This is a genomic window from Ruegeria sp. J8 (assembly GCF_056531925.1).
Map to the genome: position 1 here is coordinate 1 of NZ_JBQFMR010000002.1, position 56515 is coordinate 56515.

General features: G+C 58.9%; 52 protein-coding genes and 5 tRNA genes (1 of these 57 cut by a window edge). 30 read left to right on the forward strand and 27 right to left on the reverse strand.

The window, feature by feature from the left end:
- Nucleotides 1-515 precede the first annotated feature (515 nt).
- Nucleotides 516-1970 carry a BCCT family transporter gene (locus ACR0L1_RS03495; RefSeq protein WP_237217533.1) on the forward strand — a complete coding sequence of 485 codons (1455 nt, stop codon included), beginning with the start codon at nt 516-518 and terminating at the stop codon, nt 1968-1970.
- A 127-nt stretch (nt 1971-2097) separates the two neighbouring features.
- On the opposite strand, the gene ACR0L1_RS03500 is transcribed toward ACR0L1_RS03495, so the two are convergent.
- Nucleotides 2098-2183 (reverse strand) — tRNA-Leu (locus tag ACR0L1_RS03500).
- 143 nt (nt 2184-2326) lie between these two features.
- On the opposite strand from ACR0L1_RS03500, the gene ACR0L1_RS03505 reads away from it, so the two are divergent.
- Both ACR0L1_RS03505 and ACR0L1_RS03510 read left to right on the forward strand, forming a co-directional pair.
- Nucleotides 2327-2905, forward strand: a complete 579-nt coding sequence (locus ACR0L1_RS03505; protein ID WP_170788626.1) for a YqaA family protein — start codon at nt 2327-2329, stop codon at nt 2903-2905.
- Nucleotides 2902-3387, forward strand: coding sequence for a disulfide bond formation protein B (locus tag ACR0L1_RS03510; RefSeq protein ID WP_170774176.1), 486 nt, complete (start codon nt 2902-2904; stop codon nt 3385-3387). Before ACR0L1_RS03505 ends, ACR0L1_RS03510 begins: the two co-directional genes overlap by 4 nt.
- Here ACR0L1_RS03510 and ACR0L1_RS03515 read toward each other — a convergent pair.
- Nucleotides 3357-3944 carry an HNH endonuclease gene (locus ACR0L1_RS03515; RefSeq protein ID WP_170774178.1) on the reverse strand — a complete coding sequence of 196 codons (588 nt, stop codon included), beginning with the start codon at nt 3942-3944 and terminating at the stop codon, nt 3357-3359. The two genes, ACR0L1_RS03510 and ACR0L1_RS03515, sit on opposite strands and share 31 nt — an antisense overlap.
- Before the next feature lie 209 nt (nt 3945-4153).
- On the opposite strand from ACR0L1_RS03515, the gene ACR0L1_RS03520 reads away from it, so the two are divergent.
- Both ACR0L1_RS03520 and ACR0L1_RS03525 read left to right on the forward strand, forming a co-directional pair.
- Nucleotides 4154-4759, forward strand: coding sequence for a pseudouridine synthase (locus ACR0L1_RS03520; RefSeq protein ID WP_480502404.1), 606 nt, complete (start codon nt 4154-4156; stop codon nt 4757-4759).
- Between the two features lie 31 nt (nt 4760-4790).
- On the forward strand, nt 4791-5216 hold the full coding sequence (locus ACR0L1_RS03525) for a VOC family protein (protein WP_170774181.1): 426 nt from the start codon (nt 4791-4793) through the stop codon (nt 5214-5216).
- Nucleotides 5217-5218: 2 nt separating this feature from the next.
- On the opposite strand, the gene ACR0L1_RS03530 is transcribed toward ACR0L1_RS03525, so the two are convergent.
- Genes ACR0L1_RS03530 through ACR0L1_RS03540 form a run of 3 tightly spaced genes read right to left on the reverse strand, consistent with a single transcriptional unit; the run spans nt 5219 to nt 6861 of the window.
- On the reverse strand, nt 5219-5521 hold the full coding sequence (locus tag ACR0L1_RS03530) for a putative quinol monooxygenase (protein WP_170774183.1): 303 nt from the start codon (nt 5519-5521) through the stop codon (nt 5219-5221).
- A gap of 45 nt (nt 5522-5566) precedes the next feature.
- Complete coding sequence (locus ACR0L1_RS03535; RefSeq protein ID WP_480857168.1) at nt 5567-6232, reverse strand: alpha/beta hydrolase; 666 nt, start codon at nt 6230-6232, stop codon at nt 5567-5569.
- The gene (locus tag ACR0L1_RS03540) at nt 6229-6861 is read right to left on the reverse strand and encodes a DNA-3-methyladenine glycosylase family protein (protein WP_480857171.1); all 633 of its coding nucleotides are present in this window, start codon (nt 6859-6861) and stop codon (nt 6229-6231) included. Before ACR0L1_RS03540 ends, ACR0L1_RS03535 begins: the two co-directional genes overlap by 4 nt.
- A gap of 97 nt (nt 6862-6958) precedes the next feature.
- On the opposite strand from ACR0L1_RS03540, the gene ACR0L1_RS03545 reads away from it, so the two are divergent.
- Nucleotides 6959-8185: an MFS transporter gene (locus tag ACR0L1_RS03545; protein ID WP_480857172.1), complete on the forward strand. Its 1227-nt coding sequence runs from the start codon at nt 6959-6961 to the stop codon at nt 8183-8185.
- Nucleotides 8186-8188: 3 nt separating this feature from the next.
- Here ACR0L1_RS03545 and ACR0L1_RS03550 read toward each other — a convergent pair whose 3' ends face one another.
- From ACR0L1_RS03550 to cysS, 3 genes are read right to left on the reverse strand one after another with little or no spacing between them, the layout of a single operon-like run.
- Nucleotides 8189-8971: a squalene/phytoene synthase family protein gene (locus ACR0L1_RS03550; RefSeq protein ID WP_480502408.1), complete on the reverse strand. Its 783-nt coding sequence runs from the start codon at nt 8969-8971 to the stop codon at nt 8189-8191.
- Nucleotides 8968-10602: a citramalate synthase gene (cimA, locus tag ACR0L1_RS03555; RefSeq protein ID WP_480502409.1), complete on the reverse strand. Its 1635-nt coding sequence runs from the start codon at nt 10600-10602 to the stop codon at nt 8968-8970. The genes ACR0L1_RS03550 and cimA overlap by 4 nt, the downstream gene beginning before the upstream one ends.
- On the reverse strand, nt 10602-11999 hold the full coding sequence (gene cysS, locus ACR0L1_RS03560) for a cysteine--tRNA ligase (protein ID WP_480857175.1): 1398 nt from the start codon (nt 11997-11999) through the stop codon (nt 10602-10604). Before cysS ends, cimA begins: the two co-directional genes overlap by 1 nt.
- A 260-nt stretch (nt 12000-12259) precedes the next feature.
- Here cysS and ACR0L1_RS03565 point away from each other — a divergent pair, with 260 nt between their 5' ends.
- Nucleotides 12260-13438, forward strand: a complete 1179-nt coding sequence (locus ACR0L1_RS03565; RefSeq protein ID WP_480857177.1) for a pyridoxal phosphate-dependent aminotransferase — start codon at nt 12260-12262, stop codon at nt 13436-13438.
- Nucleotides 13439-13443: 5 nt separating this feature from the next.
- Here ACR0L1_RS03565 and ACR0L1_RS03570 read toward each other — a convergent pair whose 3' ends face one another.
- Nucleotides 13444-13983, reverse strand: coding sequence for an outer membrane protein (locus ACR0L1_RS03570; RefSeq protein WP_480857179.1), 540 nt, complete (start codon nt 13981-13983; stop codon nt 13444-13446).
- Between the two features lie 392 nt (nt 13984-14375).
- On the opposite strand from ACR0L1_RS03570, the gene ACR0L1_RS03575 reads away from it, so the two are divergent.
- Nucleotides 14376-15920 carry a trimethylamine methyltransferase family protein gene (locus ACR0L1_RS03575; protein ID WP_480857181.1) on the forward strand — a complete coding sequence of 515 codons (1545 nt, stop codon included), beginning with the start codon at nt 14376-14378 and terminating at the stop codon, nt 15918-15920.
- Between the two features lie 300 nt (nt 15921-16220).
- Here ACR0L1_RS03575 and ACR0L1_RS03580 read toward each other — a convergent pair whose 3' ends face one another.
- Complete coding sequence (locus tag ACR0L1_RS03580) at nt 16221-19835, reverse strand: vitamin B12-dependent ribonucleotide reductase (protein ID WP_480857183.1); 3615 nt, start codon at nt 19833-19835, stop codon at nt 16221-16223.
- Nucleotides 19836-20366: 531 nt separating this feature from the next.
- Between ACR0L1_RS03580 and ACR0L1_RS03585 the strand changes: the two genes are divergently transcribed.
- A complete protein-coding gene (locus ACR0L1_RS03585; protein WP_170774202.1) occupies nt 20367-20801 on the forward strand; it encodes a hypothetical protein in 435 nt (144 codons plus the stop codon).
- Nucleotides 20802-20808: 7 nt separating this feature from the next.
- Here the strand turns inward: ACR0L1_RS03585 and ACR0L1_RS03590 are convergent.
- The 4 genes from ACR0L1_RS03590 to pdxH form a co-directional block, all read right to left on the reverse strand.
- Nucleotides 20809-20885: transfer RNA gene (locus ACR0L1_RS03590), tRNA-Pro, on the reverse strand.
- A gap of 43 nt (nt 20886-20928) precedes the next feature.
- Nucleotides 20929-21396 carry a DUF192 domain-containing protein gene (locus ACR0L1_RS03595; RefSeq protein WP_170774612.1) on the reverse strand — a complete coding sequence of 156 codons (468 nt, stop codon included), beginning with the start codon at nt 21394-21396 and terminating at the stop codon, nt 20929-20931.
- Nucleotides 21397-21402: 6 nt separating this feature from the next.
- Complete coding sequence (locus ACR0L1_RS03600; RefSeq protein WP_174819482.1) at nt 21403-21909, reverse strand: cold-shock protein; 507 nt, start codon at nt 21907-21909, stop codon at nt 21403-21405.
- 142 nt (nt 21910-22051) lie between these two features.
- Nucleotides 22052-22657 (reverse strand): pyridoxamine 5'-phosphate oxidase, encoded by a 606-nt coding sequence (pdxH, locus tag ACR0L1_RS03605; RefSeq protein ID WP_480857186.1) that lies wholly within the window; start codon nt 22655-22657, stop codon nt 22052-22054.
- Nucleotides 22658-22793: 136 nt separating this feature from the next.
- Between pdxH and fabI the strand changes: the two genes are divergently transcribed.
- The 5 genes from fabI (at nt 22794) to trpE (ending at nt 28800) form a co-directional block, all read left to right on the forward strand.
- Nucleotides 22794-23600, forward strand: a complete 807-nt coding sequence (gene fabI, locus ACR0L1_RS03610; protein WP_170788638.1) for an enoyl-ACP reductase FabI — start codon at nt 22794-22796, stop codon at nt 23598-23600.
- A 5-nt stretch (nt 23601-23605) separates the two neighbouring features.
- Nucleotides 23606-24115 (forward strand): xanthine phosphoribosyltransferase, encoded by a 510-nt coding sequence (gene gpt / locus ACR0L1_RS03615; protein ID WP_170774211.1) that lies wholly within the window; start codon nt 23606-23608, stop codon nt 24113-24115.
- Between the two features lie 62 nt (nt 24116-24177).
- A complete protein-coding gene (locus ACR0L1_RS03620) occupies nt 24178-25353 on the forward strand; it encodes an aminotransferase (protein ID WP_480857188.1) in 1176 nt (391 codons plus the stop codon).
- 84 nt (nt 25354-25437) lie between these two features.
- Entirely contained in the window at nt 25438-27279 is a 1842-nt protein-coding gene (locus ACR0L1_RS03625) for a peptidyl-prolyl cis-trans isomerase (protein ID WP_480857190.1), read from the forward strand.
- Between the two features lie 9 nt (nt 27280-27288).
- The gene (gene trpE, locus ACR0L1_RS03630) at nt 27289-28800 is read left to right on the forward strand and encodes an anthranilate synthase component I (protein ID WP_480857192.1); all 1512 of its coding nucleotides are present in this window, start codon (nt 27289-27291) and stop codon (nt 28798-28800) included.
- A gap of 21 nt (nt 28801-28821) precedes the next feature.
- Here the strand turns inward: trpE and ACR0L1_RS03635 are convergent, their stop codons facing one another.
- Entirely contained in the window at nt 28822-30258 is a 1437-nt protein-coding gene (locus ACR0L1_RS03635) for a divergent polysaccharide deacetylase family protein (protein WP_480857194.1), read from the reverse strand.
- 194 nt (nt 30259-30452) lie between these two features.
- Here ACR0L1_RS03635 and ACR0L1_RS03640 point away from each other — a divergent pair, with 194 nt between their 5' ends.
- From ACR0L1_RS03640 to lexA, 6 genes are all read left to right on the forward strand, one after another.
- A complete protein-coding gene (locus ACR0L1_RS03640) occupies nt 30453-31034 on the forward strand; it encodes an anthranilate synthase component II (protein ID WP_480548074.1) in 582 nt (193 codons plus the stop codon).
- Nucleotides 31031-32050, forward strand: coding sequence for an anthranilate phosphoribosyltransferase (gene trpD, locus ACR0L1_RS03645; RefSeq protein ID WP_480857196.1), 1020 nt, complete (start codon nt 31031-31033; stop codon nt 32048-32050). Before ACR0L1_RS03640 ends, trpD begins: the two co-directional genes overlap by 4 nt.
- On the forward strand, nt 32047-32859 hold the full coding sequence (trpC, locus tag ACR0L1_RS03650; protein ID WP_480857198.1) for an indole-3-glycerol phosphate synthase TrpC: 813 nt from the start codon (nt 32047-32049) through the stop codon (nt 32857-32859). The genes trpD and trpC overlap by 4 nt, the downstream gene beginning before the upstream one ends.
- Nucleotides 32859-33332, forward strand: a complete 474-nt coding sequence (gene moaC, locus ACR0L1_RS03655) for a cyclic pyranopterin monophosphate synthase MoaC (RefSeq protein ID WP_480857200.1) — start codon at nt 32859-32861, stop codon at nt 33330-33332. Before trpC ends, moaC begins: the two co-directional genes overlap by 1 nt.
- The gene (locus ACR0L1_RS03660) at nt 33329-34501 is read left to right on the forward strand and encodes a molybdopterin molybdotransferase MoeA (RefSeq protein ID WP_480857202.1); all 1173 of its coding nucleotides are present in this window, start codon (nt 33329-33331) and stop codon (nt 34499-34501) included. The genes moaC and ACR0L1_RS03660 overlap by 4 nt, the downstream gene beginning before the upstream one ends.
- 75 nt (nt 34502-34576) lie before the next feature.
- Nucleotides 34577-35275 carry a transcriptional repressor LexA gene (lexA, locus tag ACR0L1_RS03665; RefSeq protein ID WP_170782463.1) on the forward strand — a complete coding sequence of 233 codons (699 nt, stop codon included), beginning with the start codon at nt 34577-34579 and terminating at the stop codon, nt 35273-35275.
- On the opposite strand, the gene ACR0L1_RS03670 is transcribed toward lexA, so the two are convergent.
- Nucleotides 35269-37302, reverse strand: a complete 2034-nt coding sequence (locus ACR0L1_RS03670; RefSeq protein WP_480857203.1) for a ComEC/Rec2 family competence protein — start codon at nt 37300-37302, stop codon at nt 35269-35271. The genes lexA and ACR0L1_RS03670 overlap by 7 nt on opposite strands.
- 78 nt (nt 37303-37380) lie before the next feature.
- Here ACR0L1_RS03670 and gltX point away from each other — a divergent pair, with 78 nt between their 5' ends.
- Nucleotides 37381-38781 carry a glutamate--tRNA ligase gene (gltX, locus tag ACR0L1_RS03675; RefSeq protein WP_480857809.1) on the forward strand — a complete coding sequence of 467 codons (1401 nt, stop codon included), beginning with the start codon at nt 37381-37383 and terminating at the stop codon, nt 38779-38781.
- A gap of 121 nt (nt 38782-38902) precedes the next feature.
- Nucleotides 38903-40198, forward strand: coding sequence for a citrate synthase (gene gltA / locus ACR0L1_RS03680; RefSeq protein ID WP_170774233.1), 1296 nt, complete (start codon nt 38903-38905; stop codon nt 40196-40198).
- Between the two features lie 92 nt (nt 40199-40290).
- Here gltA and ACR0L1_RS03685 read toward each other — a convergent pair whose 3' ends face one another.
- Nucleotides 40291-40566: a hypothetical protein gene (locus tag ACR0L1_RS03685; protein ID WP_170782465.1), complete on the reverse strand. Its 276-nt coding sequence runs from the start codon at nt 40564-40566 to the stop codon at nt 40291-40293.
- Nucleotides 40567-40723: 157 nt separating this feature from the next.
- Complete coding sequence (locus ACR0L1_RS03690; protein WP_480857205.1) at nt 40724-41788, reverse strand: PA0069 family radical SAM protein; 1065 nt, start codon at nt 41786-41788, stop codon at nt 40724-40726.
- A 302-nt stretch (nt 41789-42090) separates the two neighbouring features.
- Here ACR0L1_RS03690 and ACR0L1_RS03695 point away from each other — a divergent pair, with 302 nt between their 5' ends.
- Nucleotides 42091-42789, forward strand: a complete 699-nt coding sequence (locus ACR0L1_RS03695; RefSeq protein WP_170774239.1) for a corrinoid protein — start codon at nt 42091-42093, stop codon at nt 42787-42789.
- A gap of 81 nt (nt 42790-42870) precedes the next feature.
- Nucleotides 42871-43530, forward strand: coding sequence for a DUF1638 domain-containing protein (locus tag ACR0L1_RS03700; RefSeq protein WP_480857208.1), 660 nt, complete (start codon nt 42871-42873; stop codon nt 43528-43530).
- 6 nt (nt 43531-43536) lie between these two features.
- Here ACR0L1_RS03700 and ACR0L1_RS03705 read toward each other — a convergent pair whose 3' ends face one another.
- Nucleotides 43537-43947 (reverse strand): SufE family protein, encoded by a 411-nt coding sequence (locus ACR0L1_RS03705; protein ID WP_170788651.1) that lies wholly within the window; start codon nt 43945-43947, stop codon nt 43537-43539.
- A 138-nt stretch (nt 43948-44085) separates the two neighbouring features.
- Between ACR0L1_RS03705 and ACR0L1_RS03710 the strand changes: the two genes are divergently transcribed.
- A complete protein-coding gene (locus tag ACR0L1_RS03710; RefSeq protein ID WP_480857210.1) occupies nt 44086-44616 on the forward strand; it encodes a hypothetical protein in 531 nt (176 codons plus the stop codon).
- Nucleotides 44617-44621: 5 nt separating this feature from the next.
- On the opposite strand, the gene rnd is transcribed toward ACR0L1_RS03710, so the two are convergent.
- The 3 genes from rnd to purM all read right to left on the reverse strand — a co-directional run bounded on the left by rnd (nt 44622) and on the right by purM (nt 47538).
- Nucleotides 44622-45779, reverse strand: a complete 1158-nt coding sequence (rnd, locus tag ACR0L1_RS03715; protein ID WP_480857212.1) for a ribonuclease D — start codon at nt 45777-45779, stop codon at nt 44622-44624.
- 119 nt (nt 45780-45898) lie between these two features.
- A complete protein-coding gene (gene purN / locus ACR0L1_RS03720) occupies nt 45899-46495 on the reverse strand; it encodes a phosphoribosylglycinamide formyltransferase (RefSeq protein WP_170788653.1) in 597 nt (198 codons plus the stop codon).
- Nucleotides 46492-47538 (reverse strand): phosphoribosylformylglycinamidine cyclo-ligase, encoded by a 1047-nt coding sequence (purM, locus tag ACR0L1_RS03725; protein ID WP_170788654.1) that lies wholly within the window; start codon nt 47536-47538, stop codon nt 46492-46494. Before purM ends, purN begins: the two co-directional genes overlap by 4 nt.
- Nucleotides 47539-47645: 107 nt before the next feature.
- Here purM and ACR0L1_RS03730 point away from each other — a divergent pair.
- Nucleotides 47646-47722 (forward strand) — tRNA-Ile (locus ACR0L1_RS03730).
- Nucleotides 47723-48176: 454 nt separating this feature from the next.
- Here the strand turns inward: ACR0L1_RS03730 and ACR0L1_RS03735 are convergent.
- A complete protein-coding gene (locus ACR0L1_RS03735) occupies nt 48177-49496 on the reverse strand; it encodes an ATP-binding protein (protein WP_480857215.1) in 1320 nt (439 codons plus the stop codon).
- Between the two features lie 44 nt (nt 49497-49540).
- Between ACR0L1_RS03735 and ACR0L1_RS03740 the strand changes: the two genes are divergently transcribed.
- From ACR0L1_RS03740 to ACR0L1_RS03750, 3 genes are all read left to right on the forward strand, one after another.
- Nucleotides 49541-50455 carry an MBL fold metallo-hydrolase gene (locus ACR0L1_RS03740; protein WP_480857217.1) on the forward strand — a complete coding sequence of 305 codons (915 nt, stop codon included), beginning with the start codon at nt 49541-49543 and terminating at the stop codon, nt 50453-50455.
- A gap of 75 nt (nt 50456-50530) precedes the next feature.
- Nucleotides 50531-50605: transfer RNA gene (locus ACR0L1_RS03745), tRNA-Asn, on the forward strand.
- A 130-nt stretch (nt 50606-50735) separates the two neighbouring features.
- Nucleotides 50736-50810 (forward strand) — tRNA-Asn (locus tag ACR0L1_RS03750).
- Between the two features lie 19 nt (nt 50811-50829).
- Here the strand turns inward: ACR0L1_RS03750 and ACR0L1_RS03755 are convergent.
- The 4 genes from ACR0L1_RS03755 to zwf all read right to left on the reverse strand — a co-directional run bounded on the left by ACR0L1_RS03755 (nt 50830) and on the right by zwf (nt 56326).
- Nucleotides 50830-52449 (reverse strand): long-chain-fatty-acid--CoA ligase, encoded by a 1620-nt coding sequence (locus ACR0L1_RS03755; RefSeq protein ID WP_480857219.1) that lies wholly within the window; start codon nt 52447-52449, stop codon nt 50830-50832.
- Between the two features lie 148 nt (nt 52450-52597).
- A complete protein-coding gene (gene pgi / locus ACR0L1_RS03760) occupies nt 52598-54205 on the reverse strand; it encodes a glucose-6-phosphate isomerase (protein WP_480857221.1) in 1608 nt (535 codons plus the stop codon).
- 4 nt (nt 54206-54209) lie between these two features.
- Nucleotides 54210-54881 carry a 6-phosphogluconolactonase gene (gene pgl / locus ACR0L1_RS03765; RefSeq protein WP_480502449.1) on the reverse strand — a complete coding sequence of 224 codons (672 nt, stop codon included), beginning with the start codon at nt 54879-54881 and terminating at the stop codon, nt 54210-54212.
- Nucleotides 54878-56326, reverse strand: coding sequence for a glucose-6-phosphate dehydrogenase (gene zwf / locus ACR0L1_RS03770; protein ID WP_480857223.1), 1449 nt, complete (start codon nt 56324-56326; stop codon nt 54878-54880). The genes pgl and zwf overlap by 4 nt, the downstream gene beginning before the upstream one ends.
- Nucleotides 56327-56489: 163 nt before the next feature.
- Between zwf and ACR0L1_RS03775 the strand changes: the two genes are divergently transcribed.
- Nucleotides 56490-56515: the 5' end (the start) of a radical SAM protein gene (locus ACR0L1_RS03775; RefSeq protein ID WP_480857225.1), read on the forward strand. The gene runs 928 nt beyond the window's last position; only the first 26 of its 954 coding nucleotides appear in the window; it begins with the start codon at nt 56490-56492; the stop codon falls past the right edge of the window.

The following is a 56515-nucleotide window of genomic DNA, read 5'->3' on the forward strand; positions in this document are numbered from 1 at the left end:
CGCCACCCGTCGGATAATAAACGCCCGTTACACCACCCGTGCCAATCGTGATGAACTCCTCAGCATAAGCCGCAGGCGACAAAAATGCGGCAACGACAGAGCCAAGGGCCAGTTTTCTGCTGTGTTTCATTTGAATAACTCCCATGTTTTTATTGTGTTTGAGAGAATTTTCAGAGCGCCCTGGCCGGGCACATGCACAAGCTTTGCACCGTTCAACCCGGCAACAGGGTCAAACATCTGAATTTTCTACGTCTCCCAACTGCTTCGACGTTTCATTCAGAGACCCGGCTTGTCAACCCCCGCCCGCAGCGCAACGTCCCGGCACCGCATATCTGAGGGCCGATGACGAAAATTCCCCTCAGTAGAACGGTCGACCCCCTTTCGGCCGCTACGCAGCGCGACACAGTATGTCCCATGCTTTATTTCAAGCCGGGGATGGGATTAACTAAGCCTAACAGACCAGAAGGTGAAAAAACTTGGAAAACAACGGCCCAAGCCCGCTTTTGATTACTGCGTTGCTCCTCAGTGCCGCGATTGCCGGTTGGGGTCTCGCTGACCCTCAAGGGTTGGGCAGATTGGCTGAAACTGCGGTGGCCACTCAGTTCAACAGCCGCGGCTGGTTCATCATGCTTGAGGTCAGCGGCCTTCTTTTCGTGGCTATTTTCCTTGCCCTGTCCCGCTTTGGCGATATCCGTCTGGGAAGCGACGCGACCGAGCCCGAGTTCTCGACACCCGCCTGGATCGCGATGCTGTTTGCGGCCGGAATGGGTGTTGGGCTGTTGTTTTATGGCGCAGCCGAACCTCTGACTCATTTCGAGGTTCTCAAACAGTACAATAACGATGCCGAAGCCGCCAGCTATGCGATGTTCGTGACCTACCTGAACTGGGGCTTTCACGCATGGGCGATCTACGGAATTGTAGCGCTTGTCATTGCCTATTTCGCCTATCGTCGGGGTGGGTCAATGTTGCTAAGCGCACCCGTCGTCGAGGCGTTGGGCGATGTACGCTGGACTCGTGCGATGGGATGGATCTTTGACCTCCTGTCCATCGTCGCCATCGCGGTCGGCCTGGCCGGGTCAATGGCAATGGGTGTATTCCAGATACAAACCGGCGTGGCTGGCCTGATCGGAATAGATACGCCCGAGGTCCTGACCTACCCGGTGTTCATTGCGCTTTGTATCGCGTTCATCATCCCGCTACGAAAAGAGCTTGGAGATGGAATGGCGAAACTGTCGAACGCGGCGATGCTGATTGCCGTGGCCATGATGATTTATCTTTTGATTCTGGGCCCGACCTCATTTTTGATGAATGACATTGTCGCCGGATTTGGCCGCTACCTGTTCGAAGTTTTACCCGCTGGATTCTCGACGGCCGAATTTTTTGACGAAACCATCGTAAACTGGTTCCAAAGCTGGACACTGAACTACATGATCTGGTGGCTGGCGTGGTCGCCTTTTGTCGGCATATTCATCGCCCGGATCTCGCGCGGGAGAACGATCCGAGAATTTCTTGTCGGCGTGATCATAGCACCCACCCTGTTTTCGATACTTTGGTTCGGTATTTTTGGCGGCCTTGGCTTCTATGACGCCCTGCGTCAGGACGGGGCACTATCGGTTATCAACGCCCAAAATTTGGACGCAACCACGTTTGCCCTGCTGGAACGGTTCCCCTTGGATTCCATCACGCGGGCCGCGACCGTGTTGGCGGCGTTCCTGTTTGTCGTAACCAGTGTCGTCAGCGCCGGCTTCACTCTTGCCATGATCGGAACCGGCGGCGATCAGAATCCCTCGCCGCGTATTCGAACTGTCTGGGGTGCCATTCTCGGAGCGTTGGGGCTTGCGATGATTCTGGTCGGGGATATCGGACTTGTCCGCTCTATCATCGCACTGTCGGCCATCGCATTTGTCTTCATCGTTCCAGTTCTGGTGATCTGCCTGTTCAAATCCCTATCGCAAGAGGCCCGTTCATGAGCCAAGCCCTGATCGATACCGTTCTCAACGTGAACGTCTTTGCCTATATGGGATTTCTGATCTGGCTCGTGCTTCGACCCAAGAAATGACCCCTGTTCGGGTAAGGTATCAGAACAATTTGCGGAGGTGGTGCCCAAGGAGAGACTCGAACTCTCACGATGTTACCATCGGGGGATTTTGAATCCCCTGCGTCTACCATTCCGCCACTTGGGCAACGAACACTGGATTAGCGCCCATGGCCCAGAAGGTCCAGAGGCAAAAAACACCCCGCGAAAGGTTTGTTTCGCCTGCAAGGTTGACGCCCCATAAAGCGCATGATTTGGCTGGCGGGGAATGAAACAGGATTTGAGCGTCTGATGCTGCGATCTCTTTACGACTGGACCCTTCGTCTAGCCGAACATCCGCACGCGCTGTGGGCGCTTGCCTTTGTGGCGTTCATCGAAAGCTCGTTCTTTCCGATCCCCCCGGACGTGTTGATGATTCCCATGATCATCGCCCGCCCGTCTCGCGCGTGGCTGATTGCTAGTGTCGCATTGGTCGCCTCGGTTCTGGGGGGAATGTTGGGCTATGCCATCGGGGCGTTCTTTTACGAAAGTATCGGTGCACCCATCCTTGAATCCATGGGCAAAGGCCACGCGATGGAGGAGTTCAACACCCGCTTCAACGATTTCGGCTTCTGGGCCGTGCTGGCTGCAGGTGTGACCCCCTTCCCATACAAGGTGATCACCATCATGTCGGGTTGGACAGGGATGCCGCTGGGCACGTTCATTGCAACCTCGATCTTGGCCCGCGCGCTACGGTTTTTTCTGGTGGCGGGTCTGCTGTGGGGCTTTGGCGAGCCCATCCGAGGTTTCATCGAAAAGCGCCTTGGTCTTATGTTCACCCTGTTCATCCTTTTGCTCTTTGGCGGCTTTCTGGTGGTGAAATACCTATGACACGACGTACTCTGTTGATTTTCTGTGCGGCCGGCGGGTCGGCTGCGCTGTTGCTGGGGGCGTGGGGCTTTCAGTATCTTGGCGGTCTGGCACCGTGCAAAATGTGCATCTGGCAGCGCTACCCACATGGGGCCGCAGCCGTGATCGGCGCTTTGGCCTTGGCGCTGCCGCGCTTTGGACTGCTGCCGCTGCTGGGCGCGCTCGCCGCACTGGCCACTTCGGCCATTGGCGTCTTTCATGCGGGGGTCGAGCAAGGCTGGTGGGAAGGTCCGACAAGCTGCACGTCGGGCGATATCGGTGGGATGTCGACCAATGACTTGTTCGATCAGATCATGACCGCACCGCTAGTGCGCTGCGACGATATCCCGTGGCAAATGCTGGGTCTGTCGATGGCCGGATGGAACGCCGTGATCTCGGCCGGGTTGGTGCTGATCTGGCTGGCGGCGTGGCGTCAGAATTCGTCCAGTTCCGCATCCCAGTAAAGGAAGTCGATCCAACTGTCATGCAGGTGATTGGGCGGGAATTTCCGCCCGATATTGCGCAACGCTTCGGCATCGGGCTGACGCGGAGGTTTACGCAAGCTCATCCCCGCCTGCCGCAAAGATTTCGACCCCTTTCGCAGGTTGCAAGGGCTGCACGCCGCCACAACATTCTGCCAACTGGTCACGCCACCTGCGGCACGCGGCACCACATGGTCAAAGGTCAGATCACCCCGGCTGCCACAATACTGACAGCGGAATTCATCCCTCAGAAATAAATTAAAGCGCGTGAAGGCCACGCGCTTTCTGGGTTTTACGTAATCTTTCAGCACAACAACCGACGGTATTCGGATTTGGGTGCTGGGGCTTCGAACGACCTCGTCATATTCGGCCACGATATCCACCCGATCCAGCCAGGCCGCCTTGATCGCTTCTTGCCAGGGCCACAACGACAGAGGGTAGTAGGACAAGGGGCGATAATCGGCGTTCAAAACCAATGCCGGATGATGCCTCAGCGCACCGGGTTCCCTGACAAATTCGGTCCTGAAGTCTGCGTCCATATCAGAATCGCTCCTCGCTCTGCTCTGCCCGTTTGACATCAGAGCGGGGAACACCCGCCCCGGCCTTAACTTAACTATATATCGTGTTAAAACTCTGACAAGCCCCGAGTTTCCACAATATCTCGGGATTGGTTATTCCGAATCCGTAACAGAGACGTGACGGTTATCCACAGCTTGCGCCGCTGTGTCCTGCACGCTAAGGCGGGCCCATGGCCTGGTTCATCCGATTCAACAAACCTTTTGACGTGCTGCCGCAGTTCACCGACCGCGCCAATGAAGGCTCGCCGCGCAGTACCCTGTCGGATTTCATCGACCTACCCGGTGTCTACCCGGCCGGTAGGTTGGATCGGGACAGCGAAGGCTTGATGCTTTTGACAGACAATGGCCGTCTGCAGGCCCATATCTCAGATCCCAAACACAAAATGTCCAAAACCTATTGGGTTCAGGTTGAGGGGCAGCCCGACACCGCCGCATTGAAGGCACTTCGCGACGGGGTAGAGTTGAAAGACGGCGTAACGCGCCCCGCCAAGGCTCGTCTGATGGACGAACCCGAAGGACTATGGCCGCGCACCCCTCCAATCCGGGTACGTCAGACGGTGCCGGATTGCTGGATCGAATTGATCCTGCGCGAGGGTAAGAACCGACAGGTTCGTCGTATGACGGCGGCTGTTGGACACCCTACCCTGCGCTTGATCCGTGCTCGTGTCGGCGACTGGGCACTGGACGGATTGCAGCCCGGCCAATGGGACAGCTTGCCCGAACCTGCGTTCAACGCGGCCCCACAACGTAAACGCGACCGCCGCACGCGCCGGTGACAAAAACCGCGATTTGTGATAGGCTTACGCCATGAAGATCACACCAGATATCCCGACCCCCAACGGTATTCTCGAGGCTGCGATCTATGTCGATGATCTGGACGCCGCTGAACGGTTCTATGGTGAGATTCTGGAGTTAGAAAAAATCCAGCGCATTGCCGACCGGCATGTATTCTATCGCGTCGGCGCTTCGGTTCTGCTGGTGTTCAACGCGGACGAGACCGAGAAACCGCCCCAGAACCCAGACTTGCCCGTGCCGCCGCACGGCGCGCGTGGACCGGGCCATGTGTGCCTGTCCATGCCGCGCGCGCAGATCGAAGCGATGCGCAAACATCTGCTGGACTGGAACGTGCCAATTGATGCGGAGTTCGACTGGCCCAACGGCGCGCGTTCGATCTATGTGCGCGACCCGGCAGGTAATTCGGTGGAGTTCGCAGAACCCCACCTGTGGGGCTGACCTTAGCTCAGTGGCTGTTTCTCACCACCCACAATCCGGCACACGCTGTTCGAGATCACGCCAACCTCGGCCAGAGCGGCCCGAAACGCAGCCATATGCGTAGTGGCGAAATGCGCCTCTAGCGCGGCTTGGCTTTCCCATTCTTCGTAGACACGAAACAGGTTGGGATGCCCCAGAATCTGGCTGAATTCATAAACGATACAACCTATTTCCTGCACCGTTTCCGACACCATTTCCTGCGCTGCTTTTGCAGCCTTTTCAACACCTTCTGGCGCGACCTCAACCACTCCTGTGACCACCAGCATTGCCAATCCTTTCTGGTTTAAACTCGTTCAGACCCAAATAGGGGTTCAAAGGCTCAGCTTATCGCGCATGAAGGCCAGTGCCACGCTCAGGCCATCGGGCGCGATCCCGTGGCCGGTGCCCTTCATGACATGGGCGTAGACCTCTTTGAAATCAGCGGCTTGCAGAGCTTCGGCGGCTTCGGGCAGAGACTGAGGCGGAACCACGTCATCAGCGTCACCATGCACCAGCAGGACCGGCATCCGACTGATGGTCTCATCGGGCAGAAGATCGGGCTCCAGCAACCGACCCGAGAAAGCCACGATCCCGGCAACAGGGTCCTCGCGACGCGGGGCGACATACAGGCTCATCATCGTGCCCTGTGAAAACCCGAACAGAACCACCTGTTCAGGTAAAACGTCCTCGTCGACCATCAGCGCGTCAAGGAAGGCGTTGAAATCTTCGACCGCCATCTCCATGCCACGGCGCGCCTCTTCTTCGGAGGAGCCATCGATCCACGGGATCGGGAACCATTGAAATCCGTTGGGCATACCGGGGATTTGCTCTGGCGCATCAGGCGAAACAAACAGCGTGTCCGGCAGGTGTTCACCAAGCGGATCGGCCAGACCCAGCAGGTCGGCCCCGTTAGCGCCATAGCCATGCACAAACACCACGACCGAGCGTGTGTCGCCTGAAACCGGCTCTTTTCGGAGCGCATTCAATACTCTAGTCATCTGATCCCTTCTCGTTCCTTGGCCACCCGGTAATAGGCCCACAGCACCCGCGCAGCAACCGAGCGCCAGGGCGACCACGCCTCGGCCATCTGTCGCAGTTCTTTGTCGGTCGGTCGCTTGGGCAAATTGTAGAGAATACGCGCGGCCTCTTGCAGCGCCAGGTCGCCGGGTGCAATCACATCGGCTCGGCCCAGCGAGAACATGGCATAAATCTCGGCTGTCCAGACTCCGATGCCGGGAACCTCGGTTAAAATAGCGACCACATCTGCATCGGGAATGTCGCGTAACGCCTTGTAATCAATGCGTGCGTCGGCCAGTGCACGGGCATAACGGATTTTCTGACGGCTCAACCCAACGCCGCGCAGGTCATCTTCCGTGGCCCACATGATCTTGCGCGGGCCGGTCAGTTTCGCCTCCTGCAAGCGCTTCCAGATCGCATTCGCCGAGGCCACACTGACCTGCTGGCTGACAATCGCGCTAAGCAGCTGCGCGAACCCGTCGGGCTTGCGACGCAGGGGCAACGGCCCCACCTGATCCAACGCATAAGCCATGCGCGGGCAGGCATCGCCCAGCCACTCGGCCCCTTCCCGCACACAGTCATTGGTTTCGATGATACGTCCGACGGACATGCGGGCCTCAGGCTGTTTGATTGCGCACACGTTAGGCTGCTTTGCCGCATATGCAACCCGCTTGTACAAGGCGGTTTTCGCGGCTACCCATAGGCGCATGACGATGACCGCCACCGCCCCCAATGACAACCAGGCCAAACGTAACGTGGCTGTGCTGGTCGCAGCCCAAGCCATGCTGGGTGCGCAGATGCCAATGGTATTCATCGTCGGCGGGCTGGCCGGTCAATCGCTGGCGACCAATGCCTGTTTGGCAACGTTGCCAATCTCACTGATCGTTCTGGGCTCGATGCTAGCGGCGACACCGATTTCGGGCATCATGCAACGCTGGGGACGGCGGACCGGGTTTTTGGTGGGCGCCACGGCGGGCGCGTGTGGCGGGCTGGTTGGGGCCTATGGCCTCTACCTCGGGTCGTTTCCGGTGTTCTTGCTGGGCAGTCTGTTGACCGGTGTCTACATGAGCGCGCACGGGTTCTATCGCTTTGCTGCTGCCGATACCGCGTCCGAGGCATTCCGGCCCAAGGCGATTTCATATGTCATGGCTGGCGGCCTTGCGGCCGCCATTATTGGCCCACAGATCGTCAAACTGACTTCGACTGCCTATGTGATTCCGTTCCTTGGCACCTATCTGGCGATCATCGCGCTGAACATCATCGGATCGGCCCTGTTCTTCTTTCTGGATATTCCAACGCCACCGAAAGCAGAAGAAGGCGCATCTACAGGTCGTACGCGCCTTGAGATGCTGAAAACCCCGCGCATCGCCGTGGCCATCATTTGCGCAATGGTGTCCTATGCGCTGATGAACCTTGTGATGACCTCGACCCCGCTGGCTGTTGTGGGATGCGGCTTCTCGGCCAATGATGCGGCGGATGTGGTGACCGGCCATGTGCTGGCCATGTATATCCCCAGTTTCTTTACCGGTCAGTTGATCGCGCGCTTCGGGGTGGAAAAAATCGTCGCCCTTGGCCTTGCCATTCTGGCAGGCGCCGGTGTCGTCGCGCTGCAAGGTGTTGAGCTAGAAAACTTTTTCATTGCCCTGATCCTGCTGGGCATTGGTTGGAACTTTGGCTTTATTGGCGCTACCACGATGCTAGCCGCCTCGCATGACGTAAGCGAGCGCGGGCGGATGCAGGGCCTCAACGACTTGTTGGTGTTCGGAGGCGTGACACTGGCCTCATTGTCCTCGGGCGGGTTGATGAACTGTTCGGGCGGATCCCCGGTTGAAGGGTGGACAGCCGTGAACCTTGCCATGATCCCACTGCTGACACTGGCCGGAGGCGCGCTGCTGTGGCTCGTCCTGCGCCCGGCCGAGCCGGAAACGGCCTGAAACCTACCAGCGTCCTCGGGCAACATTCCACATCAGTGACGCCCGCCTACGAATTTCGCCTTGCGCCAACGCACCGGCCGCAGCGCGCTCGGGCTCTGCAATCGCTTTGCGCAACACCCAATCGGTCTGCCAACCTACATGCATCGCAGGGCATGCCTCGGGCGAAACACGCGATCTGTTCGCTCGTGCGGATTCTAAACGCTCCAACGCCGATCCCGCCAGCGCCTGCACCCCTGCAGGTGTCCCGTCCAACAATGGGATACGACCGCGTGCTTCAAGTTCTGGGATCGCCCGCAACCAGTTGGCAACGCCTACAGCATAACCAAAATCGCGCAGCAATTGCTCGTCGGCTTCACCCAAGGCTTGCGCCGAAGCGACCATCAGCGACCCTGCGCTTTGATACAGATAATTATCGAAATGCGCCTGATCCTCGAACGGGTCGCGGTAGATATCCCAGCGCCTTACAGCCACATATTCATCCAATGCGACAGCCAGATGTGGTGATAGAACGCGGGACAAGGGTGTGACGACCTCATGCCTGCGCACCGTGTTGCCTTCGGCAATCTCCTGCAACGCATCCCGCCACCATTGCAGACGCATCTCGGCAATCATGGTTTCCTGCGTGACCCAGGGCGCGCGCGCGACCTCGACATTCAGTGCATAGATCGGGAACAGAACAACCCGTGCGGCAACCGGAGCAGCCATCGCCGCCATGAACCGATCCGGATCGGCGCGATGCACCAGAGCCGCGCAGGCTTTTACGTCATCGTCAAAGGCAACGCTCACTCGGCCACCGCAGTCTGTCTTTCGCAATCACGCACCAGCTTCCACTGGATCGCATCCAGCAGCGCCTCGAACGAGGCATCGACTATGTTCGCGCTGACGCCAACGGTGGACCAGCGCCGCCCCTGCCCGTCTTCGCTGTCGATGATGACGCGGGTGACAGCCTCGGTCCCGCCTTGGGTGATACGCACCTTGAAATCCACCAGCCGCATATCGGACAGCACCTGCGAATATTGCCCCAGATCTTTCGCCAGCGCCTTGGCAAGCGCGTTCACCGGGCCTCGGTCGCTGCCATCCTCATCCAGAGACTCGCTGACCGACAGCTTCTTTTCGCCGTCGACCTTCACCACGACCACAGCCTCCGACAGGCTAACCATCTTGTTATACTTATTCTTGCGCCGCTCGACCGTGACCTTATAGCGCTTGACCTCGAAGAACTCTGGCAGTTGACCCAGCTCATCCCGCGCCAGCAATTCAAAACTGGCCTGCGCGGTGTCATAGGAATAGCCCTCGGCCTCGCGCTGCTTAATCCTGTCAAGGATACGCCCCAGCGCCGGGTCGGCTTTTTCCACCGACAGCCCCGCCTCGGTCAGACGCTTGCGCAGGTTCGACTGGCCCGCCTGGTTCGACATCGGGATGATCCGCGCATTGCCGACCGCACCGGGGTCGATATGCTCATAGGTCGAGGGATCCTTGAGGATCGCACTGGCGTGCAACCCCGCCTTGTGGGCAAAGGCCGAGGCCCCCACATAGGCCGACTGCTTGCTGGGCACCCGGTTCAGGATATCGTCCAACATCCGGCTGATCCGCGTCAGCCCAGCCAGCGCCTGCGTGCTGACGCCGATGTCAAACTGCGAGGCATAGGGTTCTTTCAGCAACAAGGTCGGGATCAGAGCAGTCAGGTTCGCATTCCCACACCGTTCACCCAGCCCGTTCAGCGTGCCTTGTATCTGCCGCGCGCCTGCGTCGACAGCGGCCAGTGAACAGGCCACCGCGTTTTCGGTATCGTTATGCGTATGAATGCCCAACCGATCGCCAGGCAGCCCTGCGGCAATCACCTCAGACACGATGCGCGACACCTCGGCGGGCAGCGCACCGCCATTGGTATCGCACAGAACAACCCAGCGCGCGCCTGCGTCCAGCGCCGCCCGGCAGACTTCGACCGCATAGGCGGGATTGTCCTTGTAGCCGTCAAAGAAATGCTCGGCGTCAAACAGCGCCTCGCGCCCCTGCGCCACGATATGCGCGACCGAGGCGCGGACATTCTCAACATTCTCCTCCAGCGTGGTCCCCAACGCGTGGGTCACGTGGTAATCATGCGATTTTCCCACGAGACAGACGGCCTGCGTCCCCGCGTTCATAACAGCGGCCAAAACATCGTCATTTTCAGCCGAACGCCCCGACCGTTTGGTCATACCAAAGGCCGTCAACCGGGCCGAGGTCTTTGGTGCAACCTCGAAAAACGCGCTGTCGGTGGGGTTTGCACCAGGCCAGCCGCCCTCGATATAGTCCACACCCAGCTCATCCAGAGCCTTGGCGATCTGCACCTTTTCAGCGGTCGAGAACTGCACCCCTTGGGTCTGCTGCCCGTCGCGCAGCGTGGTGTCGTATAGATAAAGCCGTTCCTTCGACATTACACGCCCTCCAGCTTGGCAGCGTCAAACCCGGCCCCCGGCACAAGCTCCACACCGTCCTTGCTCATCCTCACTTCCAGCCCTGCCGCGACATAGGCCGCCTTCAGCCGGTCCACTTCCGAGAAGTCCTTGCTTTGCATCGCCTCGGCGCGCGCCTCGGCCAGACGCGCGGTATGACCCGAAAGATCCGCTGATCCCGTATCAGCCCAAGCACCCATTTCAGGCTCCAACACCCCCAGAACCTGCGCACTGGCCAACAGGCCCGCTGCGTCACCCTCTGCCGCCAGTCGGTGGAGTTCCGCGACAGCCCCCGCCGTGTTCAGGTCATCACTCAGCGCGGCGATCACCGAGGGGGCCGCGCTGGCGGCGGGCTCGATGCCCGCTGTCAGCGCCCGCCACTTGCGCAGCGTCGCCTCGGCCTCGCGGGCCTTCTTCTCGGTCCAATCCATCGGCTTGCGGTAATGCGTTTGCAGGAACACAAACCGGATCACTTCACCCGGAACACCTTGGTCCAACAGGTCATGCACGGTGAAGAAATTACCCAGAGACTTGGACATCTTCTTACCCTCGACCTGCAACATCTCATTGTGCAGCCAGACCCGCGCGAACTCACCCTCGGGATGGGCACAGCAGCTTTGCGCGATCTCGTTCTCATGATGCGGGAACATAAGATCATTGCCGCCGCCGTGAATGTCGAAACTCTCACCCAACAGCTCATAGCTCATGGCCGAGCATTCGATATGCCACCCCGGACGCCCGCGTCCCCACGGGCTGTCCCAGCCCGGAAGCTCATCGCTCGACGGTTTCCACAGCACAAAATCCATCGGGTTCTTCTTGTAGGGCGCAACCTCGACCCGTGCCCCTGCAATCATGTCATCAACCGACCGCCCAGAAAGCGCGCCATAACGCTCTTTCCAGCTGTCTACGGCGAACAGCACATGCCCCTCTGCAGCATAGGCGTGGCCTTTGTCGATCAGCCCTTCAATCATCGCAATCATCTGAGGAATGTACTGTGTCGCGCGCGGCATCTGGTTCGGTTCCAGCGCACCCAACGCCCCCATATCGTGCAGGTACCACTCAATCGTCTCGTCCGAGCGTTCCTGCACCAATTGCTCCAATGTGCCCGGCGCGCCAGCTTTCTGACGCGCCAAGGCGGTCGCGTTGATCTTGTCATCCACGTCGGTAAAATTACGCACATAATTCACGTGATCCGCCCCATAGGTGTGACGCAGTAACCGGTACAGCACGTCAAACACCACCACGGGCCGCGCATTGCCCAGATGGGCGCGGTCATAGACCGTCGGGCCACAGACATACATCCGCACATTATCAGCACTGATCGGCACGAAATCCTCTTTCGTCCGCGTCCGTGTGTTGTGCAGTTTGATCGTGGTCATCGGTCAGCTCCTAAGAACAGCGTGGCGTCTCGCGTTAGCGCGGGCTTAGCAACTTGTCTCAGGGATGAAAACGAAAGAAACCGGCCCGCGTGATAAATCAGCAGGAAATGCAGCAAATAATGATGCAGATCATCGGGTTCATAGGATGTGACTATCACGCGCGCGCCACCACGCCAAGCCCCTGATTTCCGGCTCTGATCCGATTGACAATCGCAAGTCTCTCTGGCCCAACTCGCGTAAGACCCAGACGGAGACCGGCCATGAAACTGTCGCAGCGGATCACGCAGCTTACGGAAGGCGGCAGCGACGGGTGGGGTGTGTTCTATCGCGCCCGCCGGATGATAAGTGAGGGGCAAGCGGTTACCGAACTGACCATAGGTGAACATGACATTCGCACCGATCCGTCGATCTTGGCCGAGATGGAACTGTCTGCACGCCAAGGCCATACGGGCTACGCCATGGTGCCCGGCACCGAACTGCTGCGAGAGACGGTGGCCGCCCGCATTCAGACCCGCACCGGTGTCAATACAACCCGAGACAATATTCTGATCACGCCCGGAGGTCAGTCGGCCCTGTTCGCCGCGCATGTAGCCGTCTGTGACCCCGGTGATGTGGGCCTGTATCTCGACCCTTACTATGCCACCTATCCCGGCACGATCCGAGGGGCCGGAGCGGTTGCGCGTGTGGTTCAAACGACGGCAGAAGACGCGTTCCAACCACGGGCAGACAGGATCGACGCGGCGTCGGAGGGCGCTGTCTCACTTCTGATCAACTCGCCCAACAATCCCACTGGCGTCGTTTATTCGCGCCAAACTTTGGAAGCCGTTGCGGAAGTCTGCCGCAGGCGCGACCTTTGGCTGATCTCGGACGAGGTCTATGACACCCAAGTGTGGGACGGCACGCATATCTCGCCCCGTGCACTGCCAGATATGCTCGCTCGCACGCTGGTAATCGGTTCGATGTCGAAATCCCACGCCATGACCGGATCTCGGTGCGGGTGGGTTGCCGGACCTCCGGATGTGATCGAACACATGATCAATCTGGCCACGCACACAACATATGGCGTTCCTGGTTTCATTCAGGACGCTGCGGTTTTCGCGTTGAACGCGGGCCCCGAGCTTGAAAACCGCATCGCCGCCCCTTTCCGCAGACGTCGCAAGCTGGCAATGGATATTCTGGCCGCGCAAAACACGGTCGGGTTGATTCCAGCCCAGGGCGCGATGTATCTGGTGCTGGACATTCGCCCCACCGGCCTGAATGGCGAGGGATTTGCCAATGCCCTGCTGGATACACACGCGATTGCCGTCATGCCGGGCGAAAGTTTCGGCCAAGCCGCCGCAGGACATATCCGCGTTGCCATGACCATAGACGACGATCGTTTTGCCGCCGCTTTGCGGACCATATGCTGCTTTGCAGCGGAGCTGAGTTCAGGGCGATAGTTGAATCAGAACCGGAACGTGGTGCGCAGGTTGAACACGTTGGAATCCAGCCCTCCTTCGGATTGGGTGGCATCGTCAAATTCCTGCCGCAACGCCTCACCACTGATGACGAACCGATCGTTGATCGGGTAAGCAACTCCAATGCCATAAACCGCAGCGGTGTCATCATCCGCCGAGGTCTCGGCCCGCGCAGCGCCAACCACGACATATCCCAATGCGGAGCCGAAATCGTACCCTCCGCGCAGCTTCAGCCGGGTCGTGCTGTCCAGACTGCCTTCATTTTGGCTTAACCCAAGGGACAGTCGGTTATATTCAAGCTCTCCGCCCAGAACGAAATTGCCGAAATCGAAATCATATCCGACATGCGGGCCAAAGCTGGTATCGCTTCCGCTTGACCCGTTGGGCCCATCCGCATCCGCATAGCCAAAGCTGAAACCAGCATAGGCACCGCTCCAATCCTCAGCCGCAGTGGGGGCTGCGAGGGCCACCAAAATGGAGGCAAGGAATGCGCGGAACAGTTTCATCGCCTTGCGAAGGCCTTTCATAAAAAAATTTGAGTATTCTTCAGAGACTGGCACAGAACTGTATGCAAATGGTTAAAATTCAATTGAGATCACGAAAAGCTGTTAAACAAGTGACCGAAGTATAACAGATTTCCCGCAAAATGGGGTCTTTTCTTTACTTTACGTCATCTAAGCGATCTGACGACACGGATTGTTTCGCTTTTGACCCATCAGGTCGCAAACAGAACAGATTGCGACGTTTCGGATTGAAAGACTGAACGTCACGAAGCGAGGATCCGCATGCAAAGCGACGTTTGGAAAATCCGGTTGATCAGCCGTACAATCGGGGCGGATCGCGGTCGCGCGGCGCGGGGGCGTCCATTCGGACGCTAATTGACGCCACCCTGTACGCTTTTCATCTATCGGATCCTGAAATGAACGACCAATCCCGTACATCCTCGCGCAGCGGCGGACGCGCCGCGCGCCGTGCTGCCCGCGCCACGGCCCTACCCGATCACCTGCGCCCAGTGCGCCCCGGCCTTGACGGCGGCACGTATAAACCTCTGACCGCTCAACAGGTTGAGCAAATACACCAAGCCGCGCTGACAGCGCTGGAAACCATCGGACTTGCCGATGCACCGCAAAGCGGAATCGACTATCTGGTGGGCGCTGGCTGTACCTTGGGCGAGGACGGACGCATCCGGTTTCCGCGCGCACTGGTCGAGGATACGATCGCCAAGGCGAACCGCTCGGTAACCCTGCACAGCCGCGATGGGCAAACTGATCTGGAGCTGTCTGGTACCCGCGTCCACTATGGCACCGCAGGCGCCGCTGTCAGCATGGTCGATGTGGAGGGGCGAGAGTACCGCGATTCGACCGTGCAAGACCTGCACGACGCCGCACGCATCTGCCAGCAACTGGACAATATCCATTTTGTTCAACGCCCTATGGTGTGTCGTGACATCACCGACAATCTGGAAATGGATCTGAACACGGTCTATGCCGCTTGCTCCGGCACCTTCAAACATATCGGCACCTCGTTCACCGAACCTAGCCATGTAGCCCCCGCAGTGGAAATGCTGCACATGATTGCTGGCGGCGAGGACAAATGGCGTGAGCGGCCTTTCGTGTCGAATTCGAACTGTTTCGTAGTGCCTCCGATGAAATTCGCCACCGAAAGCTGCGAAGTGATGGAGGAATGTATCAAAGCTGGAATGCCGGTTCTGCTGCTCTCGGCCGGAATGGCGGGGGCGACCGCACCGTCGACTATCGCGGGAGCAATCGCTCAGGCGACGGCGGAATGTCTTGCAGGGTTGGTTTACGTAAATGCCGTAAGCCCTGGGGCCCCTGCGGTTTTTGGAACATGGCCATTTGGCTTGGACCTGCGCACAGGCGCGATGTCCATCGGGTCGGGCGAACAAGCGCTGCTGACCGCAGGCTGCGCCCAGATGCATCATTTCTACGATCTGCCGGGCGGTGCCGCCGCTGGTGCGTCAGATTCAAAATTGCCCGACATGCAGGCCGGATGGGAGCAGATGTGCTCGAACGTTATGGCCGGCCTGTCCGGGGTGAACATGGTCTATGAGGCCGCTGGTATGCACGCCTCTCTTCTTGGATTTTGCTTTGAAAGTCTTATCTTGGGGGACGATCTTATCGGTCAAGCGCAGCGCTGCGTGCGGGGGATCGAGGTTACGGACGAGACCCTTGCCCTTGATCAGATGGCCGAGGTCTGCATGGGCGGCCCCGGTCACTATCTGGGCACCGAAGCAACGCTCAGCCGGATGCAAGCCGATTACGTGTATCCGACCTATGGCGACCGAACGTCACCCAAAGAATGGGCCGAATTGGACAAGCCTGACCTGATCGCCAAGGCCACGGCCCGGAAAGAGGAAATCCTGTCCGCACCGTCACCCGCACGGTTCGATCCCATGCTGGACGCGGCGCTTCGCGAGAAATTTAACATTCATTTGCCAACGTAAGTGCTTGAAAAAAAGGGGGCCGAGGCCCCCTTTAAGTTTCGCCATCCAGGCTCATCTCGTTGACCGCCCGGTGTTTTTTTGCCTGCGGCCTGGACTGCGCATGGGACGAGCGCACCCGTCCCGTGAGAGAGTGGGAAAGAGCAATATTCCGCCCCACCCTGTTCCCGGCCGACACGGGCATGTCGGCCGAGTGGAAAAAGGCATCGTAGGTAAGTCTCGGCGCCTTCTTCCGTTTTCGTCGGGACCGGGCATTCGGGGGAAAGCCCAGGTCCCTACACCCCGCCTGACGGGGCGTTTGCCTTAGCTACACCCGCTGGTCGCACCGCAGGTGTTGCATTTCATGCAGGTGCCGTTGCGCACCAGCGTGTAATTTCCACATTCACCACAGGGATCGCCCTCGTACCCTTGCATCTTGGCTTTTGTGCGGGCGTCCATACCGGTCGCCACTGCGGTTTCAGCAGGGGCTTCGAACACGGCGGCAGGTTCCGCCATTCCGGTTGCATCCGCTTGCGGCGTGAACATGGCCAAATCCTGCGGCAACCGCTTGCGCAGATACCCGGTCGAGCTGATTTGCTTCAATACTTCCAATGACTTGGAGGCCGCTGTTTCACTGATTTCCGAGACGTTCGAGACGCCCTCTTCCTCGCCCCGACCGATATCGTCGAAGGTCGCGCCTTCGGGCTTCACATGGGCCAGATCAGTGCGGTCCAGATAGCTGACGGCCAGCTCGCGGAAGATGTAGTCCAAGATCGACGTCGCGTTCTTGATCGAGTCGTTGCCCTGCACCATCCCCGCCGGTTCGAACTTGGTGAAGGTGAAGGCATCCACGAACTCTTCCAGCGGCACGCCGTATTGCAGGCCGACAGAGACCGCGATGGCAAAGTTATTCATCATCGCCCGGAAGCCAGCGCCTTCCTTGTGCATGTCGATGAAAATCTCGCCCAACGAGCCGTCCGAATACTCACCCGTCCGCAAATAGACCTTATGGCCGCCCACGATGGCTTTCTGAGTGTAGCCTTTCCGACGCTCGGGCATCTTCTCGCGGTGCGAGCGGACGATTTCCTTGACGACGACCTTCTCGATGACCTTCTCGGCCAGCACGGCAGCTTTTTCGGCCGGTGTGCCGCTTTCCAGAACCTCGGCGGCCTCATCATCATCCTCAACCAATGCAGCGGCCAGAGGCTGAGACAGTTTCGAGCCGTCGCGGTACAGCGCGTTCGCCTTCACACCCAGCGACCACGACAACTCATATGCCTTCTGGCAGTCTTCGATGGTCGCATCGTTCGGCATGTTGATCGTCTTCGAGATGGCACCCGAGATGAAGCTCTGCGCCGCCGCCATCATGGTGATGTGGCTGTCAACCCCAAGGAAACGCTTACCTTTCTTGCCGCACGGGTTGGCACAATCGAAGATGGAATAGTGTTCCTCTTTCAGGTGCGGCGCGCCTTCCAGTGTCATGGTTCCGCAGACGTGATCATTCGCCGCTTCGATATCTGCGCGGGTGAAACCCAGGTGACGCAGCAGGTCGAAGGTCGGGTCATTCAGCTTGGTGGCCGGGATGCCCAGAACGCCGGTGCAGAAATCCTCGCCCAGCGTCCACTGGTTGAAGACAAACCGGATGTCGAAGGCGCTTTCTAGCGCAGCATCCACTTTCGCCAGTTCGTTCGGACCGAAGCCGTGGCCGGTCAAAGAGGTGTGATTGATCCCCGGCGCGTTCCCGATGGTGCCGTGGCCGACCGCGTAGCCCACGATCTCTTCAATCTGAGACGAGGAATAGCCCAGCTTCTCCAGCGCCGAAGGCACCGAACGGTTGATGATCTTGAAGTAACCACCACCGGCCAGCTTCTTGAACTTGACCAGCGCAAAGTCCGGCTCAATCCCGGTGGTGTCGCAATCCATCACCAGACCGATGGTGCCGGTGGGGGCGATCACAGTGGCCTGCGCGTTGCGATAACCGTTCTTTTCACCCAGACTCAGCGCCTCATCCCAAGCGGACATGGCCAGATCGATCAAACGCTTGTCCGGGCAGTTGCCGTGGTCCAGAGGCACCGGCTTCACGGCCAGCTTCTCATAGCCGGTCACGACACCCTGCGCCGCGCGGCGGTGGTTGCGGATGACGCGCAGCATGTGGTCGGCATTGCGCTCATAGCCTTTGAAAGCACCCAGCTCACCGGCAATTTCCGCCGAAGTCGCATAGGCCACACCAGTCATGATCGCGGTAAGCGCGCCGCAGATCGCACGACCCTCATCCGAGTCATAGCTGTAGCCCATGTTCATCAGCAGACCGCCGATATTCGCATAGCCCAGACCCAAAGTGCGGAAATCATAGGACAGTTGCGCGATTTCCTTTGAAGGGAACTGCGCCATGGTCACCGAGATTTCCAGCGTCAGGGTCCACAGACGCGAGGCGTGCATATAGTCAGCCGCCTGGAACTCACCATCCTTGAGGAAGGTCAGCAGGTTCATCGACGCCAGGTTACAGGCCGTGTCATCTAGGAACATGTATTCCGAGCACGGGTTCGAGCCGCGGATCTCACCATCTTCTGGGCATGTGTGCCATTCATTGACCGTGTCGTGGAACTGAATGCCCGGATCGGCGCAGGCCCATGCCGCATGTCCAACCTTTTCCCAAAGATCGCGGGCCTTAACGGTCTTTGCGACCTTACCATCGGTCCGGTTGATCAGCTCCCAATCGGCGTCTTTCTCAACGGCGGTCAGGAACGCGTTGGTCACGCGGATCGAGTTGTTCGAGTTCTGGCCCGAGACGGAGCTGTAGGCTTCTGAATCCCAGTCCGTGTCGTAGGTCGGGAACTCGATGCTGTCATGACCCTGCTTGGCATAATCCAGCACGCGCTTGATGTAAGTCTCGGGGATCGCGACCTTTTTGGCCTCGCGCACAGCCGTTTTCAGGCCGTCATTCTTGTTCGGATCATAAGCATCATCAGCGGCACCGTCCCAGCTGCGGATGGCCTCGAAAATGCCGTTCAGCATCTTCTCGTGCATCTTCGATCCGGCAACGATCGAGGCCACCTTCTGCTCTTCGATCACCTTCCATTCGATGAATTGCTCGATATCGGGGTGATCTGCATCGACGATTACCATCTTTGCTGCTCGACGGGTTGTACCGCCTGATTTGATCGCGCCAGCGGCGCGGTCGCCGATCTTGAGAAAGCCCATCAGGCCCGAAGACTTGCCGCCACCCGACAACGCTTCGCCCTCAGCACGCAGATGGCTGAAGTTGGTCCCGGTGCCCGAGCCGTATTTGAACAGGCGCGCCTCGCGCACCCAAAGATCCATGATGCCGCCTTCGTTCACCAGATCATCATCGACGGACTGGATGAAGCACGCATGCGGCTGCGGATGCTCATAGGCAGATTTCGACTTGGTCAGCTTGCCGGTTTTATAGTCGACATAGTGGTGCCCCTGCGCCGGGCCATCGATTCCATAGGCCCAATGCAAGCCAGTGTTGAACCACTGCGGCGAGTTCGGCGCGGCACGCTGGGTGGCCAGCATGTAGCGCATCTCGTCAAAATAGGCGCGCGCGTCTTCCTCGGTCGAGAAATAGCCGCCCTTCCACCCCCAATAGGCCCATGCACCCGCCAGTCGGTCGAACACCTGTTTGGACGAAGTCTCACCTTCGAATTCCGCGCCATCCGCAGGGACCGAACGCCACAGGAACTCAGGTACATCCTTTTCTTTGACCTTCTTCAGCTTGGACGGAACACCAGCCTTGCGGAAATACTTCTGGGCGATGACATCACTTGCCACCTGGCTCCAGCTGGAGGGAACTTCGATATCATCCAGACGGAAAACAATCGTACCATCAGGGTTACGGATTTCTGACGTTGCCGAAACAAAGTCCAGCTCCGCATAAGCGTCTTGTCCTGATTTGGTGAATTTTCTGTCAATCTTCATGTCCGCCGCCCTAGATTCAATCACTTGTCCTTGTCGCCTCAAGTTCGAGAAAGCGAACCTTTGGCCGTGCCAGAAAATTGGGCGCAAAGAACCGGTCGCTGCCAATGGCAACGAAATTCCGTTTCAACGGTTGCACGTCTCTATGTTGTGCTTTCCGACCCTCGCCCTATGCCGCGCTCCGGATTTCCTACCAGATTTAGTGGCATCATATTCGGCCCATACAATCTGGCGTATTCGGCCATAGATCGTCAACGTCATTTTTCCGTCATTTTTGGAATCTTTTATATTGACCCAATATCTCTCAAATGGCGCTGAACGGGGTGGGCCGATTCCTCCACAGGTTCATCCACGGGTTCAAATGGACCTGCGCAAAATTCTGCAGAACAATTAACCGTGATTTCCGGCACAGTTATCGGCATTTGATAAACCGAAGTTAAGATATCTAAACTCGAATAGAATCATCCCTGCGTTTGTTCGGCGCGAAAACAGCTTCGCCGACCAACGCAGCACGAAGTAAAGGTACGAGCAGAGATGTCGAAGATTGGAATCCTTCCCCTGATGGGACTGATCGTGGCCTGCACACCACAAGATGTGCCCCCTCCATCCCGCAGCGCGCAGTTTGAAACCTATCCCACGCGGCTGTTCGATACGTTCGAAGTCGGCTGTGATGGCCCTGGAGAAGATTTCAGGCGTGTCGGGAATCGCCTGTTCGAATGCACCGAGTTGCTGCCCCCCGAAACGACGGCCTTTCTGATTCTCAACTATGATGGTTACCCGCAGGATCTGCCCAAAAGCGTGATGCGCCTAACCTCGACCAAAAACTCCGGAGGATACCGCGTCGACGCTGAACTCTATTTCAACGTACCGCGCCAGAATGCGCCCGACATTCAGGTGCCCGTCGAAAGCGAACAATTGGACAAGGCCCTTACCGCGCTTTATCGCGCGATGGGCGGTGCTCCAGCTTGAAAGGAAGTGGTCGGGGCGGCAGGATTCGAACCTACGACCCCCTGTACCCAAAACAGGTGCGCTACCAGACTGCGCCACGCCCCGGACCGTGCGCCTTCCTAACGGGGCCGTTCTGATTTGAAAAGCCCTAACAGGGCCAAATTGCAGGACCTTGCGAAAAAACTTCGTGCTGCATCTGCGTGCCCGGTTCAATCAGGTAACGCCGCGCCAGCCCTGCGTTGATCTCCAACACGGCATAGACCGAATCACCGCCCTCAATCAGCGATAAATCACCGGGGATGGCATCACTATGCACATTCACGACCTCACCTGCGCGATTCACAAAAATCATATCCAGGGGAATCAGTGTGTTCTTCATCCAGAACGCGACCCGCTGCGGCGGATCGAAGATAAACAGCATCCCTGCCCGTTGCGGCATGGATTCCCGAAACATCAGACCGCGCGCACGTTCCTGCGGTGTCACGGCAAGTTCGATATCGAAGCTGATCTGAGACTTTTCATTTTTCAGGTTCACGCGATCCGCGCTACAGGCCGCAAAGGCCGTTCCCGTCCATACCGATAGTATCGTCGCAGCAACCGAAAGAACCCTGATCATCATGCTCTAGCTATCAAGCGCGGATTCCCAGGCCAGAACCTGCGCGGCCATACGTCCACGTTTGCCATCGATCACCCGCATCGCCAAAGCCTCGCCCGGCTGCAAATCGGCCAAACCAGACCGGCGCAAAACCTCAATATGAAGAAACACGTCTTCGTCCCGACCGAACACATTGGCGAATCCAAATCCCTTGCCCTTGTCGAACCATTTTACGCGCGCAGCTTCCAATGGGGCTTCGGCTATGGCCACCGGGTCCAGCTCGGCGAAATCGGCAAGCATCATTGAGTCGGCGCGCGCCGGAGGATCTACGCTGATCACCTCGACCGCTTGAACACCGCGATCGGTGCGGTGCGTCATGATCTCAATGCCGGCACCATCCGCGACCGAGCTTTGGCCAAAATTCCGCAAGACATTTACATGCAACAGAATATCCGGGCCACCCTCATCGGACACAACAAAGCCATACCCCTTGGCAGGGTCGAACCATTTCACGTGTCCACGTACGCGGTACATGTTGTTCAGGTCGTCTGGCACAGTGTTCCTATCGCGCGTTTTAATAATTCGTTAAGGTTTTGATGTGTATGGGATTGCCCCACGATTTCAAGCTGAAAAAACCCTTTAAACTCCGAGTGTTGCATTTCGCGGCACGTGAATGTCATGGATTCAGCCTCTGTGTCTGCCACTCAGTCTCTGCGTTTTCACGCCGCCACTGGAACCGATCATGCAAACGGAAGGCTCCGTCAGCCCAGAATTCGATCTCTGTCGGCTCCAACCGGTATCCACCCCAAAACGGTGGACGCGGTGGATTCGGCCCCAGCTTTGCGGTCACCTTTGCAACCTCGGCCATCAGAGCCGTCCGGCTGCTGAGCGGCTGTGACTGTTTCGACGCCCATGCACCCAACCGGCTTTTTAGGGATCGGGACGCATAATATTCATCCGCTTGTGGTCCGTTTTCCCGAGTTATTGTACCACGAACTCGGATTTGACGCCGCAAAGATTTCCAATGCATCACAAAAGCAGCTTTCCCGGCACTGTCCAACTCGGCCGCCTTGGTACTTTCGTAATTCGTGTAGAACACAAAGGCCTGAGCCTCGATCTCTTTCAGCAGGACCATCCGCACGTTTGGCATACCAGTCGCGTCCACGGTTGCCAGGGCAATCGCGTTCGGATCGTTCGGTTCACTGTCCCTGGCGTCGTCCAGCCACCGCGCCGCTATTTCAAACGGATCGGTACCGGCGAAAATGCCGTCTCGTTCGCTCATTTCCATCCCCTGGAAACTCTTAATGTTCACCCTAGGGCGAGAACCCGCCACGGGCAAGAGCACACGGCCTTGATGCAAGCCATCCAATGGCATAAACCATCCCAACATAATGCGAAGGACAGGCGGAGAACCGAACATGTCAAATCAGTTGATGGCCGGCAAGCGCGGCCTCATCATGGGACTGGCGAATGACAAATCAATCGCATGGGGGATTGCCCGCGCATTGTCTGACGCAGGGGCCGAACTTGCATTCTCTTATCAAGGCGATGCGCTGAAAAAGCGGGTTGACCCGCTGGCCGCTCAATTGGGCAGTGAAATCGTCTTGCCCTGCGACGTCAGCGACGAAGAGTCGATTGACGAACTATTCAACTCGCTTTCGAAGAAATGGGGACATTTGGATTTTGTCGTCCACGCCATCGGCTTTTCCGACAAAAACGAGTTGCGCGGCCGCTATGTTGATACTTCGCGCGCCAATTTCAAACTGACCATGGATGTCTCGGTCTATTCCTTCACCGCCGTAATGCAGCGGGCCGAGAAGATGATGACCAATGGCGGCAGCGCGGTCACGCTGACCTACTACGGCGCAGAACAAGTCATGCCCCACTACAACGTCATGGGTGTGGCCAAGGCGGCGCTTGAGGCCTCGGTTAAATATCTGGCCGAGGATCTGGGCAAAGACGGCATCCGTGTGAACGCGATCTCGGCTGGCCCGATCAAGACGCTGGCAGCCAGCGGGATCGGTGATTTCCGCTATATCATGAAATGGAATGAATATAACTCGCCCCTGCGCCGCAACGTGACCATTGATGACGTCGGCAACTCAGCGCTCTATCTGCTGTCTGACCTCAGCGGAGGCGTAACCGGTGAGAATCTGCACGTGGATTCAGGTTATCACATCGTCGGCATGAAGGCCGTTGACGCACCAGACGTTGAAAAAGGTTAATATCCATGAGCGCCAAAGACCGCCTGCCCCACGAAAAAGGCTTTCACATCAGTTGGGATCAGATTCACCGCGACTCGCGCGCTCTGGCCTGGCGTCTGGACGGGCAAGGCCCCGAAGATGGTGCCTGGCGCGCCGTTGTCGCCATCACGCGCGGCGGCATGGCCCCGGCGATGATTGTCAGCCGTGAGTTGGACATCCGCACCGTCGACACGATCAGCGTCCGCTCTTACCACCATCAGGAACAAGGCGAAGCCGAAGTTCTGAAGGCCCCGGACGCCGGCCTGATGGGCGACGGCACCGGCGTACTGATCATCGATGACCTAGTCGACAGCGGCAAAACCCTGGAACTGGTCCGGGACATGTACCCCAAGGCGCATTTTGCCACTGTCTATGCCAAACCCAAAGGCCGCCCGATGGTTGATACTTTCATCACCGAAGTCAGCCAGGACACATGGATATTCTTCCCATGGGATATGGCCCTGCAATATGTCGAACCCTACCGGGGCACCGACTGATCCTTCTTCTGTTCAAAAATACCTCGGAGCGCGAGGCAGAGCCTCGCAAAAAATGATCCGCCATGCCCCAAACCCGTACCCGCGCCACCTTCCCCCCTCCGGTGATGGAGGCGCGCCGCTGGCTTGAGGGCGTGGACTTCACTCAAGACCGTCCTTTGATCAACGTCAGCCAGGCTGCCCCGGTCGATCCACCGCCGCTTGCCTTGCGTCAGGCCATGGCCGAGTTTGCCATCAGTGAAGACAGCGCGCATCTCTACGGCCCCGTGCTGGGAAACCCCGAACTCCGGGCCGAACTCGCCCAACAAATCGGCACCCATTACGGCGCGGACCTTTCGTCAGATCAGGTCGCCATCACTTCGGGTTGCAATCAGGCTTTCGCCGCCACCCTTTCAGCCATCACCGATGAGGGGGATGAGGTCATTCTGCCAACCCCATGGTACTTCAACCATAGAATGTGGCTGGATATGGCAGGGGTACGCAGCATCGCGTTGCATACCGGGGACGATTTGCTCCCCGACCCCGAGGCTGCGCGCGCGCTGATCACTGATAAAACACGTGCGATTGCTCTGGTAACACCGAACAATCCGGGTGGCGTCGAATACCCGGCGGAACTGGTCCGCGCCTTTTATGATCTGGCGCAAGAGGCCGGAATTCGCTTGCTGGTCGATGAAACCTACCGTGATTTCGACAGCCGCAGTGGCCCGCCTCACGATTTGTTCCAACAACCCGGTTGGGACGAGACGCTGGTGCATCTCTATTCCTTTTCGAAAGCCTACCGCCTGACAGGCCATAGGGTCGGCGCAATCGCGACCAGCCCAAACCTTCTGGCCGAGATCGAAAAATTCCTCGACACCGTCGCCATCTGCCCCGGTCAGATGGGTCAATTCGCCGCCCTTTGGGGAATGCAGAACCTGTCGCGATGGGTCGCCGGAGAACGGGATGAGATTCTCGACAGACGCGCCGCCATTCAGGACATGTTGCCCGATCTTGCCGAAAAGGGGTGGAAACTTCTGGGGCTAGGCGCTTATTTCGCCTATTTCGAACACCCTTTCGACTTGCCCTCAGACGAGTTGGCCAAACGCATGGTGGCCGAAACCGGCATCCTGCTTTTGCCCGGCACCATGTTCATGCCGCAGGACGATCCAGCCGGCAAGCGGCAGGTCCGCATCGCCTTTGCCAATCTAGACCGCAAAGGCTTGCGCCAATTGTTCGATCGGCTGACCGACGCCACCTTCTAAGCTTGCCCCCCGCCGGTCCGCGTCGTATTCAAGGCCGCAACCGACAGGGCAGCAATCTGCCACAAAACCACAAATGAGGGCACCATGGCCGCAGGCATGAAAAACCTTTCAAAGACCTTTGTCTGGATCCTGATGGGTCTTTTGATGCTGGGCCTTGCCGGGTTCGGGGCCACGAGCCTGACCGGAACCGCGCGCAGTGTCGCGCAGGTAGGCAACGAAGATATCTCGATCAACGATTATGTGCGTGAGCTTCAACGCGAAATCCGCGCCGTCGAAAGTCAGACCGGGCAACCGATGCAAATCTCGCAGGCGCATGAGTTCGGGCTGGACCAGCTTGCCCTCTCGCGCCTGACCGCGCTTGCCGCGCTGGATAATGAGGTCGGTCTGCTGGGCCTTTCGATCGGGGATGAGAACCTGCAGAAGGAAATTCTGGCCATCCCGGCCTTTCAGGGGGTGGATGGAAGTTTCGACCGCGACTCGTATGAGTTTCAGCTTGATCAGGTTGGCCTGACCGACAGCGAATTCGAATCCGATCTGCGCAAGGAATCTGCACGCACCATCGTGCAGGGCGCGATCATGGGCGGCGTCGAGATGCCCCAAACCCTGACAGATGTCATGACCAATTTCGTCGGCGCGCGACGCAGCTTTACTGTTGCGACCGTCAGCGCGGACGCCCTGTCTGAGCCAATCGGGCAGCCCACCGATGCGCAGGTTCAAACTTTTTACGACGGCAATGCCGACCTTTTCACTCTGCCCCGCACCAAGCGGCTGACCTATGCAATACTGTCGCCCGACATGCTGCTGGACAGCGTTGAGGTGGATGAGGACGCGGTGCGCCGCCTCTATGATCAGCGCTCGGAGGAATTCCAACAGCCCGCGCGCCGCTTAGTCGAGCGTCTGCCATTTTCGGACGAGGCTGCTGCCGAGACTGCCATGGCGCAAATCGCTGTCGGCGGCACAACGTTCGAAACTCTGGTGCGCGACCGCGATCTTGTACTCAGCGATGTCGATCTGGGTGACGTGACCCGGGACGATCTTGGCGACGCGGCCGACGGCGTATTTGCCGCCGAACTGGACGATGTTGTTGGCCCCCTTCCGTCGCCTCTGGGCCCGGCACTGTTCCGCATCAACGGCACGCTAGCGGAAAACATCATTGCGTTCGAAGACGCCGCTCCAATTTTGCGTGAAGAACTGGCCGCTGACCGTGCCCGCCGCCAGATCGAGGCGCAAGCCGAAGACATCAACGACCTGCTGGCGGGTGGTGCCACCTTGGAAGAGCTGGTGGGCGAGACTGAGATGGAACTGGGCCAGATCGACTGGACTCGCCAAAGCGAAGATGGCGTGGCCGCTTATGACGGGTTCCGCGTTGCCGCACAGGACGTGAACGAAGGCGATTTCCCCGAAGTTGCGTTCCTTGAGGACGGCTCAATCTTTGCCCTGCGACTGGACGAAGTTCTGCCCCGCCGCCCGGAACCCCTGGACAGCGCCCGGGAGCGCGTGATTGCCGCATGGGTGCAGGCCGAGACGGACAAGGCGCTGGAAGAGCAGGCCAAAACCGTTCTTGCACAGCTTGAGAGCAATGGCGATTTCACTGAAACTGGCCTGCCCTTCCGCGTGGAAAACGCCCTGACCCGGACCGCTTTTCTGGATGACGTTCCCGCAACTTTCATGTCGGACGTGTTTGACATGGAACTGGAAGAGCTGCGCGTGATCCCTGGCACTGGTACTGCCTTTGTTGTGCGGCTCGAAGAGCTTTTGCCGCCTGATGAGACAGACGAATTGCGTCAGGCACGCGAAGCCCTTGCGGCGCAGTTGAACCAAGCTCTGGCTCAGAATATTTTCGACGCCTATGTCCGTGACGCGCAGGTTCGCGCCCGTCCCGTCGTGGATCAACAGGCCCTGAACGCTGTCCAAGCGAGCTACTAAGAGACCCCAATGGCCCTGACTCCTGAATACGACAGCTTCGCCCGCGCCTATGAGGCAGGCGAGAACCAGGTCGTTTACACCCGATTGGCCGCTGATCTGGATACGCCGGTGTCGCTGATGCTCAAGCTGACGGGCGCGCAGAAAGACGCGTTCATGCTGGAATCAGTGACAGGCGGCGAGGTGCGCGGCCGGTACTCGATCATCGGAATGAAGCCCGATCTGATCTGGCGTTGCCGGGGGGAAGCGTCCGAACTGAACCGTTCCGCCCGCTTCGACCACGAAGCTTTCGATCCGCAAACCGGCAATCCCATGGACAACCTGCGGGCATTGCTGGCCGAAAGCCGGATCGACCTGCCCGATGATCTGCCGCAGGCCGCTGCCGGGCTGTTTGGATATCTGGGCTATGACATGGTGCGGCTGGTGGAATACCTGCCCAATGTGAACCCTGATCCGCTTGGGCTGCCTGATGCGGTGATGCTGCGCCCGTCAGTCGTAGCTGTGCTGGACGGCGTCAAGGGCGAGGTTACGGTTGTTTCGCCCGCCTGGGTCAGCGAAGGGCAATCGGCCAAAGCGGCCTATGCGCAGGCCGCCGAGCGTGTCATGGACGCCGTGCGGGATCTGGAACGCGCCATGCCTGCTGAATCGCGCGATCTTGGCGATGCATCGGAAGTCGCGACTCCGCAGTCGAACTTCACCAAGTCCGGCTACATGGAAGCGGTTGAAAAAGCCAAGGAATACATCCGTGCGGGCGATATCTTTCAGGTCGTCCCGGCGCAGCGCTGGACGCAAGATTTCCCTCAGCCGCCCTTTGCGCTCTATCGTTCGTTGCGTCGGACCAACCCTTCGCCCTTCATGTTCTATTTCAACTTCGGCGGATTTCAGGTCGTTGGCGCCAGCCCAGAAATTCTGGTGCGCGTCTTCGGCAATGAGGTCACGATCCGTCCCATCGCTGGCACCCGCCCGCGGGGTGCGACGCCCGAAGAGGACAAGGCGAATGAGGTCAACTTGCTGGCCGACAAGAAAGAACTGGCCGAGCATCTGATGCTGCTGGATCTGGGCCGCAACGATACGGGGCGCGTGTCCAAGATTGGCACTGTCCGCCCGACTGAAGAGTTCATCATCGAACGCTACAGCCACGTGATGCACATCGTCTCGAACGTGGTCGGAGAGCTGGCCGACGACAAAGACGCGCTGGACGCCTTCTTTGCCGGTATGCCCGCCGGGACCGTCTCAGGCGCACCGAAAGTGCGGGCGATGGAGATCATTGATGAGCTGGAACCCGAAAAGCGCGGTATCTATGGCGGCGGTGTCGGCTATTTCAGCGCGGGGGGCGACATGGATATGTGTATCGCCCTGCGCACAGCCATCGTGAAGGATCAAAAGCTTTACATCCAAGCCGGGGGCGGTGTGGTCTATGACAGCGACCCTGAGGCCGAGTTCATGGAAACAGTCCATAAATCCAACGCCATCCGCCGCGCTGCTGAGGATGCGGCGCGCTTCACCGGTTCGGGCAATAGCTGAAAATAGGCGCAGTTAACGCGCCTATTGAACCTGTCGCTTCATCACGGCCGAGATCGGTGCCATTGTCACGCGACCGCCACGATCCTCCAATCCCCAAACCAACAATGCCGAGATCGTGTCGGGGCGCAAACGACCCAACATCACAACCGAACCTTCTTGCCCGGCCCGAAAGGCCGCTTGATCCAGAAAGCGACGCATCACTTTCGGCTCCTGACGCGCACCGTCGATATCACGGAAGATTACGCTGGACGGAATGCCATTCCGCGCTGCCAGTTTCTGCACCGTGTTCAACCCATTGTCTTGAGTGATCAACCCGCGACCAGTGCCGCCTGCGATAGCCGCAACTTGATCAGCCAGCTTGCGGTTGCCCTGAATCCCCGTATCGACCCCTTCAAGGATGCCAACCGTTTCAGGTAGCATATCTAGCCATACAGACAGCGAGACCTCGGCATCCTGCGCGCTGGCTTCTTTGGGCAGGTCCGCCATCGCCAGAACCTCAAATCCTGCCGCGCGGTAACGGGCCATCTTTTCCGCAGCTTCGGGGTCGGACGGGCTGATGGCAAAGCTGATCGGATAAGGGAAGTCCTGCAACGCTTCGGCCCCATACGCGCCTTCGTCATCGATCAGAATGATCGACATCAGTGGCACCGAGCCGGGTTGGTCGAATTCGGCGGCATAAGCCTCGATCGGCTTGTTAGAAACTGGGGCCGCGTCGGCAGTTTCATCAACGGGTTCACCGCCGTCTCGCTCGGTCAGGGGAACAACGCGCCGGCCGACGCCCTGCGTCCCCTCGGTGGCCTGATCGGCCCCGATCTGTGGCACAGCGGCAATACGCGGCAGGGTACGGGGCGGTTCTTCATCCTTCGGCTCAACCGCAACGGGGTCTTGCGTTTCCGGTTCCGGCTCAACGGCGGCCACCTCGGGCAGCGGTTCGGAAACCGGAGTGTCTTCCGCTGGCGCAACCTCTTCCACCACCACCTCTTCGACAGGGGCCGGAGGTGTCGGAGCCTCCTCAATCACGGCAGGCACGTCTTCGGCAAGCGGAGCCTCGGCCAGTGCTTCAGGAACTTGAGGAGAGGTCGGAGCCTGTGGGGCAACAGGAGCTTCAGTTGCAATGGCCACGTCGGTGGTTTCAACCTGCTCGGCGCGATCGACCTGAACGGCGGTCTCATTCACTTCGGGGACAGTGTTCGGCGCGTTTTCAACTTCGGACAGCCCCGCCACAGTGTCGGGCGCATCCGCCGGGGCCGGATCAGGGGCAGGCAGCGTTAAAACATCGGCATCGGCGATCGTACCAACCTCGGCCTCGGTCACTTGCGGGGCTTCGATCTCGGCCGGTTCAGGGGCTTTTTCAACCACCTCCGGTTTTCGCGTCAGGGGGGTATTCAGCGACAACGCCGCGCCCAGCAGCAATACAACGACCGCACCTGCGATCATTCCACCCACAAATCCGCCCATAATAATTGCCTCTCGTCCAATTCCTGCGTCGACTGTCAATGTGCCGTCTTCTGCGACACTCACCTTGCAGGCGCGTCAGGTCGGATGTCCTCTTGACGCTGCCCCGCAAGCCTGAGCATGTATGTCCCGACATTATATCGCGGCTCGGGGCTGCATCGCCAGTCCGAAATGCCCAATCTAAGACAAGTGCTCACATGCTGCTGCTGATCGACAACTACGACTCGTTTACCTACAACCTCGTCCACTATTTAGGCGAACTTGGGGCCGAAATGGTGATCCGGCGCAACGACGCATTGGATGTGCAAGAAGCGATGGCCATGAACCCGACAGGCATCTTGCTCAGCCCTGGCCCCTGTGATCCTGATCAGGCCGGCATCTGCCTGGCTCTGACCAAGGCCGCGGCAGAAACGCAGACACCGCTGATGGGTGTGTGCCTTGGACATCAGACCATCGGTCAGGCTTTTGGTGGCGACGTCATCCGCTGTCACGAGATCGTCCACGGCAAGATGGGCACCATGCACCATACAAGCAAAGGTCTGTTCGCAGGCCTGCCATCGCCGTTTGAGGCGACGCGCTATCACTCGCTGGTTGTGGACCGTAACACCCTGCCCGACTGCCTTGAAATCACGGCAGAATTGGAGGACGGCACCATCATGGGTCTGCAACATAAAGAATTGCCCATTCATGGCGTTCAGTTCCACCCAGAATCCATCGCATCCGAGCACGGCCACGCCCTGCTCAAGAATTTCCTGTCCGAGATGAAAGTTCCCGCATGAGCGACGCTCTGAAACCGCTGATCGGGGCCGCCGCCGACCGGCCCCTGACCCGCGCCGAGGCTGAACAGGCCTTTGGCATTCTGTTTGACGGTGCTGCCACGCCCAGCCAGATCGGCGGGCTGCTGATGGCCATGCGCACCCGGGGCGAAACAGTCGAGGAATACGCCGCCGCCGCCGCTGTCATGCGCGCCAAATGCAACGCAGTCCAAGCGCCCGAGGGCGCGATGGACATCGTCGGCACTGGCGGAGACGGCAAAGGCACTCTGAACATCTCGACCGCAACCGCTTTTGTGGTTGCCGGCGCCGGGGTGACAGTAGCTAAGCACGGAAACCGCAACCTCAGCTCGAAATCCGGGGCCGCTGATGCGCTGGGACAGTTGGGGATCAATGTTATGGTCGGCCCGGAAACAGTTGAAAAGGCGCTGCAAGAGGCCGGGATCGGGTTCATGATGGCCCCGATGCACCACCCGGCGATCGCCCATGTCATGCCCACACGGCAAGAGCTTGGGACTCGCACGATCTTCAATATTCTTGGTCCGCTGACCAACCCTGCAGGCGTCAAACGGCAACTGACCGGCGCGTTCAGCCGCGATCTGATCCGCCCGATGGCTGAGACTTTGGGTCTACTGGGCGCCGACCGCGCGTGGTTGGTGCATGGATCCGACGGAACGGATGAGTTGACCATCACCGGTGTAAGCTGGGTTGCCGCGCTAGAGGATGGACGCGTCAAAGAGGTCGAATTGCACCCCGAGGACGCTGGCCTGCCGGTTCACCCTTTCGAGGACATCTTAGGTGGCACACCCGAAGAAAACGCGGTTGCGTTCCGAGCATTGCTGGACGGCCAACCATCGGCCTATCGGGATGCGGTTTTGCTGAATGCCGCAGCCGCGCTGGTGGTTGCGGATGCGGCCTCGGACCTCAAGGACGGGGTTGCCAAGGCAGCCGAAAGCATCGACAGCGGAAACGCGAAAGACAAAATTGCCATTGTGGCCCGTATTACTCAGGAGGCCGCATGACCGGGACGGTACTGGACAAGATCAAGGCCTACAAACTTGAGGAAGTTGCATCAGACAAGACGTATAAATCGCTGGAAACGCTCGAAGAAGAAGCGCGAGAAGCCGGTGAGACACGCGGATTTGCAGCAGCCATTCAATCCGCTGCCCGCACAGGGTATGGCCTGATCGCCGAGATCAAGAAAGCCAGCCCATCCAAAGGCTTGATCCGTCCCGATTTTGACCCACCCGCCTTGGCCAAAGCCTATGCGGAGGGCGGGGCCACTTGTTTGTCCGTATTGACGGACACACCCAGCTTTCAGGGCGACAAACCGTTCCTAACCGCTGCGCGTGCCGCCTGTTCACTGCCTGCACTGCGCAAGGATTTCATGTATGACCCCTATCAGGTGGTCGAAGCGCGTGCGCTGGGGGCAGATTGTATCCTTATCATCATGGCCTCGGTCGAGGACGCTCAGGCCGCAGAGTTGGAACAGACCGCTTTCGACTGGGGCATGGACGTTCTGATCGAGGTGCATGACGAGGAAGAGCTTGAGCGTGCGACAGGCCTCAAAAGCCCTCTGATCGGGATAAACAACCGCAATCTCAAGACGTTCGAGACAACTCTTGATACCACCCGTCGCTTGTCAAAACTGGTGCCCGGCGATCGCACTATTGTCTGCGAAAGCGGTCTAAGCACCCCCGACGACCTTGCAGATATGGCCCGCTATGGTGCGCGCAGTTTCCTGATAGGCGAAAGCCTGATGCGGCAAGGCGACGTCGCCTCGGCTACGCGCCACCTGCTGGCCAATCCTCTCATCCCCGGAGTGATGTGATGCCGTTAACTCATTTCGACGCACAGGGTCAGGCGCATATGGTCGACGTGTCTGAAAAGGCGGTTACAAATCGGGTCGCCGTTGCTTCCGGACACATTAAAATGGCGCAGGAAACCTTTGATTTGATATCAGAAGGCCGGGCCAAAAAGGGCGATGTTCTGGGCGTGGCCCGACTGGCCGGAATCATGGGCGCCAAGAAAACACCGGACCTTATCCCACTATGTCACCCGCTGCCTGTCACCAAGGTCGCGGTTGAACTGACGTTGGACCCAGAATTACCCGGTGTGCAGATTGAGGCGACCGTCAAGACCTCGGGCCAGACGGGCGTCGAGATGGAAGCGTTGACGGCCGCCTCGACCGCCGCCTTGACCGTCTATGACATGACCAAGGCTGTGGACAAGGCGATGGAGATCGGCGGCATTCGCGTATTGCTGAAAGATGGTGGTAAATCAGGTCGATACGAGGCGTCATGATCTCAGTCGAAGACGCCCGCGCGCTGCTGTTCAAGCTGGTTTCGCCCCTGCCGTCCGAAACCGTTTCCTTGGCAGACTCTGCAGGCCGGTGCCTGGCCGCTGACGTCGTTGCCACACGGGATCAACCACCCTTTGCGGCCTCGTCGATGGATGGTTACGCGGTCAAAGCCGCAGAGGTCGAACTGCACGCCATGTTCAAAGTCGTCGGCGAAGCCGCAGCTGGGCGGCGGTTTCCAGGCACAGTGGGTCCGGGACAAGCCGTGCGCATCTTTACTGGCGCACCCGTTCCTGACGGAGCCGATTTCGTCGTGATCCAAGAGGACACAGACCGACGCGACGATCTGTTGACCATCACCGACGAGCCGGGGGAAAAGACCAACATCCGCCCCGCCGGGGTCGACTTCAAAAGCGGCACAAAAATAAGCGCACCCAGACTGTTACGACCCGAAGATGTTGCGCTGATGGCCGCAATGAACATCGCGGAAGTACCCGTTGCGCGAAAGCCGGTCGTCGCGCTGATTTCCACCGGAGACGAATTGGTCATGCCGGGCGAGATCCCCGGACCAGATCAAATCATCGCGTCCAATACATTCGGCCTGAAGGCGCTGCTGGAGAAGACCGGAGCACATGTGCGCGTCCTGCCGATTGCGCGTGACACGCAATCGTCTCTGGAAACCGCGTTTGGTTTGGCTGAAGGGGCCGATCTGGTCGTGACGATCGGTGGCGCATCGGTCGGTGATTACGACTTGGTCTCTGATGTCTCAAGCAATTTGGGGATGGAGCGCGCCTTCTACAAAATCCGGATGCGTCCCGGGAAGCCTCTGATGGCCGGACGACTAGGGCAAAGCGCGATGATTGGCCTGCCGGGAAATCCCGTGAGTGCAATGGTTTGCGGCTATCTCTTCCTTGTTCCGATGATCCGCCGGATGTTGGGAATTGAAGAGGTTCTTCAACCCTTCCGCACTGCAAAACTGGCGGCCGATATCAGCCAGAACGGGCCACGTGAACACTACATGCGCGCCGTTTTGGACCGTGAAGGCATCCGCGCCTGCGATGATCAGGACAGTTCGCTGCTAAGCGTTCTAGCACAAGCCAACGCCCTGTTAGTGCGCCAGCCCCATGACCCTGCGCGCTCGGCTGGGGACGAGGTTCCGTACCTGCCGATCTGATGCGCCAAAACCATTGACACAAAACGTGAACATGCGTAGAACAAAAGAAAACGCATGACCGACGAGGTGTGAGCAATGCTGACCAAGAAGCAGTTGGATTTGTTGGAATTCATCCACAAACGCGTTCAAGCGGATGGTGTTCCCCCCAGTTTTGACGAGATGAAGGCGGCGCTGGACCTGCGGTCCAAGTCCGGCATCCACAGATTGATCACCGCGCTCGAGGAACGCGGCTTTATTCGTCGCCTCGCCCACCGCGCCCGTGCGATTGAGATTGTGAAACTGCCCGAAAGCCTTGGGGGTGAGCCTACGGCCGCATTCAAGCCGCGTGTGATCGAAGGCGACAGGCCCGATGGCCCGCGCCCAGCCAATTTTGACCCCGTGACCGTTGACGCAATGGAATTGCCCGTCATGGGTCGCATCGCCGCCGGTGTCCCGATTGAGGCGATCAGCCATGTCTCGCACCGTGTTGCAGTGCCGGGCACAATGGTCTCTGGCAAGGGTGAGCATTACGCGCTTGAGGTGCGGGGTGATTCCATGATCGACGCCGGAATCAATGACGGGGACGTCGTGGTGATCCGAGAAACCTCGGTCGCGGATAATGGCGATATCGTCGTGGCGCTGGTCGAAGATCAGGAAGCCACGCTAAAGCGGTTTTTCCGGCGTGGGCATGCGATTGCGCTTGAGGCCGCGAACCCCGCCTACGAAACCCGAGTGCTGCCCGAGGACAAGGTCAAGGTACAAGGCCGGTTGGTCGGCCTGATCCGAAGCTACTGAGCCCGTTTGTCGCCGCGTGTTTTCGGAGACCACAGCCGGTCTCCGACAATCTTTCGGCTGGTCATGACCGTACTTCCAGACAGGGCAAGACTGCCGGTTTGTAACAGCCGCGCAGGATCATAGAGATCACAGTCCCCCTTCAGATCAACCTCTACGGCAGCAATCACGATCTGGTTCGACGTGCAGTCCCCAAATCCCGAGGCTGCTCGTTTTCCCGTCAGGTGAATCAGCTCTTTCCCGCGCCATAAATACCGCTGGATAGCACTCGGCTCAGGCCAACGCGCCGCGGCATTGGGCTGCCCCACCCCGTCCCCATCGTTTTCCAGCCAGACCGTCGCAATAAATCCGCTGCCTTTTTCCTTGCTCAGCGCGCGGCCTTGATCGGTCATGACGCCCACCAGCCCGCCTGAATCAGCAATCAGAACCTCGGGGCGTTGGCCTTGCCCCCACAGCAAAAAGGCAGCCGCCACGGCGCTGACCCCCAGCCATCTTGAACGCCCTTGCCAAAGGGCGATCCACAACGCTCCACATGCACAGAGAGGCAGTACGTAACCGGGCGGGCTTGCGACATGTCCAACGGCGCCCTCCAACCCCGAGACCCGTTCGGACACCAGCAATATCCACTCCAGCCCAAGCCCCATTACTCCCAGCGCCAGTGATTCCAGCCCGAAGGGGGCCAGCAAGGCAGCAACCACCGCGGCAGGCACCACGACCATGCCCATGACCGGCACGGACAGCATGTTTGCCACCAGGCCATAGTGCGACATCGTGTTAAAATGCGCCGCTCCGATCGGCGCCGTCGCCAGCCCTGCAATTGCAGAGGACATAAACAACCCGGCTACTGGTTTCAGCCATTTGGGTCCAGGCAACGGCCCGACATCGCGCAATTGGCCGAAGACAGCCACCAAAGCGGTGGTGGCAGCAAAGGACATCTGAAAACCGGGGCTCAACAGCGATTCCGGCCGCAGAATCAATACGATCAGCGCGGCAACGGCCACCGCGCGCAACGAAATGGCCCGGCGGTCGATGAGTACCGCCCCTAGCATGACGCTGACCATGACAAAGGCACGCTCGGTCGCAACGCTACCGCCTGACAGCATCAGATAGACCGTCGCCGCGATCAGCGCCCCGATCGCGGCCAGTTTGCGCACAGGCCATCTGAGCGCCAAGACGGGCACTGCTGACAGGCCGATACGGAGCGCAAGATACACAAAGCCCGTCAACAGCCCCATATGTAGGCCCGAGATGGCCAGAAGATGCGCCAGATTAGACGCGCGCAGGGATTCCAGCGTGTTCTGACCCATACCGCTGCGATTTCCGGTGGTGACGGCTGCGGCGAAACCTCCGACCTCACCAGGCAGGATGGATCGGACATGCCCGGATATCGCCATACGCCACGCTGTGATCTGCACCCCTTCGGGATTTGCTGCGGCAATCGTCAGGACCGGTACGCGTGTATATCCCACCGCGCCGAGGCTTTGAAACCATGCATGGCGGCGAAAGTCGAAACCACCGGGCTCCACCGGACCTTGCGGTGGCGACAGATGCCCTGTGGTCATGATGCGCTGCCCCGGTTCGATCTGCGCCACTGGGCCATGTAGCGAGAGCCGGACGCGCTGCGGCCGACGAGCCTTGGGCACATCCCCTATCCGCACCCGATCCAATGTCACCCGCAGCGCATCCGACGCAGAGCGGTCAATGGCGACGACCCGCCCCTCGACCGGGCCATAGTATCGCCACGACAAAACCGGCTCTGCCACCGTATGGGCGCGGATACCGGCCAGTATGAACCCGACCGCGATCAGCGCCCCCCCGATTGCCAACGAGGCCCAGCCGGACCGTGCCTTGCGGGCTAACCCCCAAGCCGCAAGAACGACCGCGCCGAGACAAACGTAGACTTGCCAAGCCGGTTCGAACCGGAGCGAGAAATACAGACCGATCCCCATCGCCAGACACACAGGAGACCATGGAAACAGGTACCCGGTCTGGTTCAGCAATGCGGCTTCGACCCGGGCCAGAACACGCATGGTTGCCCCCGTCCCTCAGCCTCGTTAGACAGGCGCCAAACTATGCCCGACACGGTTACCAAAAGGTTAATCCACACAATGTCCGATCAGGTCGTCACCCGTTTCGCCCCCTCGCCCACCGGTTTTCTACATATCGGCGGCGCGCGCACCGCGCTGTTTAATTGGCTTTATGCCCGTGGCCGCGGTGGCAAGTTCCTGCTGCGGATCGAGGACACCGACCGCGAGCGCTCGACCCCCGAGGCGACGGCAGCCATCCTGCAAGGTATGGCGTGGCTGGGTCTGGACCATGATGGCGATGTAATCAGCCAGTTCGAGGGCGCGGCGCGTCATGCCGAAGTGGCCAACCAGCTGCTGGCCGAGGGCAAGGCGTATAAATGCTTTGCCACCCAAGATGAAATCGCCGCCTTCCGCGAACAAGCGAAGGCCGAGGGCAAATCGACCCTGTACCGCAGCCCCTGGCGCGACGCCGACGCCGCGACCCATCCAGACGCACCTTTTGTGGTCCGCATCAAGGCCCCGCAGGACGGCGCGACCGTGATCCGCGATCAGGTTCAGGGGGACGTGACCATCCGCAACGATCAGTTGGACGACATGATCCTGCTGCGTTCGGACGGGACACCGGTTTATATGCTGGCCGTGGTGGTGGACGATCACGATATGGGGGTGACCCACGTGATCCGGGGCGACGACCACCTGAACAACGCAGCGCGTCAGATGATGATCTATCAGGCCATGGGCTGGGACGTTCCAGTCTGGGCCCATATCCCGCTTATCCATGGGCCCGACGGCAAGAAACTGTCGAAACGCCACGGCGCGTTGGGCGCTCAGGAGTATCAGGCCATGGGCTATCCTGCCGCCGGCATGCGCAACTATCTGGCGCGTCTGGGCTGGAGTCACGGCGATGACGAGTTTTTCACCGACGCACAGGCGAAGGAATGGTTCGATCTGGACGGGATCGGCAAAAGCCCGGCCCGGTTCGATCTGAAAAAGCTAGAAAATCTGTGCGGGCAACATATCGCTATCTCGGACGATGCTGCACTGCGGCAGGAAATCGAAGCTTACCTTGATGCGGCCCAATTGCCAGCGCTAACCGATACACAATCGAGTGATCTGGAACGTGCGATGTATTGCCTCAAGGATCGGGCCCGCACCTTCCCGGAACTACTTGAAAAGGCCCATTTTGCCCTGACTTCCCGCCCCATCAAACCAGATGAGAAAGCGGCCAAGGCGCTGGCATCAGTATCCGATGGTATACTGAATGAATTGACGCCGCAGTTGCAAAATGTTAGCTGGTCGCGGAGCGAACTGGAGGAAGCCTTGAATTCCTTTGCGGAAGCCAAGGGCGTCAAGTTCGGCAAGCTGGCGGGGCCGTTGCGCGCCGTCCTGGCGGGTCGGGCCGTAACTCCTTCGGTTTTTGACATGATGCTTGTGCTGGGCCAGGAGGAAACTCTGGCGCGGCTATCTGATGCAGCGAACTAAACCCGATCTTCACATTTGGGTAACGCTGCTCCGCTAACACCCGGACTGCGCGCGTGCGCGCATCCGTTGCCCGCAGGATCGGACAGCGTTCCGTTTTGCGCAAGATTGAGGAAGGGAAAATATGACCGACAGCAACAAATCAGCCACTCTTACCGTGCATGGCGAAACATATGAGCTGCCGATTCATTCGCCGACTGCCGGGCCTGATGTGATCGATATCCGCAAGCTGTACGGCACTGCGGGTGTGTTCACCTATGACCCCGGCTTCACCTCGACCGCCAGCTGTGACAGCACAATCACTTATATTGATGGCGAAAAAGGTGAACTGCTGCACCGTGGCTATCCGATTGACCAGCTGGCAGGCAAATCCCACTTCCTCGAGGTTTGCTACCTGCTGCTGTACGGAGAGCTGCCGACCGCGCCCGTTCTGGAAAAATTCGAATCCACCATCACGCGTCACACCATGCTGCACGAGCAAATGCAGTATTTCTACCGTGGATTCCGTCGCGATGCGCACCCGATGGCGATCATGGTTGGTGTCGTCGGCGCAATGTCGGCCTTCTATCACGATTCAACCGATATCTCGGACCCTCATCAGCGCGAGGTTGCCTCGCATCGCCTGATCGCCAAGATGCCGACCATCGCGGCCTGGGCATACAAATATCACACCGGTCAGCCTTTCGTATATCCGCGAAACGATCTGGACTATGCGTCGAACTTTCTACGCATGTGCTTTAGCGTCCCGGCCGAGGAATATGAGGTGAACCCGATCCTCAGCCGCGCGATGGACCGCATCTTTACTCTCCACGCCGATCACGAGCAGAACGCCTCGACCTCGACCGTGCGTCTGGCCTCAAGCTCGGGTGCCAACCCGTTTGCCTGTATTGCGGCTGGCATCGCCTGCCTGTGGGGCCCTGCCCATGGTGGTGCGAACCAGGCATGTCTGGAGATGCTGGAAGAAATTGGCTCGGTCGAAAACATCCCCGAATACATCGCCCGCGCCAAGGACAAAAACGATCCGTTCCGTCTGATGGGCTTTGGCCACCGCGTCTACAAGAACTTTGACCCGCGCGCCAAGGTGATGAAGCAGTCGGCAGACGAAGTGCTGGATCTGCTGGGCATCGAAGACAACCCGAAGCTGCAGGTTGCCAAGGCGCTGGAAAAGCAGGCGCTGGAAGATCCGTATTTCGCCGAGAAGAAGCTGTTCCCGAACGTGGACTTCTATTCGGGTATCATCCTCGAGGCGATGGGCTTCCCGACCTCGATGTTCACGCCGATCTTTGCCCTGTCGCGCACCGTGGGCTGGGTCAGCCAGTGGAAAGAGATGATCGCCGATCCGCAGAACAAGATCGGTCGTCCGCGTCAGCTGTATCTGGGCGAGACCACCCGCGACTACGTCGATATCGAAAACCGCTGATATACCCTATCGACAAAGTAAAACCCCGCTACCTGGCGGGGTTTTTCATTTTGACAGCACCCGTTCAGTGGGCGAAATCGGGACGTTTCCGCCTATTTCGGCATGACCTTTCTCAGCGCTTTGATCGCGTCGTCCATTTTCTTTTTCGCATCACCGACCTTTTTGTGTAGCGTGCCGATTTTGGCCGCAACTTTGGACAGCTCTATCGTCGCCGGGCCCATCGCCGAGACATTGCCGCCCTTGATGATGTCATTGTATTTCGACAGGTCCTTGTTGGCCTTATCCAATTCTTGTTGTGATTTATGATAGACCGCCGTTGCGGCCTGCATCTTCTTCGCGGCTGCTTCGATTTCCTTGGGGGTACCCATCTTTTCCTCCTCAATAGTAACCTCAGCTTCGGGAGATATAGGGGCAGCCACGAGATATCCAGATGTGTTTCATCGCATGGCCAAAACTTAATATTCCCGTAAAAACAGACGCCTAAAAGCCAATGTTTAGCCGCAGAAAAACCACGACCTTTTGGGTTCAAAACAGAGCGAGCTGATCCCCCGGTTGCGCTGGTCTGGCAAACAGATCGCTTCGCAGAGGCGGCCTGCGCGTCGCAAGCCCAAGCCGTTTGACAGCCAAAGCAAACCGCTTTGCTATCAGCGCGGCATACTCGCCCTCACCGCGCATCCGGTGGCCCCAGCGCGGGTCATAGTCCCGACCGCCATGCATCTCGCGCAGTTTGGACATGACCTTTTCCGCGCGTGCGGGTTCGTGGTCGTGCAACCACTCTTGCCACAAGGTGGACACCTCCCGCGGAAGACGCAGCATGATCCAGCTTGCCGCATCCGCACCTGCGTCCCGGCCAGCCTCCAGTAGCGCCTCCAATTCATGGTCGGTCAGGCCCGGAACCAGGGGTGAGGTCATGACCCGCACTGGCACCCCTGCCCCGGTCAACCGGCGAATGGCCGCCAGACGGCGGTTCGGTGACGGCGCGCGTGGCTCCATCCGGCGGGACAGATCGGCGTCCAGAGTGGTCAGCGAAATTCCGACCCGCACCAACCCGTCCTGCGCCATCTCTGCCAGGATATCCAGATCGCGTTCGATCAGGGCCCCTTTGGTAACGATCCCAATAGGATGCCGGAAGTCCCGCAATACGGACAGACATTCCCGCGTGATCCTCAAATCCCGCTCAATCGGTTGATACGGGTCCGTATTTGTCCCCAGCGCAATGGTTGCCACCTTGTAACGCGGCGATGAAAGCTCTTTACGCAAGACAGCAGCCGCATTAGGCCGCGCGATCAGGCGGGTTTCAAAATCCAACCCCGGAGACAGCCCGAGATAGGCATGAGACGGGCGGGCAAAGCAGTAGACGCAGCCATGCTCACACCCCCGATACGGGTTGATCGAGCGGTCAAACGGCAGATCGGGCGACCGGTTATAGGTGATCAGACTGCGCGCGAATTCTGTTCGCACCTCGGTGCGCAGGGGCAGCAGATCTTCCTCAAGCTCCCACCCATCCGTGCAGGTCTCGGTCTCGAATTGTTCGAACCGGCCTGCTGCGTTGGTTGCGACACCGCGGGCTCGGACATGCGGTCGCGACATATTTTGTTTCCCTTTTGTTCTCACTCTCAAATTAGGCTCGAACCGCCGGAATCGCAAGGCCTGGTTACCATCCCGCAAGAGTTTTCAAACCTTTGCACCACCCCTCGATTTGACTGAAACCTGAAACCAATTCAGGATGATCTTGCGGGAAATGACGTCGAGTTGATTGAGATTTTGCCGTATAGGTCGGTCTCGGAACCGCCAAGGTCGCAATCGTAACAGTCTGGATGCGACGTTTTGGCCAAAACGGAAAAAATGCCACCAACGGGCGCTATGCCCGCACAGCCCTAGGGAAACGCCCCATGTCCGATGAAGAAGACATCGTCCTGTCCGAACTGAACGACGACGAACTTGTCGAACAGATGTTCGACGACCTGTACGACGGTCTGAAAGAAGAGATTGAAGAAGGTGTGAACATCCTGCTGGAACGCGGATGGACCCCTTACGACATCCTGACCAAGGCGCTGGTTGGCGGTATGACCATCGTGGGCCACGACTTCCGCGACGGCATCCTGTTTGTTCCCGAAGTTCTGCTGGCCGCAAACGCGATGAAGGGCGGCATGGCCATCCTTAAGCCGCTACTGGCCGAAACCGGCGCACCCCGCGTCGGCAAAATGGTGATCGGAACCGTGAAGGGCGACATCCACGACATCGGCAAGAACCTGGTGTCGATGATGATGGAAGGCGCCGGCTTCGAGGTGGTCGATATCGGCATCAACAACCCGGTCGAGAACTATCTGGAAGCGCTGGAAACCGAAAAGCCCGATATTCTGGGCATGTCGGCCCTGCTGACCACGACCATGCCCTACATGAAGGTTGTGATCGACACGATGGTCGAGCAAGGCCTGCGCGAAGAATACATCGTTCTGGTCGGCGGCGCGCCCCTCAACGAAGAGTTCGGCAAAGCGATCGGCGCCGACGGCTATTGCCGTGACGCAGCCGTCGCCGTGGAAATGGCAAAGGACTTCGTCTCGCGCAAGCATAACCAGCTGGCGGGTTGATCGGACCTACACTCCGAATTCAAGGCCGTCCGGCAACCGGGCGGCTTTTTTTGTTCAACACCCAAGGCCCATGGGGGTGACATGACACAGGAACGGGTTCCCGATGACAGCAGCCTGACCACGGATGGCTTTCAAAGCCACTCGGAACAAGGGCGTATCCTGTTGCTGGCTTGCGGCGCACTGGCCCGCGAGATTCTGGACCTCAAGAAGCGCAACGGCTGGGATCACATGGCTCTGACCTGCCTGCCCGCCATCCTACACGTCCACCCCGAACGGATCACACAGGCCGTGCAAGAAGCGGTGGCCAAGCACCGCGATCAATATGACGCGGTCTATGTGGTCTATGCCGATTGCGGCACCGGTGGTCTGCTGCAGAAAGCCTGCGCCGAGTTAGGCGTCGAAATGATCAAAGGCCCGCATTGCTATTCTTTTTTCGAAGGCAATGATATCTTTGATGCACGGGGCGAGGATGAAACGACCGCCTTTTACCTGACCGATTTCCTGGCCCGGCAATTCGATGCCTTTGTCTGGAAACCGCTGGGTCTGGATCGCCACCCCGAGCTGCGGGATATGTATTTCGGCAATTACACCAAGCTGGTCTATCAGGCCCAGACCGACGACCCAGCCCTGACCGCGCGCGCCAAGGACTGCGCCGACCGCATGGGGCTGACGTTCGAGCGGCGCTTTACCGGCTATGGAGATCTGGAGACGACACTGGCGGATTGGGCCAAGCGCGGCTGAGGCCCGTCAGGCGTTTTCCTGCGCCACCTCGCGGATGCGCTCGATCATAGCACGCAAACCGTTGGACCGTTGAGCTGACAGGTGATCGTTCAAGCCCAGTCGCGCCAGCTCTCCGCCTGCGTCTACTTTGGGCACATCAGCGACGGGCAGACCGTTGTACAAAGACCGCAACACCGCAATCAGGCCCCGCACGATCAGCGCATCGCTATCCCCATCGAAGTGAAAAACGCCACCTTCGATCACTGGGTGCAGCCAGACTTGGCTGGCGCAGCCATGCACCTTTGTGGCAGGCACTTTCAGGGCATCTTCCAGCGGCTCCATTGCCTTGCCCTGCTCAATCACATGGCGGTACCGGTCTTCCCAGTCCTCCAGAAACTCGAAATCCTCGACGATTTCTTCAAAGGCAGGCGTTGCCATAGTGCGACGGTCCTTTCATTGCATTCACATTCGTGACCTATGCCGCCGACCCCGGCCTGTCCAGACCCGGTTTGGGTTTTCAAAGCAAGGAATTTGCGTTAGGCCAGTGCGGGAAATACCGCTCAGAGCTTTGGATCCATGCAAAAAACACTGTCTGTTCTTCTGGTCGCTACACTTACCTTGTCGGCTTGCAGCGGGTGGCGCGACTCGCGCGCGAATCCAAGCAACTGGTTTGGGTCCAGCACATCGACGCCTGCACCGACCGAAACAGCGGCCTACGACCCAAATGCGCTGGTGCCCCAACAGCGCGAGCGCGTAAGGCTGTTTGGACGTCCGGAACCCGAGGACAACAGCGTACCCATCGCGCGCATTGACCAGTTGCGCATTGATCCCACACCCGGCGGCGCGATCATCTTCGTATCCGGCACGGCCGCGCGGCAAGGCGCGTTTGGAGCCCAGCTTGTCCCTGTTGAGAGCGAAGAAAACGCGAGGAACGGCGTTTTGGAGTACACGTTCCGCGTCAGCTACCCAAGCTATGCGACCAATCAGGGGACAGATCGTTCGCGCAAAGTGACGGACGCCACCAACGTGACACAGGATGATCTGGCTAATATCCGGCTGGTGCGGGTCATAGGTCAGCAAAACGCGCTGGAATCGCGGCGTCGATAAGCCTCTTACAAAGCTACGACTTTGACGGTCTGGCCTTGTGCAGCCAGGGCAATCTTACCCTCGCACAGCTTCAGGGCATCTTCACCGAACACTTCGAAACGCCAACCCGACATCGCTGGCAAATCCCGCTCGCCCGAGGCTATCTGATCCAGTTCTGAGCTGGTTGCGATCAGCTTGGCCGCCACGCCCGAGCTTTCAGTTTTGGATTTTAGCAACACGCGCAGCAGATCGGCGAGGGCTGGATTAACCTTAAGTTTGTCGCGGCTGTTATCCACGCGCGGCATCTGTTCGGGGGGGCAGTTCACACCCTTTTTGACAGCCGCCAGAATACCTTCGGCAATCGCGCCCTTGCGCGCTTCGCGCAGCAGCAGGCGCGATCCGCCCAGATCAGAAGGCGACTTGGGCTTGGTCGAGGCCAGCTCGATCAGCGCGTCATCCTTGAACACCCGGCTGCGCGGAACATTGTTTTGCTGCGCATAGGCCTCGCGGAAATGCGCCAGTTCCCGGACGACTGCCAGAAACTTGGCCGAGTTCGTGCGAGTCTTGACCCGCTTCCACGCGTCTTCCGGTCGAATGTCATAGGTATCCGAATGGGTTAGCGTGCGCAGTTCCTCGGCCACCCAATGGCTGCGCTGGGTCTTATTAAGCTCTTTGGCAAGATATTCGTAGATTTGCCGCAGGTGAGTCACATCAGCCAACGCATAGGTCTTTTGCGCATCAGACAGCGGACGGCGCGACCAGTCGGTAAAGCGCGAGGTTTTGTCCAGCCCCTGCTTACAGATCTTGCGCACCAAGGTTTCATACCCGACCTGCTCACCGAACCCGCAGACCATCGCGGCAACCTGCGTGTCAAACAACGGCGTCGGAAAGACGCTTGCTTCGACCCAGAAAATCTCAAGATCCTGACGGGCGGCGTGAAAGACCTTGACCACATCCTCGTTTCTGAACAGGTCATATAGTGGTTCCAGCGACAGACCATCGGCCAGAGGGTCGACCAGCACCGCGCTGTCTTCACCCGAGGATGGGACGGCAAGTTGAACCAGACAGAGTTTCGAATAATACGTGCGCTCGCGCAGGAATTCGGTGTCTATTGTCACATAGTCATGGCTTGCGGCGGCCTCGCAGAAATCGGCCAGCTCTTGCGTCGTTGTCAGGGTCTTCATGCGCGGTGGTGTTCTTGCTCTTGTTCTTCTTGGTGACTGCCCGTCGCTTTCATACCGATCCGAGCGCTTGTGCAGACCATAGGCCGAATAACACGGGCGTGTAAATCACCCTGCACAGATCATGGCAGCAACACTGGTGTCCGATCACCACCAGCGTAACGTCGAAGCACAGCGGGATAGAGCTTGTGTTCGCAAACCAGCACACGCGCGGCCAAAGCTTCGGGCGTATCGTTAGCGTCAATCTGCACACGGGCCTGACCCAGGATCGGGCCGTCATCCAGTGCCGCCGTCACCTCATGCACTGAGCATCCGTGTTCGGCATCGCCTGCCTCGATCGCGCGGGCATGGGTGTTCAGACCCTTGTATTTCGGCAACAGTGAAGGGTGGATGTTCAGCATCCGGCCCTGAAACCGCGATACGAATTCACCGGTCAGAACACGCATGAATCCCGCCAAACAGACAATATCGGGCCCTGCGGCCTCGAGCGGTTTCAGCAGCTCCGCCTCGAACGCAGCGCGGTCGCCTTTGAACGGACGGTGATCTATCGCCGCAGTGGGAATGCCCCGTTCGGCAGCTTTTTTCAAACCGCCCGCTTCCGGATCGTTGGCCAGAACCAGGCAGGGTCGCGCGGGATGATCTCCGGCCATGGAATCAACCAGCGACACCATGTTGGACCCCCCGCCCGAAATCAGGATGGCGACGCGCTTATGGCTCACAACAGCTTGCCAGTGTAGGCCACGCCGGGCGCGTCAGTGACAGAGCCGATGCGCGAGACGGTTTCGCCAGCTTCGACCAGCAGCGTCGCAAGATCATCGGCACGGTCTTCGTCGCAGACGACAATCATGCCAATGCCACAGTTGAAGGTTTTGAGCATCTCGGCTTCGGCAATCCCGCCGGTCTCGGCCATCCAACGGAAGACGGGCGGCAAATCCCAAGCGTTCAAGTCGATCTGAGCGCCCAAACCCTCGGGCAGGACACGCGGCAGGTTTTCGGTCAGGCCTCCGCCGGTAATATGGGCCAGCGCGTGAACGCCCCCTGCCCGGATCGCTTGCAGCGCCTGTTTGACATAAAGACGCGTGGGCGTCAGCAGTGCCTCGCCCAGCGTACCGTCGCTAAACGGCGACTCGGCGTCCCATCCCAGCCCAGAAATCTCGACCAGTTTGCGCACCAGAGAGTAGCCGTTGGAATGCACCCCGTTCGAGGCCAGCCCCAGCAGCACATCCCCCTGCTGCACACCTGCGGGCAGATGCGCGCCACGCTCCATCGCGCCGACCGAGAACCCTGCCAGATCGAAATCGCCATCAGGGTACATGCCGGGCATTTCTGCCGTCTCACCACCGATCAGGGCGCAGCCAGACTGCACGCAACCTTCAGCAATGCCTTCAATGATCCGAGCGGCCGTGTCGGTGTCCAGCTTGCCAGTGGCGAAATAGTCGAGGAAAAACAGCGGTTCAGCGCCCTGACAAATCAGGTCGTTGACGCACATGGCCACCAGATCAATGCCCACACCGTCAACCACGCCGGTATCAATGGCGATGCGCAGCTTAGTGCCCACGCCATCGGTCGCGCCGACTAGAATCGGGTCGGTGTAGCCTGCGTCCTTGAGATCGAACAGAGCACCAAATCCGCCCAACCCGCTCATCACACCGGAACGGTTGGTCCGCTTGGCCGCAGGCTTGATCCGGTCAACCAGAGCGTTGCCTGCATCAATATCAACACCCGCGTCCGCATAGGTGATTCCGTTCTTGCCCGCTGTCATGGCCAACCCCTCATGAATGGTTCCCGCGCGGGTTAGTCGATTGTGGAAGATGTTGCAACGGTCAGGCTTGACGCGGGCGTTCACCGTGATACTCAAAGCGCTCAGGCGGGCCTGTAGCTCAATTGGTTAGAGCAGAGCGCTCATAACGCTTTGGTTGCGGGTTCAAGTCCTGCCGGGCCTACCAAAATCTGCCATAACTGGATACGAAGCTGAGCGGCGCCTCGTGCTTTGCTTTGACTATTAGATCCTACCGGAACCGGAAATTCAGTTCCGTGCGCGATTGTTGACATATTGGCAGACTTCGTAAAACGAGTCGCAGGGTTCAAACCACCCCATAGCAACAGCGCCAAACGCGGCACCAATTCCGATAACAATAATCCAGTTCACTGCAACCACCTCGCTTTGAAAAGCGATACCCGACACCCACAACCTCGAATATTAACTGAACTTTAATACGCTGAAAAACTCACCATCCCTAGCGGAATGTACTACAGCACATTCATTTTGAGTTAATATATACACAATTCAATAGGTTTTGGCTACTTTGTTGTTGAAAGCAAACAAAATGGCTTGATTGTTGAAACAACAAACCCAGACCACACACCCCGAATCCGTTGCCTAAAATACTGCTGAAACCTCTAACGTGCGATGATGATATCGGCGCTCAGCCCGCCCAGCTTGTCGCTTTTGCCCAACCGTAAAACTCCGCCATGCGCGCGCGCGATATCAGCGACGATCGCCAGCCCCAGACCCACACCACTGCCCTTGTTCTGGTTGCGTGCCGGATCAAGGCGCGAGAATGGCTTGACCGCCTCTGCCCGGTCTTCAGGCGCAATGCCGGGGCCATCATCCTCGACCCGGATTCGTAAAGTTTTGGCGGTCAACGAGAGGCTCAATTCGGCCTTGTTGCCATAGCGCACAGCATTGCCAATCAGGTTTTCGACTGCCCGCCGGATCGCGGTCGGACGCAGCATGGCCTGCCCTTCCCCATCGGTTGCAACCAAACGCGCGTCGTAACCCGCGCGCTGTGCGTCATCAACAATCACTTGCAGCAAATGGCGCGGATCAACCTGTTCCGGAGCACCCTCGGCTGCTCCGCGCGAGAATTCGAGGAACGCATCCAGCAGCAACTGCATCTCGTCTACATCCTTTTGCAGAGGTGCGGCTTCATCTTCGGGCAGCATCGACAATCCCAGCTTGAGCCGGGTCAGAGGTGTACGCAGATCGTGGCTTACACCGGACAACATCAGGGTGCGCTGTTCGATTTGCCGCTCGATCCGGGCGCGCATGTCCAAAAACGCGCTCCCCGCGGCGCGTACCTCAATCGCGCCACCTGGCGAATACGGTACCACCCGCCCGCGCCCAAATGCCTGGGCCGCATCCGCCAGGCGGGTGATGGGCCGAAGTTGGTTGCGCATGTATAGAAACGAGATCGTCGTCATGACGACTGCGAAAAATACCATCGTCACGATCAACTGATGTGGTGCGGCCGGGGACAGGCGGCGGCGATCTAGCACCAGTTCGAACGGGCCCAGATCGGTTTGAAGATACAGGCGCGCCTCGTCACCGCTGGGTAAAGCCACTGCCGTCAGTTGTGGCAGCTTGGCGTGTAATTCCGCTGCAACTTGCGGCGCGATAAAATCATACCAGCGCCGCATTCCGACCGCAGGACGTTTATCAATACCCAGAAACCGCGCTTTCATATCCAGGGCAACAAGGTCCTGCCGTATGGCGGCAAGCGCCTGCAACTGCGTCTCAGCCCCCTCCATCGTTTCCAGAATCAGCGTGACTTCGCGCGCCGAGGAGGTGGTCATCTGTGCCGTCACATCCTCAAGGTGTTTTTGCAGAAAGGCGATACCGACCACCAGCAACAAAACAACAACCGGCAACACCAGGATGATGGCCGCCCGCGCGTACAGGCTGCGCGGCATATAGGATTTGAGCCAGGCACTCGACATGCGCTAAACCTAACGGGCTGATCGGACAAGAGAAAGAGCACAGAATGCAAGCCCCCGACGATTTCAATCCACCCGCCGGTCAGGCTTTCGAATTGCAGCCCGGCCTCAGGTGCATTCTGGCCCCGAATCCGTCGCCTATGACCTATCGAGGCACGAACACCTATCTGCTGGGCACGCGGGACTGTGCCGTTATCGACCCAGGCCCCCTCAGCGATGTGCATCTCGAGGCGATTCTGTCCGCCCTGACCCCCAGCCAGCGCATCAGCCATATCATCGTCACGCATACGCATCTGGATCACTCCCCGCTTGCCGCCCCTCTGGCCCTGCGGACCGGCGCGCCGGTTCTGGCCTTTGGCGGCCCCGAGGCCGGGCGCAGCGCTGTGATGCAAGAGCTCGCCCAAAAAGGGCTGACCGGCGGCGGAGAGGGCATCGACACGGCCTTCCGCCCTGATATCGAACTAACCGATGGGCAGGTCATCACGGGCGATGACTGGCAGCTAGAGGTCATTCACACACCAGGCCACCTTGGCAATCATATTGCGCTGGGTTGGGGGCAGACCTGTTTCACCGCAGATCACGTCATGGGGTGGGCGAGTTCCCTGGTTTCGCCACCGGATGGCGACCTGACGGATTTCATGCAAGCCTGTCACCGTCTGCGCGCCGGCGACTGGTCGGTGTTTCACGCCGGGCACGGCGCGCCGATCACCGACCCTGCCGCCCGGTTGGACTGGCTGATCCGACACCGCACAGCGCGTGAGGCCCAGATTCTGTCCGCATTAGAGGATCGTCCCGGCACAGCCCGCCAGCTGGCAGAGAGGATCTACACCGAAACCCCCGCCGCACTGCTTCCGGCCGCGACGCGCAACGTATTTGCTCATCTGGTCGATTTAACCGTCAGATCAATGGCTTCGCCCAAAGGTGTGCTGTCCGTCGAGGCCGAGTTCACCCGATTACCATAAGGCGTAAACTTTTTCGTCATTTGATGCCGATCCCCTCTGGACGGCAAATTTCGGTGTTGTTATACGGCCCTCAGTTCCGGCGTAGCTCAGCGGTAGAGCAGTTGACTGTTAATCAATTGGTCGTAGGTTCGATCCCTACCGCCGGAGCCAAATCCTCCTTCAAAACACACAGATTTGGCGCGAAACATTTGCCTTCACGCGGGCCAAGTTTTTTCGTCGAAAAAACTTCACCATCCCCTCTGGACGACAGAGATTGTGATTGCTATACGGCGCGAACCGTTCCGGCGTAGCTCAGCGGTAGAGCAGTTGACTGTTAATCAATTGGTCGTAGGTTCGATCCCTACCGCCGGAGCCATTCTTCCCAAGCGCAGACCTCAACCCGTCAGGGCGTCTTCGAAATCTACGCGCAGGTTGCGTTTCAGAACCTTGCCCGTTGCGTTCAGTGGCAAAGCATCAACAAAGACAACCTTATCCGGCACTTGCCATTTGGCGATCTTGCCGTCGAAAAAGGCCAGCAGTTCTTCCTCGCTCGGCTCTGCGCCGTCGGCTTTCACCGCCACCAATAGGGGGCGTTCGTCCCATTTCGGATGCGGTACCCCGATGACGGCAGCCGTTGCCAGCTTGGGATGGGCAACGGCGATGTTTTCCAGCTCGACCGAGCTGATCCATTCACCGCCCGATTTGATGATGTCTTTGGACCGGTCCCGGATCGTCATATAACCATCCGCATCCAGCGTCGCCACATCGCCCGTGGCAAACCAGCCATCCTGCAACAGATCCTGATCCTGCATCTGGAAATAGCTGTCCAACACCCACGGCCCGCGCACCATCAGATCGCCCTGCGTTTCGCCATCGCGCGGCAACTCATTGCCGTCATCGTCCACGATCTTCAACTCGACACCATAACAAGGGCGACCCTGGCTTTCGCGCAGTTTGTGCTGCGCTTCGATCGGCAGTTTCGCATGTTTCGACAGCGGATGGTTGGCAGTACCAAGTGGGCTCATTTCGCTCATGCCCCAGGCGTGGATGGTGTCCACGCCGTAGACCTCGCGGAAGGTCTCGATCATCGACGGTGGGCACGCGGCCCCGCCAATGACCGTGCGTTCCAGAGTTTCCAGTTTGCTGCCCGATTCCTGCGCGTAAGCCAGCAGCCCCTGCCAAATCGTCGGCACACCCATGGCGAGCGTCACTCCATATGTGTCGATCAGCTTGACCAGAGCTTCGCCGTGCAAGTCTGGCCCCGGCAAAACCATGCGCGACCCGGACATCGCGCAGGCATAGGGCGAACCCCAGGCGTTCACATGGAACATCGGCACCACCGGCAACACGACATCCATAGCCGAAAACCCGATAACATCGCGCGTGTTCGAGCCAAAGCTATGCAGCACTGTCGAACGATGAGAATACAGAACACCCTTAGGGTTCCCGGTCGTGCCCGAGGTATAACACAGGCTGGACGCGGTATTTTCGTCAAAGCTGGGCCATTCGAATCCAGAATCCCCGGTCTCGATCAACTCATCATAGAACTGAACACCCGGCACTTGCGCGATCGCATCCTCGTTGCGCGGGCCCATCAGCACGAAATGCTGCACTTCGGTCAGGTGAGAATGCAGCGCGGCGACCAGAGGGATGAACGTTGCATCAAAGAACAGCACCCGGTCCTGCGCGTGGTTGATGATATAGGTCAGCTGCTCAGGGAACAGACGGGGGTTGATCGTGTGGCACACGAACCCGGCGCCTGAGGTGCCATAGTAGATCTCAAGATGGCGCCGGTTGTTCCAGGCCAGCGTCCCGATCCGTGCTTGGGGTTCAAGCCCCAATGCCGTCAGCGCAGAGGCCAGTTTCCGTGCATTGGTCGACACTTCGGACCAGTTGGTTTCCGTCACCGTTCCGTCCGTTTCGACGGAAACAATCTCGGTCTGACCATGGTAGCAATCAGCGTGCTTGATCAGCGACGAGATCAGCAACGGCTGCGTCATCATTTGTCCCAGCATGGACATCCTCCCTTGGTGGTGGCCGCTTCTGTTCGGCGGCCCCTTGTTCTGGCCCGACGTTAGCGTCGGGACGGTCAGGACAAATCCTGCCAATCATTTAATTGTCTGACAATAAAAGAATGCAGCCTGCCGCTACGGCAAGCCGATTTTACTCACCCCGCTGACGCAACGCATAGGCCACCAACGCGGCGGTCGACCCGTCTTTGCCTGCGGTGTCCTCTTCGCCATCCACGATCGGACCCAGTGAGGTCGCAAGCTCTTTCCCCAGCTCGACCCCCCATTGATCGAACGAGTTGATGCCCAGCAAGACGCCCTCCACAAAGACGCGATGTTCATACAGCGCAATGATCTGGCCCAGAACAAACGGAGTAAGCTGCGGGTAAATCAGCGTGGTGGACGGGCGATTGCCCGGAAAGACGCGATGCCGGGCCTGACGGTCCAGTTCGGCCCCTTCCAGACCTTTGGCGGCCATGCGGTCGCGGGCTTCGTCCAGGGACCGGCCGCGCATCAGCGCCTCCGACTGAGCCAGACAATTTGCCAATAGCAAACGATGATGATGGGCCAGCTCGGGTTCGTGCCCTTCGGCGGCGACCATGAATTCGCAGGGGATCACATCAGTGCCCTGATGGATCAACTGGTAAAATGCGTGCTGGCCATTGGTGCCGGGCTCGCCCCAGACCACGGGGCCGGACGCAAACTCTAACGCTGTGCCGTCCATCGCGACGGATTTACCGTTCGATTCCATCTCAAGCTGTTGAAAATATGCAGGCAGGCGCAGCAATCGCTGGTCATAGGGCAGAACCGCGCGGCTGGCATGGCCCAAAACCTGCCGATGCCAGATACCGACCAGCGCCAGCATCACCGGCACATTGTCGGCCCACTCCGCGGCGCGGAAATGGACGTCCATGGACTGGCCACCGCGCAGGAATGCATCAAAGGCATTCGATCCCACGGCGATCATCACAGGCAGGCCCACCGGTCCCCAGACCGAATACCGCCCCCCGACCCAATCGGCGAACCCGAACACACGCTCTGCCGGGATGCCAAAGGCCTGTGTCTTGTCCAAAGCGCTGGAAACGGCTGCGAATTGACGGGCCGGATCGCCGCCACCTTCGGACATCCACGCCCGTGCAGTGCGGGCATTGGTCATCGTCTCGATCGTGGTGAAGGTCTTCGAGGCGACGATCACCAACGTTCGCGTCGGGTCCAACTGGCGCAGAGTATCCGCGATATGCGCCCCGTCCACATTGGACACATAGTGCAGCCGGGGGCCGTCATGATAGGGCGACAGGGCGTGCGTCGCCATTACGGGCCCCAGATCGGACCCGCCAATGCCAATATTCACAACGTCGGTAAAGCCGCCCCCTGCCCCGGTGTAAGTGCCGCCGCGCACCTCTTCGGCGAAGATTCGCATCCGGTGAAGCGTGTCCAGAACATCAGGCATGACGTCCAGCCCGTCGACCTCGGCCGGTCCGCCATCAAGGTTGCGCAGCGCCGTGTGCAACACCGCGCGCCCTTCGGTTTCGTTGATCTTGGCGCCTGAGAACATCGCCTCGCGCCGATCCGCCAGACCGGCGTCATCGCAGAGCTTGATCAGCGCCGCGCGGATATCGCCGTCAATCTGGGTCTTGGAATAGTCAAACAGCATATCCCCGGTCGAGGCCGAGAACTCCTGCGCCCGGTTCGGGTTCTGTTCGAACAGATCCAGAATGGTTTTTGTGCTGCCCGAAAGGGTCTTGAGGTCGGCCAGTTTCATTGCATCACTCCGCCCAATGGACCATCATGCCGGACAACACAGCGGCAATCGGAGCCTCTTCCGGCGGTAGCGCCATGGCTTTGTTCAACGCCTCGCGCTTAGCAGAGCCGAAAATGACCAGATGCTTGGACAAGGCACCGTCCAGCACTGGGGCCGTCAGCGAGATACGCGCCTCAGGCTGCGTTTCGGTACGGGCGATGGTCAAGGGCGGCGCGTGGCTGTCCAAGGCAGCCGCCAACCCCTCCATCCCCGGAAACAAAGACGCCGTGTGCATATCCTCACCCATGCCCAGCACCAATACGGACAGGGGCAGAACTGGCGTGATCAGGCTTTCGATCTCGGGCAGCACTGCCTCTGGGTCTTTTCCTTCCACGAACAGCGGCACGTATTGCGCGACCGAGGCGCGGTTGGTCAGCAAACGTTCGCGGATAAGTCGTTCGTTTGAACGGTCGCTGTCACCGGGCACACAGCGTTCATCGGTGGGCAGGACGCGCACACGGTCCCAATCGAGATCGGCGGCACATAGCCCGTCAAAGACCGGCCCGGGCGTGGTGCCGCCGGGCACCGCAAGTGAGACCATATCGTGGTGCAGCAAGGCGGCCTCAAGATCTCCGGCCAACGCATTGGCAACGTCGATGGCCAGCATGTCCCTGTCGGGGTATTCCTGTATATTCATGGGTTTATTCCTTGCCAGCGGCGACCGTCCCGTTTCATCAGCAGCTCGGCGTCGCCCGGTCCTGTGCTGCCACTATCATAAGGTTTCGGCACATCACCACGTGCCTGCCATCCGGCGATGATGGGATCGGTCCAGGCCCATGCGGCCTCGACTTCATCTCCACGCATAAACAAGGTCTGGTTACCCCGGATCACGTCCATAACCAGTCGCTCATAGGCATCGGGCGGGTCCTGATTTTCCGGCCCCAGCGCCTCGGCAAAGCTCATATCTAATGGCACATCGACCAGACGCATACCGCCCGGGCCCGGCTCCTTGATTGTCACTTTCAGCGTGATGCCCTCATTCGGCTGCAACCGGATCGACAGCACATTCGCGTGACGCCCCGCATCAGCACCGAATATCGAGTGCGGCGCGTCCTTGAACATCACGTTGATCACCGAGGAGCGCGCCACCAGCCGCTTCCCCGTGCGCAGATAGAACGGTGTGCCCGCCCACCGCCAATTGCTAACATGCGCCTTCAACGCCACATAGCTTTCCGTGGTCGAGCGTTCATTGCCCACGACCTGGCGATAGCCCGAGCCCTCACCCTCGAACTGGCCGCGCACAATGTGATGCGGCTCGACCGGGTCCAGAGCGCGGATGACCTTCAGCTTTTCGTCCCGCACCGCGTCTGGGTCGAACTTCGCTGGAGGCTCCATTGCGATCAGGCACAAAAGCTGCATCAGGTGGTTCTGCATCATGTCACGCATGGCGCCTGCGCGGTCATAATACTCTTCCCGCCCATCAATCCCAACGGATTCGGCCACCGTGATCTGGATGTGATCGACGTATTGGCTGTTCCAGAGCGGTTCGAACAGCATATTCCCGAAACGAACGGCCATAAGGTTCTGGACCGTCTCCTTGCCCAGATAATGGTCAATCCGGTAAATCTGGTTCTCGGAGAAATGCGCGGCCAGAGTAGCGTTCAAAGCCTGCGCGCTGTCTAGGTCATGGCCAAAAGGTTTTTCGACCACGATCCGCGTCAGGGGTGTGATCAACCCGTGCGCCTCGATCCGTTCGGCCAGCGGACCAAACAGGCGCGGCCCCACCGAAAAGTAAAAGGCCCGCACTCGACCGGGCTTTAGCCGGCGGGCCAGATGCCCCCACCCTTCATCCGAGACCCCATCCAGCGCCACATAGTCCAGCCGCCGCAAAAACGACTCGAGCGCCGAGACGTCCTGACATTGCTTCGCCGCGTGAGTCTTGAGCGATTCGCGCACCAAATCGCGGAACCCGTCGCTGTCATATCCCGTGCGCGCAGCGCCTATGATTTGGGCACCGTCCACCCATTGCCCGGCGCAAAATCTGCGGAACAGCGCCGGCAGGATCTTGCGCTGGGCCAGATCACCGGTTCCGCCAAAAATGACCAGATCAAAGGGATCAACAGGGATGACGCGAGAAACCATGTGTTTTCCTTACCTTGACCGCTGACGCATGTCCAATGTTAGCGCAACCATTTGTTCAGAAACCCTCATCTTCAAAATTCTGTCAGGACGTCCGTGTCGCACTTAACGAACCCGCCCCAACCGTCTAAGTCAGTGCAATGACTTCAAAGAACCGGATACCGGAATGAAAGACAACGTCGCAAGCGCTGC

Excerpts from the sequence above, each read along its gene's own strand:
- cimA (WP_480502409.1), bottom strand. The coding sequence starts at position 10,602 with ATGTCGAAGGAACGGCTTTATCTATACGACACCACGCTGCGCGACGGG.
- zwf (WP_480857223.1), bottom strand. The coding sequence starts at position 56,326 with ATGGTTTCTCGCGTCATCCCTGTTGATCCCTTTGATCTGGTCATTTTT.
- ACR0L1_RS03755 (WP_480857219.1), bottom strand. The coding sequence starts at position 52,449 with ATGCTGGGACAAATGATGACGCAGCCGTTGCTGATCTCGTCGCTGATC.
- gpt (WP_170774211.1), top strand. The coding sequence starts at position 23,606 with ATGAGCGCCAAAGACCGCCTGCCCCACGAAAAAGGCTTTCACATCAGT.
- ACR0L1_RS03525 (WP_170774181.1), top strand. The coding sequence starts at position 4,791 with ATGAAGATCACACCAGATATCCCGACCCCCAACGGTATTCTCGAGGCT.
- purM (WP_170788654.1), bottom strand. The coding sequence starts at position 47,538 with ATGACAGCGGGCAAGAACGGAATCACCTATGCGGACGCGGGTGTTGAT.
- ACR0L1_RS03570 (WP_480857179.1), bottom strand. The coding sequence starts at position 13,983 with ATGAAAGGCCTTCGCAAGGCGATGAAACTGTTCCGCGCATTCCTTGCC.
- ACR0L1_RS03510 (WP_170774176.1), top strand. The coding sequence starts at position 2,902 with ATGACACGACGTACTCTGTTGATTTTCTGTGCGGCCGGCGGGTCGGCT.
- cysS (WP_480857175.1), bottom strand. The coding sequence starts at position 11,999 with ATGACCACGATCAAACTGCACAACACACGGACGCGGACGAAAGAGGAT.
- ACR0L1_RS03625 (WP_480857190.1), top strand. The coding sequence starts at position 25,438 with ATGGCCGCAGGCATGAAAAACCTTTCAAAGACCTTTGTCTGGATCCTG.
- pgl (WP_480502449.1), bottom strand. The coding sequence starts at position 54,881 with ATGAATATACAGGAATACCCCGACAGGGACATGCTGGCCATCGACGTT.
- lexA (WP_170782463.1), top strand. The coding sequence starts at position 34,577 with ATGCTGACCAAGAAGCAGTTGGATTTGTTGGAATTCATCCACAAACGC.
- ACR0L1_RS03705 (WP_170788651.1), bottom strand. The coding sequence starts at position 43,947 with ATGGCAACGCCTGCCTTTGAAGAAATCGTCGAGGATTTCGAGTTTCTG.
- trpE (WP_480857192.1), top strand. The coding sequence starts at position 27,289 with ATGGCCCTGACTCCTGAATACGACAGCTTCGCCCGCGCCTATGAGGCA.
- ACR0L1_RS03535 (WP_480857168.1), bottom strand. The coding sequence starts at position 6,232 with ATGACTAGAGTATTGAATGCGCTCCGAAAAGAGCCGGTTTCAGGCGAC.
- ACR0L1_RS03670 (WP_480857203.1), bottom strand. The coding sequence starts at position 37,302 with ATGCGTGTTCTGGCCCGGGTCGAAGCCGCATTGCTGAACCAGACCGGG.
- gltX (WP_480857809.1), top strand. The coding sequence starts at position 37,381 with ATGTCCGATCAGGTCGTCACCCGTTTCGCCCCCTCGCCCACCGGTTTT.
- ACR0L1_RS03540 (WP_480857171.1), bottom strand. The coding sequence starts at position 6,861 with ATGTCCGTCGGACGTATCATCGAAACCAATGACTGTGTGCGGGAAGGG.
- trpC (WP_480857198.1), top strand. The coding sequence starts at position 32,047 with ATGACCGGGACGGTACTGGACAAGATCAAGGCCTACAAACTTGAGGAA.
- ACR0L1_RS03740 (WP_480857217.1), top strand. The coding sequence starts at position 49,541 with ATGCAAGCCCCCGACGATTTCAATCCACCCGCCGGTCAGGCTTTCGAA.
- ACR0L1_RS03700 (WP_480857208.1), top strand. The coding sequence starts at position 42,871 with ATGACACAGGAACGGGTTCCCGATGACAGCAGCCTGACCACGGATGGC.
- ACR0L1_RS03595 (WP_170774612.1), bottom strand. The coding sequence starts at position 21,396 with ATGATCAGGGTTCTTTCGGTTGCTGCGACGATACTATCGGTATGGACG.
- ACR0L1_RS03585 (WP_170774202.1), top strand. The coding sequence starts at position 20,367 with ATGTCGAAGATTGGAATCCTTCCCCTGATGGGACTGATCGTGGCCTGC.
- ACR0L1_RS03530 (WP_170774183.1), bottom strand. The coding sequence starts at position 5,521 with ATGCTGGTGGTCACAGGAGTGGTTGAGGTCGCGCCAGAAGGTGTTGAA.
- ACR0L1_RS03505 (WP_170788626.1), top strand. The coding sequence starts at position 2,327 with ATGCTGCGATCTCTTTACGACTGGACCCTTCGTCTAGCCGAACATCCG.
- rnd (WP_480857212.1), bottom strand. The coding sequence starts at position 45,779 with ATGAAGACCCTGACAACGACGCAAGAGCTGGCCGATTTCTGCGAGGCC.
- ACR0L1_RS03735 (WP_480857215.1), bottom strand. The coding sequence starts at position 49,496 with ATGTCGAGTGCCTGGCTCAAATCCTATATGCCGCGCAGCCTGTACGCG.
- pgi (WP_480857221.1), bottom strand. The coding sequence starts at position 54,205 with ATGAAACTGGCCGACCTCAAGACCCTTTCGGGCAGCACAAAAACCATT.
- moaC (WP_480857200.1), top strand. The coding sequence starts at position 32,859 with ATGCCGTTAACTCATTTCGACGCACAGGGTCAGGCGCATATGGTCGAC.
- ACR0L1_RS03575 (WP_480857181.1), top strand. The coding sequence starts at position 14,376 with ATGAACGACCAATCCCGTACATCCTCGCGCAGCGGCGGACGCGCCGCG.
- ACR0L1_RS03520 (WP_480502404.1), top strand. The coding sequence starts at position 4,154 with ATGGCCTGGTTCATCCGATTCAACAAACCTTTTGACGTGCTGCCGCAG.
- ACR0L1_RS03620 (WP_480857188.1), top strand. The coding sequence starts at position 24,178 with ATGCCCCAAACCCGTACCCGCGCCACCTTCCCCCCTCCGGTGATGGAG.
- ACR0L1_RS03690 (WP_480857205.1), bottom strand. The coding sequence starts at position 41,788 with ATGTCGCGACCGCATGTCCGAGCCCGCGGTGTCGCAACCAACGCAGCA.
- ACR0L1_RS03695 (WP_170774239.1), top strand. The coding sequence starts at position 42,091 with ATGTCCGATGAAGAAGACATCGTCCTGTCCGAACTGAACGACGACGAA.
- pdxH (WP_480857186.1), bottom strand. The coding sequence starts at position 22,657 with ATGAGCGAACGAGACGGCATTTTCGCCGGTACCGATCCGTTTGAAATA.
- trpD (WP_480857196.1), top strand. The coding sequence starts at position 31,031 with ATGAGCGACGCTCTGAAACCGCTGATCGGGGCCGCCGCCGACCGGCCC.
- ACR0L1_RS03515 (WP_170774178.1), bottom strand. The coding sequence starts at position 3,944 with ATGGACGCAGACTTCAGGACCGAATTTGTCAGGGAACCCGGTGCGCTG.
- ACR0L1_RS03545 (WP_480857172.1), top strand. The coding sequence starts at position 6,959 with ATGACGATGACCGCCACCGCCCCCAATGACAACCAGGCCAAACGTAAC.
- ACR0L1_RS03580 (WP_480857183.1), bottom strand. The coding sequence starts at position 19,835 with ATGAAGATTGACAGAAAATTCACCAAATCAGGACAAGACGCTTATGCG.
- ACR0L1_RS03660 (WP_480857202.1), top strand. The coding sequence starts at position 33,329 with ATGATCTCAGTCGAAGACGCCCGCGCGCTGCTGTTCAAGCTGGTTTCG.
- gltA (WP_170774233.1), top strand. The coding sequence starts at position 38,903 with ATGACCGACAGCAACAAATCAGCCACTCTTACCGTGCATGGCGAAACA.
- fabI (WP_170788638.1), top strand. The coding sequence starts at position 22,794 with ATGTCAAATCAGTTGATGGCCGGCAAGCGCGGCCTCATCATGGGACTG.
- ACR0L1_RS03600 (WP_174819482.1), bottom strand. The coding sequence starts at position 21,909 with ATGTACCGCGTACGTGGACACGTGAAATGGTTCGACCCTGCCAAGGGG.
- ACR0L1_RS03635 (WP_480857194.1), bottom strand. The coding sequence starts at position 30,258 with ATGGGCGGATTTGTGGGTGGAATGATCGCAGGTGCGGTCGTTGTATTG.
- ACR0L1_RS03685 (WP_170782465.1), bottom strand. The coding sequence starts at position 40,566 with ATGGGTACCCCCAAGGAAATCGAAGCAGCCGCGAAGAAGATGCAGGCC.
- ACR0L1_RS03640 (WP_480548074.1), top strand. The coding sequence starts at position 30,453 with ATGCTGCTGCTGATCGACAACTACGACTCGTTTACCTACAACCTCGTC.
- ACR0L1_RS03565 (WP_480857177.1), top strand. The coding sequence starts at position 12,260 with ATGAAACTGTCGCAGCGGATCACGCAGCTTACGGAAGGCGGCAGCGAC.
- ACR0L1_RS03710 (WP_480857210.1), top strand. The coding sequence starts at position 44,086 with ATGCAAAAAACACTGTCTGTTCTTCTGGTCGCTACACTTACCTTGTCG.